The sequence below is a fragment of the Caproiciproducens sp. NJN-50 genome (assembly GCF_004103755.1).
In the GTDB taxonomy this organism is placed as follows: Bacteria; Bacillota; Clostridia; order Oscillospirales; family Acutalibacteraceae; genus Caproicibacter.
In genome coordinates, this window is record NZ_CP035283.1 from 1544171 (window position 1) to 1601841 (window position 57671).

The window sequence follows — 57671 nt, forward strand, 5'->3', positions numbered from 1 at the left end:
AACTTTTACGTTTGAAGCCTCCCGTATCGGAAAGGATACGGTCCTTGCCCAGATCGTCAGAATGGTGGAGGACGCCCAGGGCTCCAAGGCCCCGATCCAGAAGATCGCCGACCGGGTTTCCGGCGTGTTTGTCCCCGCCGTTATCGGAATTGCCGCCGTCGTGTTTCTCGTGTGGTTCTTTGCCACCGGCGACCTGAACCGGTCCATCGTCAGCGCGGTTTCCGTCCTGGTCATCGCCTGCCCGTGCTCGCTGGGGCTGGCCACGCCGACGGCGATCATGGTCGGCACCGGACTCGGCGCGGAAAACGGGATTTTATTCAAGGGCGGGGAGCATCTGGAAACGGCTTACCGGCTGAATACGGTTGTCATGGATAAAACCGGGACCATCACAAAGGGCAAGCCGGAGGTGACCGATCTGGTCAGATTCGGCGGCCTGGAGGAAGAGGAGCTTCTCAGGCTTGCCGCTTCGGCGGAAAAACGCTCGGAGCATCCGCTCGGCGTGTCGATCTACGAATACGGCAAAGAAAAACTGGAAACGGTTCCGGACCCCTCGCAGTTTGAAACCATTCCGGGGCGCGGCGTCCGCGCGGTCTCGGAAGGAAAAAACATTCTTCTGGGCACGCGCAAGCTGCTGGAGGAGAACGAAATCGACGCGGCCGGCGCTTCTTCCGTCCTCGAAAAGCTGGAGACCGAAGGAAAGACGGCCATGCTGATGACCGTCGGCGGGCGTCTGGAAGCTGTTTTCGCGGTCGCGGACACGCTGAAGGAACATTCCGCAGAGGCGGTCCGGGAACTTCAGGGCATGGGCGTCGACGTCTATATGATGACGGGGGACAACCGCAGAACCGCCAGTGCCATCGCGAAACAGGCGGGGATCGAACACGTTCTTGCGGAAGTTCTGCCGGAGCATAAGGCGGAAGAGGTGGAAAAGCTCAAAAAAGAGGGAAAAGTGGTCGCGATGGTCGGAGACGGCATCAACGACGCTCCGGCTCTTGCGACCGCGGACATCGGAATGGCGGTCGGAACGGGGACCGACGTCGCGATGGAAGCGGCGGACATCACCCTGATGCGCGGGGACCTGCGCACGATTTCCGCGGCGATCCGCCTGTCCAGGCGGACGATGCGCAAGATCAAGCAAAACCTGTTTTGGGCTTTCTTCTATAATTCCATCGGCATTCCGTTCGCCGCGTTCGGGTTTCTGAATCCGATGATCGCGGGGGCGGCGATGGCGTTCAGCTCCGTATCGGTTGTGACGAACTCGCTGAGCCTGAAACGCTTTCATCCGATGGAACAGCCCGCAAAATCATACAAATCATAATTTGAAGGAGGATTTTTCATGTCGAAAGCCGAACTGATTCTGAATGTAAACGGCATGTCCTGCAGCCACTGCGAACATGCCGTGAAAACGGCGGTGGGCGCCCTGGACGGCGTTGAAAACGTCGCCGTGGATTTAAAGGGCAAGAAGGTCACGACACAGTACGATCCTGCGAAGGTCAATCCGGATCAGATCCGCGATGCGATTGAGGATCAGGGTTACGACGTCGTCTGATCGAATTCGGGAATAGTTACCCCCCGGCAAAGCCGGGGGTTCTTCATATGCGGGCAAAGCCCTGTATTACTGGCTGCGCCTCAAGGCGCTGGTACGGTCTGCCAATTGCAAAAGTTTGTTACTTGCTACCCGTAAACGGGTCTGCATACTCCTTAAGCGTCATCTGGTCTTCAACCTGATCTTCTTCCAATTGATTTTTGATGTACTCAGCTATTGCTTTGTCATTTTTCCCTGCCGTATCTACAAAATAGCCTCTACACCAAAATGTCCGGTTCCCATATTTGTACTTCAAATTCGCGTGCCGCTCAAATATCAGCAAAGTGCTCTTTCCTTTGATAAATCCTACGAATCCGGAAACGCTCATCTTCGGTGGTATTTTTACCAACATGTGTATATGATCCGGACACACCTCTGCTTCCATGATTTCCACCTGTTTCCAGTTACATAACTCCCGCAGTATTTTTCCTATCTCAGCCCGCATATTTCCGTACGCTACTTTTCTACGATACTTGGGTGCAAACACTATGTGGTATTTGCAATTCCAGCTCGTATGGTTTAAACTATCTATATCATTCGTCTTCATGTCGAATGTGCCTCCTTTTGATATGTTTTGTTGCAGTTGGCAGACCGCAGCTTTTATTATATCAAAAGGAGGTTTTTTACTATTATCACCGCTAAAGCTTTTTTTGAACTCCCGGCACAGCCGGGAGTTTTCGTATTACAATCAGAAACACGGCGGGCCGATCATCGGCCCGCCGTGTTTCCTTATCCAATAAAATTCTTTTTCCTCATGCGTTCAAGCCTGTCCGTCAGCGGACGGTACAGAAACAGGGTGGTGACAAAATTCGCCGCGCCGTGGGCCAGATCGAACGGGATTCCGCTGATGAGATAGGTCAGCGCGTAAACGGGTCCGAACAGGACCAGCTTGATCCCGCCGGAAGGAAGGTCGAACAGGAGCCCGAACAGGCCGAGCAGCACGGCGGCGCACAGTTCTTTGGAATCCTTTTTCAAAAAAACATGAGTCAGGACCGTCAGCAGGGGCCAGTTGATGTAATAGAGGACGATCCAGTCACCGGCCCCGTAATAGGCGCTTTCCAGCACGGTGATGGTCGTGAAAACCAGAGCGGCCGCAAGGCCGCGGCCGAACCCCATGACGACGGTGAAAACGGCAAGGAGCAGTGAAACAAGCTCCACGCCGGCGACGGGGGCGAGCACCAGTTTGACCCCGAAGGTCAGCGCCGCCCACACGCCGACCAGCGTGACGCTGCGGACGTCGGGTTTTCGTTGTTTCATAGCGGCATCAGCGTAAAGGTGTACACCTTTCCATCTTCCAGCGGAAGCCGGGAAACGCCGACCGCGGCATCGGTTCCGTTTACTTTGATGTTGAAGTACTCTTTGGAGGAATCCGCCTTGACTCCCAGCAGGCCGGAGACAAATTTGCCGTACTGACTGTCCTCCATTTCGGTCTGCAGACCGCCTTTTTCATCTTCCAGCAAGTCGGCGACATAAGACCGGTTGGTTCGGTATTCAAAGGTACGGTCAATGTTTTTTGACTCGACGACCACCTCGATTTTCACCGATTTCTGCCCGCTCTGCGCTTTGGGGGCGAGAAACGCCAGATAACCTGCGAAAAGCAGGGCGCACACGGCGAGCACTGCCGCGGAAATTCCAATCTTTTTTTTCACGGTGATTTCCCTTTCCAATGAAATATTGTGACAGACTCCCATTCAATTATAAGCGGACGCGGACCCGAAAAGCAAGGAAGAACTTTTTGCGGGAAGCATTGACTTGAAGCGCGGGCGCGGTTATAATAAAGAAAAGTTCATGTTGCAAACGCGGTGACAAAGAAAGTAAATGGTCCCAATGCGCCAAACAGAGAGCGTTCCACGGCGAAGGCCGGGCTGGGAGGAAGCTGGCGGCGGGATGATTGAAAATCACTTTTGAGCGGCGCACCGAGACGGTTTCCGTTTAGGCTGCGACGGGGTTTCCCGTTAGCGAAACAGGGTATGAAGAGCGAGAGGCTCGTACCTGATGAGGTCCTCTGCCGTGAGGCGCGGGCAAACGGAAGTGGTATCGCGGGATTTGTCGTCCCGTCTTCTTTGAGAAAGGAAGACGGGATTTTTGTTTATCCGGAAAGGGCTAAAAGGAGGGGAAACGGCGACGTGCGAACGGAAGAAAATGAAGTTCTCCGCTATCTCGGCTACCGGGGTTCTTCCGCTTCGGCGGACGTGCGGAACAAAGTGATGCTCTGCCTGGATCAACTGGCCGAAACCTGTCCCGGGCGAAGCGTTTTCCGCCGCTTTCCCGTTGTGCTCGGGGACGGCTGCGTTACGCTCGGGGAGCTGAAAATCGAAAGCAGAGAGTTGAGAGTGCACCTGGACGGATGCAGGGAGGCTTACCTATTTGCCGCGACGCTCGGCGCGCGGGCCGATCTTCTGCTTGAACGGTATTCCAGGACCGATATGAGCCTTGCGGCCGTATTTCAGGCGGCTGCCGCCGCAAGGGTGGAAAGCTACTGTGATTGGATTCAGGAACGGCTGGCGGAGGAAGCTGCCGGAGAGGGGCTGCACCTCCGGCCCCGGTACAGCCCCGGTTACGGTGACTTTTCAATCCTGCACCAGAAGGATATCCTTCGCCTTCTCGACTGTCCGAAACGAATCGGGCTCTCCATGACGGAAAGCTTTCTGCTGGTTCCGACCAAATCGGTGACGGCGGTCATTGGGATCACGGCGGACGGTACGACCTGCCATATCGGGAAATGCATGGAATGCGGCGCGGAGCACTGCCCGTTCCGAAAGGAGGACCCAAATGAATCTGAAACATGACCTTGGACGGAGGATGGTTTTCTTCGACGGCGGCATGGGGACGCTGCTCCAGGCCAACGGCCTGGGGGTGGGGGAACTCCCGGAACTTTGGAATCTTCAAAGGCCTGAATTGATCGAGAGCATCCACCGGCGGTATCTGGAGGCCGGGGCCGACCTGATTAAAACCAACACCTTCGGCGCGAATCGAATCAAGCTTCGGGACAGCGGGCGCGGCGTGGAAGAGATTATTTCCGCGGCAGTGCGGCTGGCAAAGAAGGCGACGGCGGGAACAGAGGCACTGGTCGCTATGGATATCGGCCCGACAGGGAAGCTGATGAAGCCGGTCGGAGACCTGGAGTTTGAAGATGCGGTATCCGTTTTCGCTGAAGCGGCAATGGCGGGAGAACAGGCCGGGGCGGACCTGATTCTGATCGAAACAATGGGCGACACCCTCGAATGCAAGGCGGCCGTGCTCGCCGCGAAGGAAAACACGTCACTGCCGGTATTTGCGACCGTGATCGTCGACGAGGCCGGGAGGCTGCTGACCGGAGGGGATATCCCCGCGTTCGCCGCGCTTCTGGAGGGCCTCGGCGCCGACGCATTGGGGTTAAACTGCGGATTCGGCCCGGACCAGATGAAGCGTCTTCTGCCCGGTCTCCTGGAGTGCTGCTCGATTCCGGTGATCGTAAATCCAAACGCCGGACTGCCGCGGGTCGTTGACGGACAAAATGTCTATGACGTGACCCCGGACGAATTTGCCGCCGACATGAAGGAAATGGCGGAGAGCGGCGCGTGGATCATCGGAGGCTGCTGTGGGACCACGCCCGATTATATCCGTGCGATGACCCGGCTTTGCCGGGATATCGTTCCCAAACCGATTGGAAAGAAGAGTCTCACGGTCATATCCTCTTACTCCCGCGCGGTCGTATTCGGGAGGCGTCCGGTTCTGATCGGTGAGCGGATCAACCCGACGGGCAAAAAACGGCTGAAACAGGCCCTTCGGGAAAACGACATGGATTACCTGATGCGTGAGGCTGTCACCCAGCAAAGCAACGGCGCACAGGTGCTGGACGTCAATGTCGGATTGCCGGAACTGGACGAAACGGAAGTTCTCAGCCGCGCGGTCCGGGAAATCCAGGGGGTGACCGATCTGCCGCTTCAGATCGACACATCCAGCGTAAAAGCGATGGCATCCGCCATGCGCGTTTACAACGGCAAACCGCTGGTCAATTCGGTCAACGGAAAGGAAGAATCGATGCGGTCGGTCTTTCCGCTGATTCGGAAATACGGGGGCGTGGCAATCGCCCTGACTCTGGACGAAAGCGGAATCCCGGAGACGGCGGAGGGCCGGTTCGCGGTCGCGGAAAAAATCCTGCGGACCGCAGAAGAGTACGGGCTCGGAAAAAAGGATCTCGTGTTTGATCCGCTTGCCATGACGATCAGTGCCGGCCAGCAGAATGCGAGAGTTACGCTTGAATCGCTTCGTTTGATCCGCGGCCGGCTCGGTGCGTACACGTCCCTCGGCGTTTCCAATATTTCGTTCGGCCTGCCGGGGCGGGAGCGCATCAACGCGGCGTTCTTCGTCATGGCGATGCAGAACGGCCTCGGCGCCGCCATCCTGAATCCGGGTTCGGCGGCGATGATGGACGCTTATTACGCGTTCTGCGCCCTCAGCGGAGCGGATGACCGCTGTCTGGACTATATCGGCAGATATTCCGGGCAGGAGGAGCGGAAACCTGCGCTGCCGCCGGGCGGCGATTTGCCGCTTCAGGAATCGATCCGGCGCGGTTTGAAGGACAGCGCCCGTTCGGCGGTAACCGCGCTCCTTGAGAGACGGGAGCCTCTCGAAATCATCAACTCTGAAATGATCCCGGCTCTCGACCAGGTTGGGAAAGAATTCGAAAAAGGCACCCTGTTTCTGCCCCAGCTTTTAATGAGCGCGGAAGCCGCGAAATCCGCTTTCGAGATCCTTCGGGAAAAAATGAGCGAGAGCGGGCAAACGGAGAAAAAGGGCAGAGTGATTCTTGCCACGGTCAAGGGTGATATTCACGATATCGGCAAAAACATCGTCAAGGTTCTGTTGGAAAACTACGGATTCGACGTGCTCGACCTCGGCAGGGACGTGGCTCCGGAAAAAGTCGTCGAGGCGGCGGCTGGACAGCGGGTCCGTCTGGTCGGGCTGAGCGCCCTGATGACCACCACGGTCGTGAGCATGGAGGAAACCATCCGGCAGCTTCATCTGGCGGCTCCGGACTGCAAAGTGATGGTGGGCGGCGCCGTTTTGACGCAGGAGTACGCCGACCGAATTCACGCCGATTTTTATTCTCCGGACGCGATGGGGTCCGTACGATACGCCCAAAAAGTTTTTTCATAAGTAGTCTGCCGGGAACGGCACCAATCTGACGCTCCCGTTAAAATTAATCCTGTGAGGTGTTGTCAATGAACAGTGATGCATTGAGAAAAAGCATGCCGAAACGCGCGCTGCTCCACGCGCTGGGCCTGACCAATGAAGAGATCGACCGCCCGCTGGTCGGCGTCGTCAGTTCCTACAATGAAATCGTTCCGGGGCACATGAACCTGGACAAGGTGGTGGAGGCCGTCAAGCTCGGCGTCTCCATGGCGGGCGGAACCCCGCTCGTCTTCCCCGCAATCGCTGTCTGTGACGGTCTTGCCATGGGTCATCAGGGGATGAAGTATTCGCTGGTTTCCCGCGAGCTGATCGCGGATTCCACCGAATCCATGGCGCTGGCGCATGCGTTCGACGCCCTCGTCATGGTCCCGAATTGCGACAAGAACGTTCCCGGCCTTCTGATGGCCGCGGCGCGGCTGAATCTTCCCACGATTTTTGTCAGCGGCGGACCCATGCTGGCGGGAAAAGTGAACGGAAAAAAAGTCAGCTTCTCCAGCGTTTCGGAGGCGGTCGCGGAATGCGATACCGGAAGGATTTCCAAAGAGACGCTGTGCGAGTTTGAAAACAACGGCTGCCCGACCTGCGGCTCCTGCTCCGGCATGTACACGGCAAACAGCATGAACTGCCTGACGGAGGTCCTGGGTATGGGGCTGCCGGGCAACGGAACCATTCCGGCGGTCTATTCGGAACGGATCCAGCTGGCAAAGCGCGCAGGGATGCAGGTGATGGAGCTCCTGCGCAAAGAGATCCGTCCGCGCGATATCATGACGGAAGGCGCGTTCCGCAACGCGGAGACAGTCGACATGGCGCTCGGGTGCAGCACCAACAGCATGCTGCATCTTCCGGCGATCGCTCACGAGTGCGGCATCGAGCTGAACCTTGATTTCGCGAATGAAGTCAGCGACCACACGCCCTGCCTGTGCCACCTGGCGCCCGTCGGGCATACTTACATCGAGGAACTCAACGAGGCGGGCGGCGTTCCGGCCGTCATGCATGAGATCGACAAGCTGGGGCTTTTGGACACGAATCTGATGACCTGCACGGGAAAAACGGTGAGGGAGAACATCGCGGGCGCCGTCAACCGGAATCCGGAGGTTATCCGTCCCGTGGAGCATCCGTTCAGCAAAACGGGCGGGATCGCCGTCCTTCGCGGCAATCTGGCCCCCGATTCGTGCGTGGTCAAACGCTCCGCCGTGTCGCCCGAAATGATGGTACACGAAGGTCCGGCGAAAGTGTTCGACTGCGAGGAGGATGCGATTGAGGCAATCGATTCCGGGAAAATCGCCGAGGGAGACGTTGTGGTCATCCGGTACGAAGGCCCCAAGGGGGGACCCGGCATGCGGGAGATGCTCAATCCCACCAGCGCGATCATGGGGCGCGGCCTCGGCGGCAGCGTCGCCCTGATCACCGACGGGAGGTTCAGCGGAGCCACCAGGGGGGCCGCGATCGGCCATGTGTCGCCGGAAGCGGCGGTCGGCGGGCCGATTGCTCTGGTTCGCGACGGGGACCGGATCCGCGTCGACATTCCCAACAACCGCATCGACGTTCTGCTGAGCGACGCGGAGCTGGAAACCCGCAGAAAGGAATGGAAGCCGAGAAAACCCAGAATTACAAGCGGATATCTTGCGAGATATGCCGCGCTGGTCACTTCCGGCAACCGCGGAGCCGTGCTGGAGCTTCCGAAGTGCTGACGCAATTTTACAAACAGCCCTGACCCGGGACCGGGTCAGGGCTGTTTGCTTGGTGCGGCTTTTTCTACAAAAATCACGGATACGGGGCATTCATCCCGTGCCACCAGAACGGACCGTTCGGCTTCCTTTGGAACCTGTTCGCGTATGATTCTTGCAAAGCCGTCGTCATCCATCCGGAACACTTCGGGGCAGGTGTAAGAGCACAAACCGCATCCGATGCAGTTTTTTCGGTCCAATTGCGCAATCATAGACGGTTTCCTCCGTTTCCGCACCCTGTGCGGCGGGCGCGGTTCAGCCGGTCAGAAAACTGGAAAACTCCTGGTTGAATTTTTCCAGTTCATCATAAAAGACAGCGTGCCCGCTTTTTTCAAACCGGAATAATTTGGAATTCCGAATTCCGCGGTTCAGGGCAAGCGGAAGTTCTTGCGGACATATTTTGTCCAAAACACCGTAAAAAATCCCGGTCGGAACCGTAATATGACTGAGGTCGGCCCGCAGGTCGGCATCTCTCAGCGTTTCCGCCGTTTTCAGAGTGCTGTAGCCGGGGCCGGAAAGCGTGATGGAGCGGAACCATTCCCCAAACGGCGGTGTGATCGGCTGTGCGAAAAAATTCTGACCAAAGTCGTATATTGCCTGCGGGCGGTTCCGGCTGATCTGAGCGATGAGGGAATTGACCTGCTCAAGCGGCAGCCCGCCGGAACACCCTTCCCGGCTGACAAAACAAGGGGCCGCGGCGGAGAGCAGGGCCAGCCGGGAAATTTTATATTCCCTGTGCCGCGCCATGTATCGGATGGCGATTGCGCCGCCCATGGAAAATCCGGCAAGCGCCATTGTCGAAACGCCGATCATCCGGATGATTTCGTGGATATCGTCGGCCAGCCGGTCGTAGTCATAGCCGTCCCAGGGCGCGTCTGAATTTCCAAACCCGCGCAAATCCACAGAGATGCACCGGAACCCAAGCTTTGGAAGAAGATCGAGCTGATATTCGAACATACTGTGATTCAGCGGCCATCCGTGAATCAGAAAGACCGTTTTTCTGCCGGCCGGATTCAAATCGTACACCGCAAGTTTTACTCCGCGTTCCACATTGACATAAAACATGTTTTCACCTCCGGAACACATGTATGCGCTGCGAAGGAAAAATAGAAATTACACGGATAAAAAAACTTCACCGGCCAAAAGAGGCTTTATTCGCTTTTTTCGCATTTCCGCCCGCTGAAGACGATCCCGCGGCCCGCATCCACCGTGACGGCCGTGCCGCTTTTCAAAAGCTGCGTGGCGTTTTGAGCCGCGACGATCACGGGCTTTCCGAGCGTCAATCCCACGATCGCGGCATGCGAATTCGCGCCTCCGCGTTCCGTAATGATGGCGGAGGCCGCTTTTAAAATGGGAAGGATCTCGTTTGAAGTTTCGGGAATAACGAGAATATCCCCGTCTTTAAAGCGTTTGTTTGCTTCCTCTTCATCCCTGCAGACGCAAAGGTTGCCGCATACGCTTCCCTTTGAAACGCCTCTGCCGGATACCAGAACGTCGCCAACCAGCTGGACCTTCAAAAGATTCGTCGTCCCTGAAACGCCGAGGGGAACTCCGGCCGTGATGACCACCAGGTCGCCGTCCCGCACCAGGCCGCGTTTTCTCGCCGTGTTGATCACGTGGTCGAACAGCTCGTCCGTATTGTCCTTTTCATCCACAAGGATCGGGACGACCCCCCACGAGAGGCTCATCTGGCGAAGCACGGTCGGCTCCGTCGTTCCGCTGATGATGGGGTGCGAGGGGCGGTATTTGGAAATCATTCGGGCCGTGCGACCGGTTTTCGTCACCGTGATAATGGCGACGGCGCCCAGGTCGTACGCCGTCGTGCAGGTCGCGTGCGAAATGGCGGAGGTAACGTTGGGCTGCTCGTCAAAATCGCGTTTTTTGAACCGTTCGATGTAGTTGATATCATTTTCCGTCCGTTCCGCAATCTTCGCCATGGTTTTTACGGCCAGCACGGGGTACAGTCCCGCCGCGGTTTCCCCGGAAAGCATAATTGCGCTTGTGCCGTCGTAAATCGCGTTGGCGACGTCGGTCGCCTCCGCGCGGGTCGGGCGAGGGTTCTTGATCATGGAGTCCAGCATCTGCGTCGCGGTGATGACCTGGAGCCCCGCATTGGAGGCTTTCTTAATCAGCTTTTTCTGTATGATCGGAATTTCTTCCATGGGGATTTCGACTCCCATGTCGCCCCTGGCGATCATGATGCCGTCGGAAACCCTGATGATGTCGTCGATATTCTGAACGCCCTCGGCATTTTCAATTTTAGCGATGATACGGATGCTGTGGCAGCCGAGTTTCTGCAACTCCGAGCGAAGTTCTATAATGTCCTGCGCGGTGCGGGTGAAGGACGCGGCGATGAAATCGAAATTTTCCGCTACGCCGAACGCGAGATCCTGGCGGTCCTTTTCGCTGATAAAGGGGAGGGAAAGGCGGACGCCGGGAACGTTGATTCCCTTGTGGGAGGAGATGGTTCCGCCGTTGTCCACGGTACAGAGAATATCCGTTTCCGTGCAGGATTCCACTTTCAGCTCGATCAGACCGTCGTCGATTAAAATGGTCGTACCCGGATGGACCTCCTGCGGCAGACGGTCGAATGTGACGGAGACGCACTGCTCGTCCCCTGTGACATCGCGCGTGGTCAGGATGAAGCGGTTCCCTGTTTTTAGGGTAACGGACGGCTTGCCGAAACTGCCGATCCGTATTTCCGGCCCCTTGGTGTCGAGCAGCAGAGCAATTGGAAGATCCAATTCCTGTCGAAGCTTTTTGACCAGATCAACGTAGGGTTTCTGATCCGTTCCGGCCCCGTGCGAAAAATTCAGACGGGCGACGTTCATTCCGGAAAGCATCAGATTCCGGATACTTTCTTCGTCTTTTGTGGCCGGACCCAGAGTACATACAATTTTTGTTTTCCTCATTTTCTGCAGCCTCATTCCATTACTGCTTATTTGCATCATTTACCTATTTTTACAGTCTAATCATACTAGAATCACGAAGAAAAATCAATCGAATGCCGATAAATTGGCACGGCTTCTGAAAATGATCCTGCTGTTGCATTCATTTCGGATAAGTTATACAATAAGAAAAAGAAGAAATGGCGGGATGGATGGAGCAAATGCGGAAGCGGCGGGAAAAAATAATAAAGACACACGCTCAGTGGCACAGTCAGAACCAGATGAAAAAGATCAGGATCTTTATGACGGTCATCGTGATTACGCTCGTTTTTTCTCTGGCAGCGGGAAGTTTGCTGGCGTGGTCCCGGATGCGCGGGCTGTTTGAGCCGCCGGCGAGCGGCAGTTCAACGGCGCTTTCTGAAATGAATCCCTCCAAATCCGGCGGCCTGCCGGTCTACAGCGATTCGCTGAGCCTGATGCTTGTCAATCAATCGAACCCCCTGCCGTCGGGGTATCAGGTCCGGCTAGCGGATTTTGAGGGGCAGAAGGTCGATGAGAGGATTGTGCCGGCGCTGAAACAGATGATGGAGAAGGCGCGGACGGACGGCTGCCCGCTGACCCTCTCCGGGGGATATGTGGATTCCGACGGGCAGAACCGCCTTTACGAGGATGAGGTTCAGCGGCTCATGAAGAATGGAAATCTGTCCCGTGTCCGTGCGGAAAACCAGGCGCTGAATACGGTCGGCAAGGGCGGCTACAGTGAAAACCAAACCGGCCTGGCCGTCACATTTTCTGCAGACGGAAAACAGGGCGATGATTTTGCGTCTGCCAAGCAATATCATTGGCTCTCTGAAAACAGTGTGTATTACGGTTTTATTCTTCGCTTTCCCAGCGAGAAGGAATCGCTGACGGGCATGGAGTTTCAGCCCGGTCATTTCCGTTACGTCGGCACGGGCAACGCCGTAAAAATGCGGGAGTACTCCATGTGTCTGGAGGAATATGCCGCCTATTTGAGCAAACAGTCGCAAAATTGAGATCCGGAGGAAATAATTCTTGCAATCGATTTTCCGGTGTGATATAATCATCTCAGTATGGAGTATGGCTGATAAAGAGGTGACAGGAATGAAGGAAAAGATCCATCCGCAGTATAAAGATACTACGATTACCTGCGCGTGCGGAAATGTGATTCATACAAGATCCACAAAGGAAAACATCCGTGTTGAAATTTGCTCCAAATGCCACCCGTTTTTTACGGGCAAGCAGAAGCTGGTTGATACAAGCGGTCGCGTAGATACGTTCAAAAGGCGCTACGGTCTCGACAAGTAAAGCCAATTTGGTACGAATAGACGGCGGAAAACGCCGTCTATTCTTTTTGTAATACGAAAACTCCCGGCTGTGCCGGGAGTTCAAAAAAAGCTTTAGCGGTGATAATAGTAAAAAACCTCCTTTTGATATAATAAAAGCTGCGGTCTGCCAACTGCAACAAAACATATCAAAAGGAGGCACATTCGACATGAAGACGAATGATATAGATAGTTTAAACCATACGAGCTGGAATTGCAAATACCACATAGTGTTTGCACCCAAGTATCGTAGAAAAGTAGCGTACGGAAATATGCGGGCTGAGATAGGAAAAATACTGCGGGAGTTATGTAACTGGAAACAGGTGGAAATCATGGAAGCAGAGGTGTGTCCGGATCATATACACATGTTGGTAAAAATACCACCGAAGATGAGCGTTTCCGGATTCGTAGGATTTATCAAAGGAAAGAGCACTTTGCTGATATTTGAGCGGCACGCGAATTTGAAGTACAAATATGGGAACCGGACATTTTGGTGTAGAGGCTATTTTGTAGATACGGCAGGGAAAAATGACAAAGCAATAGCTGAGTACATCAAAAATCAATTGGAAGAAGATCAGGTTGAAGACCAGATGACGCTTAAGGAGTATGCAGACCCGTTTACGGGTAGCAAGTAACAAACTTTTGCAATTGGCAGACCGTACCAGCGCCTTGAGGCGCAGCCAGTAATACAGGGCTTTGCCCGCATATGAAGAACCCCCGGCTTTGCCGGGGGGTAACTATTTAGGGGGAAGCGGAATGGAGGAAGAATATCTGACGCTGAAAGTTGCCGCCTCCGCGGAGTTCACGGAACGCCGTTCCAGATTCATTAGCGACTGCGCGCCCGTATCCAATGAGGAAGAAGCGGCCGCCTTTCTTCAGGAAGTGAAATCCCACCGCAGGGACGCAAATCATCACGTATACGCTTATAGCCTCAGGCAGGGACATATCACGCGGCATTCAGACGATGGGGAACCGCAGGGGACTGCCGGTTTGCCGGTGCTGGATGTGCTGCGGAAATCCGGGGTTACGGACGCGGCGGTTGTCGTCACCCGCTATTTCGGGGGCATCCTGCTTGGAACCGGCGGCCTGGTGCGGGCATATTCCCATGCGGCTTCGCTTGCGCTGGAGCAATCCGGGATCGCCGTGATGAAGCTCTGCTCCGTGCTGGAGGTTTGCTGCAGCTACGCACAGTATTCTTTCGTCTGCGCGCTGATTCCTCAGCACGGCGGAAATATTGAGCAGTCCGATTACACCGAGTCCGTGCGGATCCGCTTTTACATGGAAAACGGAAATATAAAAAATTTCAAAGATGCTTTGTCCGACGCAACCTGCGGAGCATGTTCGGCAGCGGTAATTACTCAAAAATATTTTGATTTCAGCTGATTTTTTTATTTCAGGTAAAGGAAAAGAATGAGAATTCGCGTATAATGCTGTGAGCGCACGGAAAGGGGAGTCTTTGATGACGGTTTGCGAACGGGTACAAAAGCTGGAAGAGCAGACCCTTTCACCTTATGCGATGCTTTCGAAAAATTCGGCGGGGCGCAAAGTACCTGAAGAGGAATGTGATCTGCGGACTCCGTATCAAAGAGACCGGGACCGGATCATCCACTGCAAGGCTTTCCGCCGGTTAAAGCATAAAACGCAGGTATTCCTTTCCCCCGAGGGGGACCACTACAGAACGCGCCTGACCCATACGCTGGAAGTCGCTCAGATCGCGCGGACGATTGCGCGCGCATTGTGCCTGAATGAAGACCTCACGGAGGCCATTTCGCTGGGGCACGATCTGGGACATACCCCCTTCGGGCACGCGGGGGAACGGGCTCTGAACGAGATTGTTCCGGGTGGGTTCCGGCATTATGAACAGAGCGTGCGGGTCGTGGAGCGGCTTGAAAAGGGCGGAAGGGGCCTGAACCTGACCAAAGAGGTGCGAAACGGGATTCTGTGTCATACTTCGGGCACGGAGGCGGTGACGATGGAAGGGCGGATCGTCCGCACGGCCGACCGGATCGCTTACCTCAACCATGATATCGACGACGCCGAACGCGCCGGGGTGCTGACGGAGGGAGAGATTCCGCCGGAAATCACCGAGGTGCTTGGCCACAAAAAGTCAAAACGGATCGACACGCTGGTGCGCTCCGTGGTGGCGAACAGCGGAGAAGGAACCGTCCGGATGGCTCCGGAGATTCAAGAAGCGTTTGATCTTTTAAATGAGTATATGTACCGCAGCGTTTATCAAAACCCTTATGCGAAAGGGGAGGAACGAAAAGTTCCAAATTTGATCGGTATTTTATTCGGGTTCCTGCAGAAACCGGAAAACCTGCCGGAAGATATGCGCAGGATTGCGGAACAGGAGGGCTGCGCGCGGGCGGCCTGCGATTTTATCGCGGGAATGACGGACCATTATGCCGTTGAGCTGTTTAAATCGATTTACATTCCGGCCTCCTGGAGGTTTTAGATGGCCGGGTGACCGAAAAGGGAGGTGGGAATATGCCGTTGCCGGAATTATTTCTTCAGGAATTGAAGGCTCGGAGCGATCTTGCGGAGATTGCGTCGAGTTATGTCAGCCTGAAGCGCAGCGGCAGAAATCTGGTCGGGCTCTGCCCGTTTCACAGCGAGAAATCGCCGTCTTTCAACATTTATCCCGAAAACGGTTCGTTTTACTGCTTTGGGTGCGGCGCGGGCGGCGATGTGATTACCTTTGTCCGCCGGATCGAGAATCTCGACTATATGGAGGCAATCCGGTTCCTGGCGCAGCGGGCCGGTATGCAGGTCCCGGAAGCGGAGGCCGACAACGGAATGGCAAGGCTGCGTACGCGCATCCTTGAGATCAACAGGGAGACCGCTCGGTTTTACTATTCCGTGCTGAACTCGGACGCGGGCCGCGAGGGCAGGGAATATTTCAGCCGCAGAGCCCTGAAGCCGGAAACGGTCCGGCATTTCGGTCTCGGGTACTCGCCGGTTTCCCGATTTGCCCTGGTCGACCTGCTTGAAAGAAAAGGATACGTGCAAAATGAGATGATTCTGGCCAATGTCGCGTTTCAAAGCAGAAATGGAAAGGCGGTCGACCGCTTTTTCGGCAGAGTCATGTTTCCGATTATCGACCTGCGAGGCAATGTGGTGGCGTTCGGAGGAAGGACCCTGGGAGATGACAAGCCCAAATATCTGAATACTTCCGAGACGCCCGCATTCAGTAAAGGGAGCATGCTTTTCGCCCTTAATTTTGCCAAGAACTGCAATACGGGCAGGCTGATTTTATGCGAGGGATATATGGATGTGATCGCGCTGCATCAGGCGGGATTCCGGGAGGCGGTCGCCACGCTCGGCACCTCGCTGACTCCGGCGCAGGCGCGGCTCATGGCCCGGTACGCAAAAGAGGTTGTCGTCTGCTATGACTCCGACGAGCCGGGACAAAAGGCTGCTTCGCGGGCGATCCCGATTCTGCGGGACGCCGGGCTGATCGTCCGTGTGCTGACGGTAGAAGGGGGCAAAGACCCGGACGAATACATAAAGGCAAACGGGCCGGTCAAATTCAAGCAGCTTCTCGATTCCTGCGGCAATGACGTGGAATATCGTTTGCAGAAGGCGAAGCAGGGCCGGAATTTGCAGAATCCGGAGCAGCGGGTTGAATACCTCAATGCCGCCGCCTCCATTCTGGCCACTTTGGAGAACCGCATCGAACAGGAAGTCTACGCGGGGCGCCTCGCACAAGAGGCAGGAATTGCCACCTCTGCGGTGATGAACCAGATTCAGGCCTTCGGCAAGAAGAACCGTAAAAAGCAGATAAAGAAGCAGTTCCAGGCGGCTCAGCGGCAGGCCGCCGGCCTGCAGGACCGCGTGAATCCGGAAAAAGCGGAAAATCTCCGCGCGGCGGTCGCGGAGGAAGCGCTGATTGCTCATTTGCTGAAATTTCCGGAATCCGCTGAGAAAATAACCTCTCAATTGCCGCCTGAAAAATTTATTACAGCGTTTAACCGCCGTGTATATGCGATAATTGTGGGCAGAATTACAGATGGAAAGTCAGTCGGCCTTGCGGAATTATCGGAAGAATTTACCATGGATGAAATTTCATCCATCGCGCGGATTTTAGCGGCGCAGGACGGCATTACGCTGACAGGGCAGGATGTGCAGGAATACATCAGTATTATTTCCCAGGAAAATGATAAAAAAATGATTACCCGGGACGAATCGATACGGGCTGAGGAAATAGAGGATTACCTTAAAAGATTAAGGCAGCAGAAGAAATAGGGGGACAAATATGGCGATGCCTGACAAGAAAACGGTGATCAGGGAACTGATCGAGCAGGGAAAGTCCAAGGGACAGCTTTCCACAAAGGAAATTCTTGATGCTCTCGGCGAACTGGATTTTGATCCGGAGCAAATAGAAAAATTTTATGATACATTGGAGTCCCAGGGAGTGGAAATCGTCGAGGATTTCGGCGACGAGCCGCTGGACGATCTTGAAATCGACCCTAAAATAGTCGAAAGTGAAGATTTGGAATCCGCTCTCAGCACGGAAGGAATTGCAATCGACGACCCGGTCAAGGTCTATTTGAAGGAAATCGGAAGAGTGCCCCTGTTGACGCCGGAAGAAGAAATCGACCTTGCGATCCGCATTTCAAGCGGGGACGAGGCGGCGAAGAAAAGGCTGTCGGAAGCAAACCTGCGTTTGGTTGTCAGCATCGCGAAGCGCTACCTCGGCAGGGGGATGCAGTTTTTGGATCTGATTCAGGAAGGAAATCTGGGACTGATCAAAGCGGTGGAAAAATTCGACTATACCAAGGGTTTTAAATTTTCCACGTATGCGACCTGGTGGATCCGTCAGGCAATCACCCGCGCGATCGCGGATCAGGCCAGAACCATCCGGATCCCGGTTCACATGGTGGAAACCATCAACAAGGTGAAGAAAGTTTCCAGCCAGCTGCTGCACACCAACGGCCATGAGCCGACGGCGGATGAAATATCTTTTGAACTGGATATGCCCGTGGAAAAGGTCCGTGAAATCATGCGCGTTGCGCAGGAGCCTGTTTCGCTGGAAACGCCGATCGGAGAGGAAGAGGACAGCCATTTGGGGGATTTTATCCCGGACGACGATGCCCCGGCCCCGGCGGACGCCGCCTCTCACACATTGCTGAAAGAACAGCTTGCGGATGTGCTGGACACGCTGACTCCGCGCGAAGAAAAGGTGCTTCGTCTGCGTTTCGGTCTGGAGGACGGGCGTTCCCGCACGCTGGAGGAAGTGGGGAAGGAATTCAACGTGACGAGGGAACGCATCCGTCAGATCGAGGCAAAGGCGCTCCGGAAGCTCCGCCATCCGAGCCGCAGCAAAAAGCTGAAAGACTTTCTGGATTAAGGACGGTTTTTCATTATGGTTTTGACACTTGAAGCCGACTACGCGGTCCGCATTGTGGACGAGCTGGCGCAGTCGAAACAGAAAATCGACGCACGGACCCTTTCGGAACACACGCGCGTCCCTCTGCGATTCGCCCTGAAAATACTGCGGAAACTGGTTGCTTCGGGGCTGATTGTGTCCTATAAAGGCGCGCATGGAGGTTACATGCTGGCCGGTCCGGCGGAAAAAATCACGCTCCGCCAGGTCATTGAGTCAGTGGAGGGGCCCTATATGCTCAGCCGCTGCCAGCAGGACGACTACAGCTGCACTCATGACACCTGCTGCCGCTTTCATGAAATTTATGACGAAATTTCATTGATTGTGAGAAATAAGCTGGAATCGTATACATTTGGGTCCGTGGACTGCAAAAAAAAGAATTCATAAAGGATTGCACATAAAAAAGCCGGAGTCTACCCCCGGCTTTTTACTATCATAACTAAAATCTTAAATAACTCAAAAAATTACTTGACAACCACCATATATTGTAATAAAATAATATACTGCATCATCATGGAAACTTATACGCAACACGATTTGTATCTATCATATCACAAGTCCCGCAAAAAGGCAATAGTTTATCCGGAGTATAATAAAATCGTAAGATACATGAAAACTTTTTGTGCTTAATTTATGCCGCGGAATGTCAAATCTATGAATGGAGTGATTGAGCCAATGGTGAATGTCAAACCGGTTAGGGTTGGCAAAAATACCCGAATGAGTTTTGCGCGTATTGACGAAGTCCTTGATATGCCTAATCTTATCGAAGTACAGAAAAAGTCCTATCAGTGGTTTCTCGACGAAGGACTCAAAGAAGTCTTCAAGGAAGTTTCCGGCATTACGGATTACACGGGCAATCTCGTGCTCGATTTTGTCGACTACAAGCTGGATGCCGACAAGCCGAATTACAGCGTGGAAGAATGCAAGGAACGCGATGCCACTTACTCCGCGGCACTGCGGGTCACGGCGCGGCTGCTCAATAAGGAAAGCGGCGAAATTAAGGAATCCGAAGTTTTTATGGGGGATTTTCCCCTGATGACCGACAGCGGCACCTTTGTCATCAACGGGGCCGAGCGCGTCATTGTTTCTCAGTTGGTCCGTTCGCCGGGCGTTTACTATAAAATGGAGTACGACAAGACCGGTAAGGAGCTTTACAGTTCCACCGTCATCCCGAACCGCGGCGCATGGCTGGAGTATGAAAGCGACGCGAACGACGTCTTCTATGTGCGCATTGATAAAAACCGCAAAATACCGGTGACCGTTTTCATCCGCTCCCTTGGGCTCGGTTCGGACGAGGATATCCGCGAATATTTCGGCAGCGACGAACGGATGGAAGCGACGATCGCCAAGGATCCCTGTAAAAACATGGAAGAGGCCCTGTTTGAGATTTACAGGAAGCTCCGCCCGAGCGAGCCGCCGACCATAGAAAGCGCACAGGCTCACATCAACAGCCTGTTTTTTGATGCCCGCCGGTACGATCTGTCCCGCGTGGGACGCTATAAATACAATAAAAAGCTGAATCTTGCAGGGCGTATCGCCGGGCAGGTCCTCTCCCGCCCGATCGCGGATCCCCGCACGGGGGAGCTGCTTGCGGAGGCCGAAACCGCCGTTTCCCGCGAGCTTGCCGAGCAGATTGACAACGCCGGCGTTTCGGTTGCCTTCGTACAGGTCGGGGACCGCGAGGTAAAAGTGATTTCCAACGGAATGGTCGACATTCAAAATTTCGTTTCCTTCGATGCGAAAGCGGAATGTGAGATCAATGAAAGAGTCCGTTTCACTATCTTGAATGAGATTTTGGAATCCAGCTCCAATGACGATGAGATCAAGGAGAAAATCATCGCGCGAGCCGACGAACTGATTCCGAAGCATATCATTATCGACGATATTTTCGCTTCGATCAATTATATGAACTGTCTTGCGGTCGGTCTTGGAACAGTGGACGACATCGACCACCTTGGCAACCGCCGCATCCGCTCCGTCGGCGAGCTGCTGCAAAACCAGTTCCGCATCGGGTTTTCCCGTCTGGAACGCGTGATCCGCGAGCGCATGACTCTCCAGGCGCAGGACCTTGAGGTCCTCACGCCCCATTCCCTGATCAATATCCGCCCCGTGGTCGCAGCGATCCGTGAGTTTTTCGGTTCTTCCCCGCTGTCCCAGTTTATGGATCAGACCAACCCGCTGGCGGAGTTGACCCACAAGCGCCGTCTCTCCGCGCTGGGCCCCGGCGGCCTTTCGAGAGACCGCGCCGGATTCGAGGTCCGCGACGTTCACTACACGCATTACGGGCGCATGTGCCCGATCGAGACGCCGGAAGGCCCCAATATCGGACTGATTTCCTATCTGGCTACCTTTGCGCGGATCAATGAGTACGGCTTTATCGAAGCTCCGTTCCGCCGCGTAGACAAAAAGACCGGCGTGGTGACCAAGGAAGTCGTTTATATGACGGCGGACGTCGAGGACAACTATATTGTCGCGCAGGCGAACGAACCTCTCGACGAAGTAGGGCATTTTGCCAACGCGAAGGTCAACGGCCGTTACCGTGACGAGTTTGTCGAAGTGGAACGGGAGCAAGCCGATTATATGGATGTTTCGCCCCGGATGGTCGTTTCCGTCGCGACGGCAATGATTCCGTTTCTGGAAAACGACGACGCGAACCGCGCGCTGATGGGTTCCAACATGCAGCGGCAGGCGGTCCCTCTGCTGAAGACCGAATCTCCGATCGTCGGGACGGGCATGGAATTCAAAGCGGGCGTCGACTCCGGAGTCTGCGTGCTTGCGAAACGCAGCGGCGTGGTCCGGAGCGTATCCGCGGATGAAATAAAAATTCTTGCGGACAACGGGGAGACCGACACCTATCATGTCATTAAATTTATGCGGTCCAATCAGGGAACATGCATCAATCAGGTGCCGATTGTCGATCTGAACGATCGCGTCGCGGCCGGCGACGTGATCGCGGACGGACCCGCGACGAAGGACGGGGAGATCAGCCTCGGCAAAAACGCCCTGATCGGCTTTATGACCTGGGAAGGCTACAATTACGAGGACGCCGTTCTGATCAGTGAAAAGGTTGTTCGGGACGATGTGTTCACCTCCATCCACATTGAGGAATACGAAACCGAGGCCCGCGATACCAAGCTCGGCCCGGAGGAAATCACGCGCGACATCCCGAACGTCAACGAAGATCTGCTCCGCGACCTGGACGACGGCGGGATCATCCGCATCGGCGCGGAAGTCCGCGCGGGAGATATTCTGGTCGGCAAGGTCACGCCGAAGGGCGAGACGGAGCTGACGGCGGAGGAGCGGCTGCTCCGCGCCATTTTCGGCGAAAAGGCACGCGAAGTGCGCGACACTTCTCTCCGTGTTCCGCACGGTGAAAGCGGAATTGTCGTGGACGTCAAGGTTTTCACCCGCGAGAACAGCCACGACGAGCTGAGCCCCGGAGTCAACAAGGTCGTCCGCTGCTATCTGGCGCAGAAGAGAAAGATCTCGGTCGGCGACAAGATGGCGGGCCGCCATGGGAACAAGGGTGTCGTTTCGCGCATCCTCCCTGTGGAGGATATGCCGTTCCTCCCCGACGGAACTCCGCTTGACATTGTCCTGAACCCTCTGGGCGTTCCATCCCGAATGAATATCGGCCAGGTGCTGGAAGTGCACCTCGGCCTTGCGGCGAAAGCGCTTGGCTGGAAAATTATGACTCCTGTCTTTGACGGCGCGCACGAAGACGACATCGTCGAATGCCTGAAACAGGCCGGCAGAAGCCCGGACGGCAAAATTCAGCTTCGCGACGGGCGCACGGGAGAGGATTTTGACAATCCGGTCACAGTTGGATATATGTATTACCTGAAGCTCCATCACCTGGTCGACGATAAAATTCACGCGCGTTCCACCGGACCCTATTCCCTCGTTACGCAGCAGCCTTTGGGCGGCAAAGCCCAGTTCGGCGGGCAGCGCTTCGGTGAAATGGAGGTCTGGGCGCTGGAAGCGTACGGCGCTGCTTACACTCTGCAGGAAATCCTCACCGTCAAATCCGACGATGTGGTCGGCCGCGTAAAGACTTACGAGGCGATTGTCAAAGGTCAGAATATTCCGACGCCGGGGATCCCCGAATCCTTTAAAGTTCTGATTAAGGAGCTTCAGTCCCTCGCCCTGGATGTAAAGGTACTGGATGTAAACAATGATGAAATCGATCTGAAGCAGAACTTTGATGAAGACGACGACATCGGGTTCAATCCTCAGGAGGAAAACTTCGACGAGCCGACGGTAGCGGATGGTGACTTTGAGGGCTTCTCTATGGAAGAGACAGAGGACGATGGTGAGCTTTTTGACGAATCCGACGGCTTTTCCGATGATGGAGGAGACGCTTCGGGCGATTCCGAAGATTTTGAGAAAGACGATCTGTTCGATTTGAATTCCGATGAAGATAAAACTTGACAGGAAGGGGTCGAAATATGGAATTTAACACCTTTGAATCCATAAAGATTGGACTTGCTTCACCTGAAAAAATTCGGGAGTGGTCACACGGCGAAGTCAAGAAGCCGGAAACGATCAACTACCGTACTTTAAAGCCGGAACGTGACGGATTGTTCTGCGAACGCATTTTCGGGCCCACTAAGGACTGGGAATGCCATTGCGGCAAATACAAGAGGATCCGTTACAAAGGGAAAATCTGCGAGCGCTGCGGCGTTGAGGTCACCCGTGCGAAGGTCCGCCGCGAACGCATGGGCCATATCGAACTCGCGGCCCCCGTTTCCCACATCTGGTATTTCAAGGGGATCCCTTCCCGCATGGGGCTGATGCTCGATATTTCTCCGCGGATGCTGGAAAAGGTGCTGTACTTTGCCCTTTATATTGTGACGGACCCGGGAGATGTGCGCGAACTGCAAAAAAAGCAGCTGCTGAATGAAAAAGAATACCGCGACATGCGCGAAAAATATGAGGACGATTTTCAGGCGGGCATGGGAGCGGAGGCAATCAAATCACTGCTGTCCGAGATCGATCTGGACGAAGTTTCCACGGAACTAAAGACGGAGCTTGTGAGCGCCACGGGACAGAAGAGGGTCCGCATCCTGAAACGCCTTGAGGTTGTGGAGGCGTTCCGCCTTTCCGGCAACCGTCCCGAATGGATGATCATGGACTGCATTCCGGTGATTCCGCCGGACCTGCGCCCGATGGTTCAGCTGGACGGCGGGCGGTTTGCCACTTCGGACCTGAACGATCTGTACCGCCGCGTCATCAACCGGAACAACCGGCTGAAGAGGCTTTTGGAGCTCGGCGCGCCGGATATCATCGTCCGCAATGAAAAGAGAATGCTTCAGGAAGCTGTTGACGCGCTGATCGACAACGGCCGCCGCGGGCGTCCGGTCACCGGGCCGAACAACCGTCCGCTGAAATCCCTTTCCGATATGCTGAAAGGCAAGCAGGGCCGCTTCCGTCAGAACCTTCTCGGCAAGCGCGTCGACTATTCGGGCCGGTCGGTCATCGTGGTCGGACCGGACCTGAAAATGTACCAGTGCGGCCTGCCGAAGGAAATGGCGCTGGAGCTCTTTAAGCCCTTTGTGATGAAACGCCTTGTGGAAACACAGGCGTCCGGCAATATCAAGGCGGCAAGAAAAGCGGTGGAACGCGCCAAGCCTGAAGTTTGGGATGCCCTTGAGATCGTCATCAAGAATCATCCGGTCCTTCTGAACCGCGCCCCGACCCTGCACCGCCTGGGCATTCAGGCTTTTGAGCCCGTTCTGGTCGAGGGCCGCGCCCTGAAGCTCCATCCGCTGGCTTGCACCGCTTATAACGCCGACTTCGACGGCGACCAGATGGCCGTGCACGTTCCGCTTTCCTCGGAGGCCCAGGCGGAAGCCCGCTTCCTGATGTTGGCGGCCGGGAACCTGTTAAAGCCTTCCGACGGCAGGCCTGTTACCGTGCCGACCCAGGATATGGTCCTGGGGTCCTATTACCTTACCCTGGATAAGGACGGTGAAAAGGGAGAGGGCAAATACTTTCGCAACTTCGATGAAGCGATCATGGCCTACAACGAGCAGGTCATTGACCTGCATGCAAAGATAAAAGTCCGCAGGACGCTTGTGTTTGACGGCGAACCGGAAAGCCAGATCGTGGAAACGACGGTTGGAAGGATGATTTTCAACCGCCCGATTCCGCAGGATCTCGGCTATGTGGACCGCTCCAAGCCGGAAAACCGGTTTAAATTCGAGATCGAATTCCTGGTTGGGAAAAAGCAGCTGGGACAAATCATCGACAGATGCATCAAGGTCCACGGCGTGCCGAAGACCTCCGAAGTTCTGGACGCGATCAAAGCGCAGGGATACAAGTATTCCACCCGCAGCGGAATTACGGTTTCCGTCAGCGACGCGACAATTCCGCCCCAGAAAAAGGAGATCATCGCGGACGCCGAGCAGAAAATCGACACAATTTCCGAGCAGTACAAGATGGGTCTGCTTTCCAATGGCGAGCGGTATAATGCCGTTCTGAAAACCTGGACAAAAGCGACGGAGGACGTTTCCTCCGCCCTTCAGAAAAACCTGGACCGCTACAACCCGATTTTCATGATGGCCGATTCCGGGGCCCGCGGTTCCATGAGCCAGATCCGCCAGCTGGCGGGTATGCGCGGTCTGATCGCGAATACGTCCGGTAAGACAATAGAAATTCCAATCCGGGCCAATTACCGTGAAGGCCTGAACATCCTTGAATACTTTATTTCTTCCAGAGGTGCCAGAAAGGGCCTTGCCGATACCGCTCTGCGCACGGCGGATTCCGGCTATCTGACCCGCCGCCTGGTCGATGTTTCCCAGGATGTGATTATCCGGGAAGACGACTGCGGCGCAACCGAGGGCCTTGAAATCTTTGATATCAAGGAAGGCAAGGAAATTATCGAGACCATGCACGAACGGCTGATCGGGCGTTATCTTTTGGAGGATTTTGTGGATGAAGCGACCGGCGAGGTTCTGGTCTCCAAGGATAAACTGATGGACGACCGGGACGCCGAACTGATTACCTCCAGAGGGATCAAGAAAATTAAGATCCGTTCCATTCTGGACTGCCGCGCGAAGCACGGGGTGTGCAAAAAATGCTACGGAGCGAATCTGGCGACGCGGATGCCTGTGACGGTCGGAGAGGCGGTCGGCATTATCGCCGCCCAGTCCATCGGGGAGCCGGGCACGCAGCTGACCATGCGCACGTTCCACACCGGCGGCGTTGCCAGCGCGGAGGATATTACACAGGGCCTGCCGCGCGTCGAGGAGCTGTTTGAAGGCCGGAAACCGAAACATCTTGCAATCATCAGTGAGATCGCGGGCAAGGTTTCCTTTGACGAAATCAAGAAGAGCCGCCACGTTGTCGTAACAAATTCCGAAACAGGGGAAAACAAGTCCTATTTGATTCCTTTCGGCTCCAGAATCATTGTCAGCGAGGGCGATGAAATCAAAGCTGGAACCCGCGTGACGGAAGGTTCCGTGAATCCGCACGACGTTCTGGCAATCAGCGGGACCCAGGCGGTTCAGGATTATCTGATTGAAGAAGTTCAGAAGGTTTACCGCATGCAGGGCGTTGACATCAACGACAAGCACATTGAGGTCATTGTCCGCCAGATGCTGAAAAAGGTTCGCGTGGAAGAGGCGGGTGACACGACTCTGCTTCCGAGCGCGCTGATTGAAAAAAGCGAGCTGGAAGCGGAAAACCAGATTGTCCGCGACCGGATCGCGGCCGGGGAAACCGATCTGCAGGAAGCGACCGCGACGCCGGTTCTGCTCGGGATTACAAAAGCATCCCTCGCGACGGATTCGTTCCTTTCCGCCGCCTCTTTCCAGGAAACGACGCGCGTGCTGACCGATGCGGCCATTAAAGGCAAGGTTGACCCCTTGCTTGGCCTCAAGGAGAATGTCATTATCGGCAAGCTGATTCCGGCGGGAACCGGCATGAAATGCTACAGGGATGTCGAAATCGAGCCAACCGGCGAAAACTTGACAAACAGCGCGGTTTAGGCTTATAATGTAAAATTGTGATGGCTCCATATCGGCCTTTCTGAAAAGTGCCGTTTTGGAGCGGAAGTCTGTTGTTGCAGCCGCCCGAAACCGGGCGGCTTAACATAAATAATTTTGTTAGGAGGTGTCATATGCCAACCTTTAACCAACTGGTCAATACTGGAAGAGAAGTATCTGTGAAAAAGGCGAAGGCTCCTGCGCTTTTAAGGGGCTGGAACTCAAAAAAACGGATTCCGATCGACCAGGATTCTCCTCAAAAGCGCGGTGTCTGCACGGTCGTGAAAACAGCGACTCCGAAAAAGCCGAACTCTGCCCTAAGAAAAATCGCGAGAGTCAGGCTCTCCAACGGGATTGAAGTCAGCGCCTACATTCCCGGCGTCGGCCACAATCTTCAGGAGCACAGCGTCGTAATGATCCGCGGCGGACGTGTCAAGGATCTGCCTGGTGTCCGCTATCACATTATCCGCGGAACTCTGGATACGCAGGGTGTTGCTCAGCGCATGCAGGCCCGTTCCAAGTATGGTGCAAAGCGGCCGAAGGCCGGTGCTGCAAAAAAATAACCGGCCCGGCCGGAACATGATGACAGAAACCTGACGGCTGCATGTTGAAAAACAGAATTGCAGCGGCGTTTGATCATATAGAGCGCCTCTGTACTGGCCACGGGAGTTATGTCGCTTTCGAGTACCGATGAATTCATATCTGTGAAGGAGGGAAGTAAAGTGCCAAGAAGAGGTTCAACCGCAAAGCGCGATGTTTTGCCGGATCCACTTTATAATTCCAAAATCGTAACACGGCTGATCAATAATATCATGTACGACGGAAAAAAGGGCGTTGCCCAGAAGATCGTGTACGGCGCATTTGATATTATCAGGGACAAAACGGGGAAAGAACCGTTGGATATCTTTGAACAGGCCATGGAAAATGTAATGCCTTCTCTGGAAGTCAAGGCCCGCCGCGTCGGCGGCGCCACCTATCAGGTCCCGATGGAAGTCCGTCCGGAAAGGCGGCAGACCCTGGGACTTCGCTGGGTGACTGGCTATGCAAGACAGCGCAGTGAGAAGACGATGAAAGAGAGACTTGCCGGCGAAATCCTGGATGCTGTGAACGGTGCTGGCGGCGCTGCCAAAAAGCGCGATGAAACGCATAAGATGGCAGAAGCAAACAGGGCATTTGCACATTACCGCTGGTAATGGCCGGACCGCACATTTTCAGTATATTTAGGAGGAAATTATGCCAAGGCAGGTACCACTTGAATTAACCCGTAATATCGGCATCATGGCTCATATCGATGCCGGTAAGACAACCACTACCGAACGCATCCTGTATTACACCGGCATCAATCATAAAATGGGCGAAGTACACGACGGAGCCGCCACAATGGACTGGATGGTGCAGGAGCAGGAGCGGGGCATTACCATCACTTCCGCCGCCACGACCTGCTTTTGGAAAGGCCATCGGATCAATATTATCGACACTCCGGGTCACGTGGATTTCACGGTCGAAGTGGAGCGCGCCCTGCGCGTTCTTGACGGCGCGGTAGCGGTATATGATGCAAAGGGCGGCGTGGAGCCACAGTCGGAGACGGTCTGGCGTCAGGCGGAACAGTTCAGTGTTCCGCGCATGGCTTACGTCAATAAAATGGATATCATGGGCGCGGACTTTTTCCGCACCATCCAGATGATGAGGGACCGCCTGAAATGCAATGCTGTCCCGATTCAGCTCCCGATTGGCAGCGAGGATACTTTTAAAGGGATTATCGACCTGATCGACATGAGAGCCGACGTCTATTACGACGAAATGGGCAAGGATATGGAGGTCGAGGATATTCCCGAGGACATGAAGGAACTCGCTGAAAAATATCATTCAGAGCTTCTCGAGGCGGTTGCCGAACAGGATGATGTCCTGATGGAAAAATACCTGAACGGCGAGGAGCTGACGAAGGAAGAAATCAACAAAGTGATCCGCAAGGCGACCATCGCCAACAAATTCGTGCCTGTCACCTGCGGAACTTCATACCGGAACAAGGGCGTGCAGAAACTTCTTGACGCAATTATCGCCTATCTGCCGGCGCCAACCGACGTCCCCGCAATCCGCGGCACGAATCCGGATACCGGAGAGGAAGAGGATTGCCATGCGACCGACGACGAACCGTTTGCGGCTCTTGCCTTCAAGATTGCAACGGACCCCTTTGTCGGCAAGCTGGCATTTTTCCGCGTTTATTCCGGCAAACTGGACGCCGGTTCCACCGTTTACAATTCCGCGAAGGACAACAACGAGAGAATGGGCCGCATTTTGCAGATGCACGCGAATCACCGGCAGGACCTTGAAACGGTTTACGCAGGCGATATTGCGGCGGCCGTCGGTTTGAAAAACACCACGACCGGCGACACTCTCTGCGATCCCAAGCGCAAGATCGTCCTGGAATCCATGGAGTTCCCGGATCCTGTGATCCGCGTCGCCATTGAGCCGAAGACCAAGGCCGGTCAGGAAAAGATGGGTATTGCCCTTTCCAAACTGGCGGAGGAAGATCCGACGTTCAAAGCCTATACGGATGAGGAAACCGGCCAGACCATCATCGCAGGAATGGGCGAGCTGCATCTGGAGATCATAGTCGATCGTTTGCTCCGCGAGTTCCACGTTGAGGCCAATGTCGGCAAACCGCAGGTCGCTTATAAGGAAACGATCCGGCGCCTTGCCGATGTTGAAACAAAGTACGCAAGACAGTCCGGCGGTCACGGTCAGTATGGTCATGTCAAGATCAAACTGGAACCGAATCCCGGCAAAGGGTATGAGTTTGTCAATGCCGTCACCGGCGGCGCGATTCCGAAGGAATTCATCCCAGCGGTCGACCAGGGAATCCAGGGAGCCATGCTGTCCGGCGTTATGGCCGGGTATCCGGTTGTGGACGCCAAGGTGACGCTGTACGACGGCTCTTTCCATGAAGTCGACTCCTCTGAGCTCGCTTTCAAAATTGCCGGTTCGATGGCCTTTAAGGAAGCGATGACGAAAGCCGACCCGGTCATCCTGGAACCGATCATGAAAGTCAACGTCACGGTTCCGGAGGACTATATGGGCGACGTGATGGGCGACCTTAACTCCCGCCGCGGCATGATTGAAGGCATGGATGCGATTCCGGGTGCGCAGCAGATTCGTGCGATGGTTCCGCTTTCCGAAATGTTCGGTTATGCGACGGATCTTCGCTCCAGGACGCAGGGGCGCGGACAGTATGTCATGGAACCGGGAAACTACGCCGAAGTCCCGAAAAACATTTCTGAGAAGATCGTTACTTCGCGCAGCAAAAAATCGGAATAACCAGTAAAATGTGCTTGCTTTTTAGCATCTTTATTGCTAGAATGTTAAGCATAATGAAAATTTTTATTGAGTTCAGATAAATAAAAAGGAGGATCTCCAATGGCAAAAGCAAAATTTGACAGGTCGAAACCTCATGTTAACATTGGCACCATCGGTCATGTCGACCACGGCAAGACCACACTGACTGCGGCTATCACGAAGGTTCTTAACTTCAAGGGTGAAGCCGATTTTGTCGACTATGCAAATATCGATAAGGCTCCGGAAGAAAGAGCCCGCGGCATTACCATTAATACGGCGCATGTCGAGTATCAGACGGAAGCTCGTCACTATGCCCATGTCGACTGCCCCGGCCATGCCGACTACGTGAAGAACATGATTACCGGTGCCGCTCAGATGGACGGCGCGATTCTGGTTGTTTCCGCCGCAGACGGCCCGATGCCCCAGACCCGTGAGCATATTCTGCTTGCCCGTCAGGTTGGCGTGCCTTATATTGTTGTCTATATGAACAAAGTCGATCAGGTCGACGACGAGGAACTGTTGGACCTGGTTGAGATGGAAATTCGCGACCTGTTGAATGAATATGAATTTCCGGGCGACGACACTCCGATTATTCGCGGCTCGGCTCTGAAGGCTTTGGAGAGCACATCCACCGATCCGGATGCTCCGGAATATAAATCCATTTGGGAACTGATGGATGCGGTTGACAAGTTCATCCCGACACCGGAACGCAAAGCGGACCTGCCTTTCCTGATGCCGATCGAAGACGTTATGACCATCAGCGGCCGCGGCACCGTTGCGACGGGCAGAGTGGAGCGCGGCAGGGCTAAAATCGGCGAAGAAGTCGAAATCATCGGCCTCTCTCCGGAAAAGAAAAAGTCTGTTATTACGGGCCTTGAAATGTTCCGCAAATCCCTTGATTTTGCCGAGGCCGGCGACAACATCGGCATGCTTCTCCGCGGTATCCAGAGAGAAGAGATCGAGCGCGGCCAGGTCATTGCAAAGCCGGGCAGTGTGCATCCTCATACCAAATTTGTCGGCCAGGTTTACGTTCTGACCAAGGATGAAGGCGGCCGTCATACACCGTTCTTCAATAATTACCGTCCTCAGTTCTATTTCCGCACCACGGATGTTACCGGCACCATCGACCTTCCGGAAGGAACGGAAATGTGCATGCCGGGCGATAACGTCCAGATAACAGTAGAGCTGATTACGCCGATCGCAATGGAAGAAGGACTCCGCTTCGCTATCCGCGAGGGCGGCCATACGGTTGGTTCCGGCGTTGTTTCCAAGATCATTGAGTAATTTGCGGCTGCGGCCGTATCTGGCTGGGCCGGTGAAGATTTCTTCACCGGCCCAGCTTTTTGCGTCAAAGCGGAAATAGCTCTTTTCGGGCGCGGTCTCCATGCGGACCGGGCCTGCGCGCGTTTTTTTCGCTTCCCTCGTGCGCCCTGATGTGAGCGGCGGATTCGGATCCGCGACGCCCACGTCGTAGCCGCCGCAGGCGCTTCCGGACCGGACGGTCCGCGGAAAGGGGCTATGCCCCTCAATATCCGAAACTGATTCCGATGTTCTGCGCGGTCTTAATCAGATCGCAGTCCTGCGGAACAGATTTTAATTTTCCGGCGACGTTCTCCAGCGGGACGGAAACGATGGAATCATTTTTCAAGGACACCATGCAGCCGTATTTTTCTTTTATAATCAGATCCGCCGCCGCTGCGCCAAACCGGGTGGCAAGAATCCGGTCATACGGGCAAGGGCTTCCGCCCCGCTGAAAATGTCCGGGAACGGTGACCCGCGTTTCATGTCCTGTCATTTTCTCGATTTCGTCAGCCAACCGATAGGAGATAGAGGGATGAGACATTTTAGCGCGCTCTGCTTTAAACTGCTTTTTGCTGAGCCTGGACTCATCTGTTGAGACAGCTCCTTCTGCAACGGCCAAAATGGAAAAGCGTTTTCCCTGCCGGCTTCTTCCGCGCAGCGATTCCGCCACGCAGTCAATGTTATAAGGAATTTCCGGAAGCAGAATGACGTCGGCTCCGCCTGCGATTCCTGCATGAAGCGTCAGCCATCCGGCCTTGTGCCCCATGACCTCGACAATAAAAACGCGGCTGTGGGAGGTCGCCGTGGTGTGGATGCAGTCGATGACGTAGGCCGCGTTTTCAACCGCGCTTTGGAACCCAAAGCTCATGTCCGTCCCCCAAAGATCGTTGTCGATCGTCTTTGGCAATGTGACGATGTTCAATCCTTCCTCCCGCAGCAGGTTGGCGGTTTTATGGGTTCCGTTTCCTCCAAGGATCACAAGGCAGTCGAGTCCCCAGTTGTTATAGTTGCTTTTCATATTTTTGACCTGGTCCTCGCTTCCGGAGCGAATCTGCTTAAACGGCTGCCTGGATGTCCCAAGCACAGTGCCTCCCAACGTAAGGATACCGGAGAAATCATCCGCGGCCATCCGCCGGCAATTCCCTTCAATCAGACCGCGGTATCCGTCCTGAATGCCGATTATTTCGACGCTGGCACCCATGCGGGCATAGAGCGATTTTGCGATTCCTCGCAACGCCGCGTTTAATCCCTGACAATCTCCGCCGCTTGTCAAAAGCCCTATTTTTTTCATATCCGGATCCTTTCTCGTTCAGGTATTGCGAAACAGTTCCTCGGGACCTTGAGAAAAAATTGAAGCCTCCCCCTGCATGCAATCTTTTGCATATTGCTGAGCGATCTTTGTAAATTCCTCCTGGCAGTTAAGCGGTGTTTTTCCTCTGCGGTCCACCCTGAAATAAGTCCCGTCGCTGTTCATTTCTCTCGCGTTTTCATTATCCTTCAGCATCAGATCAACCGCCTGCATGATCCTGCGGCGCAGCTGCCCGTCCTCCACCGGAAAAACAAGCTCCACCCGCCGGTCCAGGTTGCGCTGCATCCAGTCAGCGCTTCCCAGAAAGACCTTTGTGTTTCCTGCGTTTTCAAACGTAAAAATTCGGCTGTGCTCCAACAATCTTCCGACAATGCTTCTGACAGTTATGTTTTCGCTGTACCCTTCTTTTCCCGGAATCAGGCAGCAGATTCCCCGGACGATCAGCCGGACCGGGACGCCGGCTCCGGAGGCCTGATAGAGAAGGGCGATGATTTCCGGGTCCACCAGCGAGTTCACTTTGGCGGTGATTCCGCACGGCAGATTCTTTTTTGCGTTTTCCATCTCATTCCGGATCATTCTGAAGAAAAAGGAGCGCAGGCCGCTCGGCGCCACAATAAAACGGTTATATTCCGGAGGATGGGAGTAACCGGTCAGGACGTTGAACAGGGAGGAAGCGTCAATTCCATACGGTTCCCGGCATGTGAAAAGCCCGATATCCGTATACACCTTTGCCGTTGAGTCATTGTAGTTGCCGGTCGCCAGATGGACATATCTCCGGATCCCATCCTCGTCGCGCCGCACCACCAGCAGAATTTTGCAGTGCGTTTTCAGACCGCTCAAACCGTAGATGACATGACATCCGGCCTCTTCCAGCTTTTTTGCCCACATGATATTGTTTTCTTCATCGAACCGGGCTTTCAGTTCCACCAGGACAGTGACCTGCTTCCCGTTTTCCGCCGCGCGGATCAGTGCGGCGACGATGGGGGAATGCCCGCTCACGCGGTACAGCGTCTGCTTGATTGCGAGAACATTTTCGTCTTCCGCAGCCGTGCGGACAAAGTCAATGACGGTTTCAAAGCTCTCGTACGGATGGTGGACCATGCGGTCGCGTTCCCGGATTGCCTTGAAAATATCATCACATTCCACAAAGTCTCCAGGGGGGTAAATGGGCCGCATGGGGTGGTAACACAACTGTTCATAGCGCGGCAAAGTGGCAAACGCGGAGCAAAAAGTAAGATCCAGAGGACCCGGAATTTCGTAAATCTGATGATCCTCGATTTCAAGCATTTCTCTCAAGAACAGCTCGGTCTCCTGATCATGGCCGCGCGAAAGCTCCAGGCGCACGGGCTTTCCGCGTTTGCGCTTTTTAATGAATTTTTGTATTTCGATCAGAAGATCCTCGGTGTCTTCGTCAATGTCGAGATCGGAACTTCTGGTGATGCGGAATGTACTGGCGGAACGGATTTCATTCAGTTCAAACAGCTCGCCGAGCTTATGGATGATGATATTTTCCAGAAGAATATAATCGCTTCCGTTTCCCGACGGGATGCTGATGAAGCGGGACAGGATTCCGGGAACCTGAACAACTGCAAAATAGGATTCCTCCTTTCCCTTCAGGCGAACGGCAATGTTCAGACTGCGGTTTGCAAGCAAGGGGAACGGGCGGCTTCGGTCCACTGCCAGCGGAGTCAGAACAGGGAACAGAATGCGGTCGAAATATTCGGAGACATATTTTTCCTGTTCTTCGCTCAGTTCCTCCGGCTTCAAAAACCGGATCCCTCTTTTTTTCAAAGCAGGCACAACGGAGCGGGTATAACAGGAATATTGCCGTTCGGCAAAACCGTGGATTTTCTGTGATAAGATGGGAAGCAGCTCGATGGGTGACAGACCGGAATGGTCGCGGCCGAAATAGTGAGAATCCACCTGTTCTTCCACTCCGGCGACCCGCACCATGAAAAACTCGTCCAGATTGGAAGCCGTAATTCCCAAAAACCTCATCCGCTCCATGATCGGATTTTCCTTCCGAAATGCCTCTTCCAGGACGCGGTAATTAAAATCTATCCAGCTCAGTTCCCGGTTGATGTAGGGAATCGCCGGTTTTTCGTCTTTCTCGTTCAATTGTATCACAACCTTTTTTACAGCAGGTTAGACTTTATCGTCAGTTCCGGGTTATAGCCGAACACTTCTTTAAAATAAGGAGCACACTGGTCAAATGCCCACTGTTCCAAATACAGATTAGCGTCGCTCTGGGAAGAAATGGTCAGCAGATCTTTTTCCAGCCGGACTTTAAGGTCGGTCAGCTTTTGTTTTTGCGATTTGTCGAGCGAGTTTGCCAGGCGGAAAATTGCGACGAGCTTGGAAACGATCAATCTGTTTTTTTCATTCAGCGAAGCAAACGCGGCGTTGCTGTGATTCGGAATATCGTACTCGTTATAACGCGCCACAAAAGCCGTCAGAAGCATTTCTTCATCCGTAAGGCCGTAGATGTCTGTGTCCTTGATCAAGTCGTACGAGCTTTGCAAATGCCGCTTGGCGGTGACGTAATGCCCGCAGTCGTGAAGAATGGCGGCCAGCTCCAGCAGCAGACGTTCCCTTCGCCCCAGGCCGTGGGCCCCTTTCATTTTATCAAAGATCTTGCAGGAAAATTCCCGGACGCATTCCGTGTGCGTGCGGCTGCAGTGGTAGGAATCCGCGATTTTCCCGGCACAGGAAATCGCGCTGACGCGCACATGGTCCAGATACTGAGCGGAGCTTTTGGGAATCAGCATCTGACGGATCAATGCGTCCCAGAGCTCCACTTCAGGGGACAGGATCGTTGTGGACGCAGTAAAGCGAAGGAGCCGGATGGCAATTGCCAGAGAAGAATACAGCAGCTCGGCTGTTTCTTCGGAAAGGTTGTATTTGCGGCCGATGCGGTCCTGCGGCATTTTCCTGATTTGTTCAAAGAGTTCCTTAATTCGAAAGGAATCCAGCTCGTACCTCCCGTCCTTCAGTTCAATACCGCAAATTTTCGCAATCAGGCGGACCCCGCTGCCGGTCAAAACAAGATTGCCCGCCTTTCCGCTTTCCAGAGGAACATGGATATGCCACAGGATGGAATCCAGATATTCCTCAACAACGGTGGAAAAATCATCCGTCGCATTTTGGATATTTCCGAGCATATCGTGGAGTTTCAGCGATCCCATCGGAATATTCTGCGAAAAAATCATTTGTTTTCCATCATAGACGGAGAAACCGATCGTTCCGGCCCCGATATGGCAGATCAGCGCGCTCTCGCCTTTCGTTTTTTCCATCCTGCTATTCATGTAATTTAAGATTTCCCAGTAAATCAGAGTTTTTTCCTGATCATCCTCCAGAACCTCGACCTGAATCCCGTTTTGTATCTTCAGCTGGTCGATGATGAATGAGCGGTTTTCCGCCTCCCGCAAAGCCGTGGTGGCGACGGTTCTGCAGTCTGTTACGCCATATCCGGTCAGAACGTCCTCGTAGCCGTGCAGAAGGGAAGAAAGTTCGCGAAGGCTTTCAAAACTGATTTTTCCGTCGGTAAAAACCTCGTGTCCCAGGCGAAGCGGGTATTCGAGGAGATCGATATTTTCGATCTTGCCCTTTTTCAGCTGTGAGATTCTCATTTTCAAGGCATTGGAATCAATGTCAATGACAGCCGCGAGCCTGGGATTCTTTTTCCTGTTCAAAGAATTCTCTCCCTTCCACTCCGTAAGATTTATATATTATTAGGATAACAAGTTTTTATTCTGATTTCCACCTTTTTACATAGATTTTACATAAACTAAATCAGGCCGTCTTTCCTTCCATCCGGTTTCAGGATGAGATGATTTTCCGTTTCGTGTGTGATATACTGGATTCATGCAAAAGGAATGCCGAAAAGAAAGGTTTACGAATTATGAAAAAAAGACACCATTCCGCCTTCCGGCGGACGGCAGTGATCTCTGCCGCGATCATTTTCTGCGGTGTGATCGCAGCCGCAGCGGCGTTTTACCACGGACAGATCCCCGGCTTGAATCAAAGCCAAACGTCCTCGTCCGCTTTGCCGTCTTCTTCACAGACAAAGACGCCTTCTTCCTCAAAATCTGTCCCGAAACCTGTTTCCATCACTATTCTTGGCGCGGGGGATGATTTGATACACAGCACTATTTACAATCGCGCAAAAAAGCTGGCGGGCGGGAAGGGCTACGATTTCGACCCGATGTATGAACGTGTGGCCGGAAGAATTCAAACCGCCGATATTGCGGTCGTCAACCAGGAAAGTATCCTGGCCTCAAAGGTGGCGCCGATCTCGGGATATCCCCTTTTCAATTCTCCGACCGAAGTGGGGGACGAGCTGGTTCACCTCGGCTTTGACGTAATCAATCAGGCAAACAACCACGTTTTGGATATGGGACAAAAAGGAATCAAGGCGGCGCTCGACTACTGGGACACTCAGCCGGTCACAGCCATCGGGGCGTATCGGAACGACGCCGACCTTCAAAATATTCGGATTGTGGAGTCAAAGGGAATTAAGACCGCGCAGATCGGGATCACGGAAATGACAAACGGTCTGTATTTGCCGAAAGATTCGGATTACCGCATCGTCTACGCAAGTGATACCGAACTGATTAAAAGCCTGATCCAAAAGGCAAAAAGCATGGCTGACGTCGTCGTGATTTCTGTTCACTGGGGAACCGAGGATACCTACACACTGACGGATCAGCAGAAGAAACTTGCGCAGGAAATGGTCGACTGGGGCGCGGATATCATTTTCGGAAATCATCCGCACGTGGTGCAGCAGCTCACTTTGTTGACAAGGGCGTCCGACGGCGCGAAATGTCCTGTGATTTTTGCTTTCGGGAATTTCATTTCCGGCCAGCTTTACGGAAGAAATATGGTAAGCGGTCTGTTGACCGTTACGATGACTAAAAATTTTGAAACTGGGAAAACCGTTTATTCCGGCATGAAATTTGAACCGATCGTAACCCATTATGAAACCAGCTTTGCAAACCTTTCCATTTACCCGTTGAGCGAATATTCGGAAACGCTTGCAAGCAAGCATGGTGTTCGGAAGAGGACGCCCGAATTCAGCATGCGGTTTATCCAGGACATCATTGACCAAAACATTCCCAAAGAGTATCAGGCAGAGTCTTGACAGAACTTCCGAACTGTGTTATACTTCTGACAATTGAATAAGTTCTTCGGGGCGGGGTGCAATTCCCCACCGGCGGTAAAGCGGTGAGAGCCGATAAGCCCGCGAGCGGAAACGCAGATTTTGGTTTGATTCCAAAGCCGACGGTAAAGTCCGGATGAAAGAAGAAAAACAGACGATTTTTTGTGCTGTTATGCCGTCCCGCATTTTTGCGGGACTTTTTTTGTTCAATCCGTTGATTCCTGCCTCAAAGGATTATTGAAGCCTTTTTTGGCATAGATCAAAATAAACAGTTTCAGGAGAGGGTGCAATTCCCCACCGGCGGTAAAACGGCGAACAGCCGGCGAGCCCGCGAGCGGCATATCAGCCGCGGATTTTGGTTTGATTCCGAAGCCGACGGTAGAGTCCGGATGAAAGAAGAGGAGCAAAAATGACAAATAATTATGAAAAAGCCGGCAAACGCCAGAGACTAAAATTTGACGCCAGAAACATCGCACAGATTGGGGTTCTGTCCGGAATCGCATTTCTGCTGATGATGTTTGAATTTCCGCTGTGGTTTGCCCCCGCGTTTTACAGGCTGGATTTCAGCGAGCTGCCGGTTTTGATCGGAGGCTTCGCTCTGGGGCCGGTGGCCGGAATCATGATTGAACTGGTGAAGGTGATTTTGTATCTTGTAATCCACGGAAGCTCCACCGCGGGCGTGGGCGACCTTGCCAATTTCCTGATCGGATGCTCGCTGGTTGTCCCCAGCGCAATTCTTTACAAATATCATAAAAGCAGACGCAATGCGGTCATCGGTCTGGTCCTGGGCACTTTGGTGATGATTCTGGTCGGCAGCCTGGTGAATGCTTATGTGCTTCTTCCTGTCTATGCCGTGGCTTACCATATGCCGATGAGCGCACTGATCAGCATGGGCTCCGTCGTCAACCCGTCCATAAAGAACCTGCAGACCTTTATTCTCTTGGCTGTCGCACCGTTTAACCTGTTCAAAGGGGTAACGGTTTCCTGCCTGACGATGCTTCTTTATAAAAGAGTCAGCCCGATCCTGCACCATACCATGGGGAAATGAACGCTGCGGCGGATGGCCGGATCTTTAAGAATATCCCTTTACAAATTCTTTAGCCTGTGCTATACTGTAAAGCATAAAAATTGAATATTTCCTTATCAAGAGTGACGGAGGGAACAGGCCCTGTGATGTCCGGCAACCTGCTTGGAAAAAGCAAGGTGCCAAATCCTGCGGGAAAGCCGAAAGATGAGGTGGATCAGGACCGTCCGGTTTTCTTCCGGTCGGTCCTTTATTTTTTCGCCCGTTCAGGGCGTACTGAAAGAAGTCAGGAGGATATTTATGGCCAGACATTTTTTTACTTCAGAATCCGTAACGGAAGGGCATCCCGATAAAATGTGCGACCAGATCGCGGACGCCGTTTTGGACGCCATTATTGCACAGGACCCGGCCGCGCATGTAGCCTGTGAAGTGACGGCGACGACGGGTATTATTCATGTGATGGGGGAAATTTCAACGACTTGTTATGTCGACATCGCTTCCATCGCCCGCGATGTCGTAAAGGATATCGGATATAATGATCCGGACTGCGGTTTTGACGGAAATACCTGCGGTGTCCTGACTTCCATCGATGTCCAGTCGCCGGACATCGCGATGGGCGTCAACCGTTCCTTTGAAGCTCAGAATGGAGCGACGGATGAAGATGATCTGATCGGAGCCGGGGACCAGGGAATCATGTTCGGGTATGCCTGCGACGAGACGCCGGAATTGATGCCCCTGCCGATCTCGCTGGCGCATAAACTGGCCAGGCGGCTGAGCGAAGTCAGAAAAACCGATCTGGTTCCTTACCTGAGGCCCGATGGAAAAACGCAAGTGACCGTGGAATACGAGGGGGACCGCCCTGTCCGGGTCGACACCGTGGTGGTATCGGCCCAGCACAGCCCTGAAGCAAAGCTGGAACAGATTCGGAGCGATATTCTGAAATACGTCATCCAGTCCGCCATTCCGCAGCATTGGCTGGATGAAAAAACAAAATATTATGTGAATCCGACCGGCCGGTTTGTAGTAGGCGGCCCGGTCGGCGACAGCGGACTGACCGGCAGAAAAATCATCGTAGACACTTACGGCGGATATGCGCGGCACGGCGGCGGCGCTTTTTCCGGAAAGGACCCCACAAAGGTCGACCGGTCCGCCTCCTATGCGGCGCGTTACGTTGCGAAAAATATCGTGGCGGCCGGGATCGCGGGAAAGTGTGAAGTGCAGCTTGCCTATGCGATCGGCGTTGCGCGGCCGGTTTCCATTCGGGTGGACACGTTCGGGACCTCAAGATTTACCGGAGAAGAACTTTCCGGCGCGGTCGAGAAGACTTTCGATTTAAGGCCCGGCGCCATCATCCGCGAATTGGACCTCCGCCGCCCGATTTACCGCGCCGTTTCCAACTATGGACATATGGGCCGTGAAGACCTTGGCGTCTCCTGGGAAAAATGCGACCGCGTGGAAGCACTGAAAAAAGCGCTGAAAAAATAGTCAGTCAAAATTCCACTCCTGCACATAGAATGTGTTGGGGTGGTTTTTATGTTTGAAATTCTTTTCAAAACGCTTTTCGTCCTGTTTGCTATCTTGGGAATCGTGGAGGCATTCCGGATGTTTTTGTTTTGGCTGCTGAAAACGGAAAACCCCGGAAAACTTTATCTTGTTATTTCCATAAGCGGACATGACGAGAACGCCGAGCTGGTCCTCAGAAGCGCCTGCGAACGGATTCGGTGGATTCCGGACGGCAATACGGAACTGATTGTGATTGATCGCGGCATGGATGAAGAGACCAGGCAAATCTGTGAAATGGCATGTCTCGACTTTCCCGAAGTTCACATCTGCCGCGCAAATGAAGTGAGTAAAATCATTCAAGTGTAATTTGCAAATACATAGAGGATCGTTTATACTAATACTATATCATCATAGGGGACAAGAGGGAAGCTGCATGGAGGAAGCAAAGCTTCTGGAAATGACCGGCACCGTGGAGCAGGTCATTTTCCGGAATGAAAAAAACGGATATGCCGTGATCGAGGTCAATGATGGCGAGGAGCTGATAACGGCTGTGGGAAATCTGCCGTTTATCGACGCCGGCGAAGAGCTGCATCTCGTAGGAAACTGGGTTACGAACCAAAACTACGGGGAACAGTTCCGCGTCGAAGCCTTTGAACGCTCGAAACCGGCCAGCGAAGCGGCCATGCTGAAGTATCTCTCATCCGGAGCCGTGAAGGGGGTCGGCCCATCGACGGCGGAAAAGATTGTAAAACTCTTTGGAGGCAACGCGCTGAACGTGATGGAAAATGAACCGGAGCGCCTGTGTGCGGTGCGGGGCATCACAAAGCCCAAGGCGGAGAAAATCAGCGAAGAATTGAAGAGGCTCGGCGGGATAAGAGAGATGATGGTACAGCTTGGGGGTTACGGCATTTCCCCGGCGGAGGCCGTGCGCGTCTGGAAATTTTACGGTGCGCAGTCCATCGACTGTGTCAGGGAAAATCCCTACTGCCTCTGCGAGGACGGAGTGAGCATCCCTTTCGACCGGGCCGACCAAATTGCCGCTTCGCTGGAGAGGCCGCAAGACGATCTCTGCCGGGTCCGGGCGGGGATCCTGCACGTCATCCGGCATAATCTGGGAAACGGACATACCTGTCTGCCGGCGGACAAGCTGACTGCCGCCGCCGCACACCTTCTGGGGGTGGACAAAAGCCTGACCGGCGAGGTCCTGGAGGATCTGAAAGCGGATGCGTCCGTGATTTCCTATGTTTTTCGAGAGAGGGAATTTGTTTTTCTGCCGGACCTGTACCGGTCCGAGTTCTATTCGGCGGAACGGATCAAGATGCTGCTCCGGTTTCCTGCTCCGACGATTACGGGAGTCGACGGCAGAATAGAAGAAGTCGAGCGTGAATTTGGAATCCAGTATGCCGAAGGACAAAAACAGGCCGTGCGGGAAGCCCTGTCCAGAGGAATTCTGATCCTTACGGGCGGGCCGGGGACAGGGAAAACGACGACCCTGAACGCGATCATTCGTCTGCTGGAGCTCAGCGGCGAAAAGGTCCTGCTTGCGGCGCCGACCGGAAGGGCGGCGAAACGCATGTCGGAACTGACGGGAAGGGAGGCAAAAACCATTCATCGCCTGCTGCAGGTGGAATGGGATGAAAACGACCAGCCTGTCTTTGCCAGGAACGAAAAAAATCTTCTCGAGTGCGACGCCCTTGTCATCGACGAACTGTCCATGGTGGACACCGCCCTTTTCGAAGCTCTTTTGCGGGCGCTCCCGCTGGGGCGCAGGCTGATCCTGGTCGGCGACAGTGATCAGCTCCCGTCCGTCGGTCCGGGGAATGTGATCGGCGACCTGATTGGCTCCGGCCTTTTGCCGGTCGTCCAGCTTCGCCAGGTCTTTCGCCAGTCCATGCAAAGCCTGATTGTACGCAATGCCCATCGGATCGTGGCGGGCGAGATGCCGGACCTTGAAATAAGGAACGAGGACTTTTTCTTTTTGCGCTGCGGTGATCCGGCCCGGATCAGCGCGACCGTCGTCGATCTCTGCAAGCGGCGCCTGCCGGAAAGCTACGGCTTTTCCGCGCTGACGGATATTCAGGTCCTTACGCCCTCACGGAAAGGGGAACTTGGGACCCAGGAGCTGAACAAAAAGCTTCAGCAGGTCCTCAATCCTCCGGACAGCCGGAAATCGGAACTCCGCGTGAACGGTTCGATTTTCCGCGTGGGGGACAAGGTCATGCAGATCCGGAACGATTACAATCTGCCATGGACCCGCTCTGACGGCTCTGTCGGCGAGGGAGTCTTTAACGGCGACCTTGGCATCGTTCAGGAAATAGACCGCCGCGTGCCCGTTCTCACGGTCCGCATGGATGACCGCATTGTAGCCTATGAGTCGGAAGCGGCGGCGGAATTGGAGCTTGCCTATGCCATGACGGTACACAAAAGCCAGGGAAATGAATTTCCGGCGGTTGTGATTCCAATGTTCCGGGGCGCCCCGCAGCTGGCCTACCGAAACCTGCTTTACACCGCCGTGACCCGGGCGAAATCCCTGCTGATTCTGGTCGGAACGCCCGAAACCGTCCGCAACATGGTGGAAAACAACCGCAAGACCAGGCGATACACAGGTCTGCTTTATCTTTTAACCGGGGGCGGGGAGGATGAGTCTTAAAAGAATTCTTTTTTTCTGTCTGGAGCTGTTTTTCCCACCGCGCTGTGTCTTTTGCGACAAAATTATTTCGCCGGGTACAAAAATCTGCAAAACATGCGCCGCTGCGATCGCACCGGTCAATGCGCTTCGGTGCATGAATCTTCCCGGTTGCGGACAGAATATTCCTTGCATCGTCCTTTATCCCTACGAATCTCAGGTTCGCGATTCGATCATCCGGTTTAAGTTTTACGGAGAGAAAAAGAATGCGGATTTCTATGCGGAACAGCTCTCCGAACTAGTCAGGAAGCGGATGAAGCCGTCCTCGTTCGATCTGGTGACGGCCGTCCCGATTTCACGGGAACGGAAGCAGGGACGGGGGTATAACCAGTCCGAACTGGTTGCGAGGAAAGTCGCGGATCAGCTTGGGCTATCCTATGAGGAGTGCCTTGAAAAAGTCCGGGACAACCCAGAGCAGCATCTGTTGCCGCGTTTGGAGAGATTGAAGAATGTGGCTGGAGTTTACCGCGCCGACGGGAACAGGATCGCCGGCAAAAGGATTCTGCTGATCGACGATATTGTGACGACGGGTTCCACTCTCTGCGAGTGTGCCGAAGTCCTTCTGAAAACAGGCGCCCGGACCGTTTCATGTGCCGCGGTAGCCCAGGTCGGCAGGATGTCCGGTTGAAATTGAGCGTGATTTATTTTATAATAAGCAAGTGATTGGAGCGCGCATCTGCTTTTCGGATGTGTTTTTGATAAGAAATGGATGTGATTTTGTGCTGGGAACCGACCTTGCGATAGATCTCGGAACTTCGACAACAAAAATATATCTCGACGGAAAAGGAATCGTCCTGAACGAACCTTCCGTTGCGGCGGTGAATGTCGAAACCGGGGAGGTTGTCGCAACCGGAAAAGAAGCCTATACGATGATTGGGAAGACTTCCGATAAAATTAAAGTGTGTCTGCCGCTGGAGGGCGGGGTCATTTCAGATTTTGATATGGCCCAGTATCTGATCGGGACCTATTTGAAAAAAGTAAGCCAAAGCCATGTTGTTATGCCGCGCGTTGTGGTCAGCGTTCCCTGTAAAATCACAGAGGTGGAAAAGCGCGCTGTCGTGGACGCGATCAGTTCCGCCGGAGTAAGAAAAATCTGTCTGATTGAAGAGCCTGTGGCTGCCGCATTAGGGGCGGGAGTCGATATTTCGCAGCCTCATGGAACTCTTGTCGTTGATATCGGCGGGGGAACCACGGACATGGCGGTGTTGTCGCTCAGCGGAATCGCGATTTCCCGTTCGGTCAAAGTAGCCGGAAATACATTCAATGAAGCAATTGTCAAATACATCAGAAGAAAATACAATTTGATTATCGGCCGCCGCATGGCGGAAAACGCCAAGCTGGCGATCGGGTGCGTCTATCCGCGGAAGGATGTGTCTTCCTTCCGAGTAAAGGGACGCAATGCGATGACCGGTCTGCCTCAATGGGCCGATATCACCAGCGACGAGATTCTGGAGGCGCTGATTGAAAATGTGATGCAGATGATCCGCGTGATTCAGGAAATGCTGGAAAAGACTCCGCCGGAACTGATCGGCGACGTTTATTCCGACGGCATGATCCTGACGGGAGGCTCGGCCCAACTGTTCGGCTTTGACAGCCTGATTTCCAAAAAAGCAAAAATGCCGGTACATGTGGCAGACGACCCACAGAACTGTGTCGCCGTAGGTGCGGGGAAAGCCATCCGTTTTATCGACGATATGGAAAACAAGGCTTATGGTGTCCTGAACCCGCTGAGCGCCGCATATTGACAGACAAAGATGCCGCTGTAAAAATTTACAGCGGCATCCAAACGGATACGACTATTTGCTCATCATATAATTAATAAACATCAGTTCATCCTCCGGATCGTCAACGTTCAATTCCGCGGAAATTGTCGAATTTTTTGTTTTTTCCAGCAGAGAACGAATGCCGTACAACTGGCACAGCTTGCTTTTCAGATTCAGCTTGTTGCCGTCGTCTGTCACCAGATAAACATTCCCCTTTGATTTATCCAAAAGTTCAATTAATTTGATTACGTCGATATCGTATAATTTCAAATCTTTACCTCCTGTCCAAAATAATCTGTCATTTCATTATACGATACCGTTCCTGAAAAAACAATGTTTTTTCTGATTTATAATGAAGGCACGGTGAGAATAGCGGAATTGCGATCCGGTTAGAAAATTTACACAATGTTAATTAAATATTTGCTTGATTTAGAGTAAAATAAAATTGATTTAATGCGATTTCGGCAGGATTAAGGATGATTTTTTTGTTTGGTTATGTGAGACCGCGGAAATCGGAACTTCTTGTGCGGGAACTTGAGGAATATAACGGAATTTACTGTACGCTGTGCAGGAACCTCGGCAAAAAGTACGGTCTTACGGCAAGGCTTGCTTTGAATTACGACTGCACTTTTTACGCCCTTGTCCTGATTTCTGCTAAATCCAAGCCGTTTCCCAGGTTTCAAAAGGGCAGATGCGTGACAAATCCTTTCAAGCAATGCGCGTTCTGTTCCGAGGAAGATCAGGAATTTCATCAGGCGTCCGCTTTGACCGTGATTTTGGTGTATCATAAATTGATGGACGATATCCGGGATTCCAAAGCGATGAAAAAATATTTGCGCGTCCTTGCCCTGCCGGTCGTCAGACATGCCTACCGCCGGGCGGCCGCCGACTATCCGCACCTGGGGGAAATTGTCGCCGAAGCGATGAAAGAGCAAAGCGAAATCGAAAAGAATCAATCGCCTGGCCTTGACAGCTGCGCCGAGCCTACAGCTCATATGATGGAGCGGATTATGGAATTGTCGTCGGGGGAAGCCCCCATGTCCCCAAGGTCGAGGATCCTGAATCGTTTCGGATATTTTCTCGGGCGCTGGATCTATTTCATCGATGCGGCGGACGATCTGGAAGATGACATCAGGACCGGTTCGTTTAACCCGCTGGCCTCCCGCTTTCACCTGAACGGGGAAAGCGGGAAGGAAGAGCTCCGGGATGCGAAAATCTATGCCAATGATGTTTTGAACCAGACATTGTCACAGCTGGGGGGAGCTCTTAATCTGATGGAAATGAATTCAATGGGGCCGATTGTACGGAACGTCGTGATTCTTGGACTTCCCCAGATACAGAAGGAACTATTGTTTAAAAAGGAGAAAACAAATGTCTGATCCTTACAGAGTCCTTGGCGTATCGCCGAATGCGACGGATGATGAAATCAAAGCCGCTTACCGGGAGCTTGCGAAGAAATATCATCCGGACAATTATGCGGACAGCCCGCTTGCCGACCTTGCTGGGGAAAAGATGAAAGAGATCAACGAGGCGTACGACCAGGTAATTAAGGAGCGGAAACAGAGAAAGAGCGCAAATCAGGGCGGATATTCCGGCTATGCGGGGTACTCTGGATATTCCGGGTACTCCAGCCGGGGAACGGAGTTTTACGACGTGCGCAATCTGATCAATTCGGGCAGAATCGCAGATGCCGAGCAGATATTGGACGGGGTGCCTCAGGAAGGGCGCAATGCGGAATGGTATTTTTTAAAAGGCACCGTGCTTTACAGGCGCGGGTGGCTGGACGAAGCTTACAACGACTTTGCCAACGCGTGCCAAATGGACCCGTCCAATGCGGAGTATCGGGCCGCGTTCAATCAGGTGACAAATCAGCGCAACGGAATGTTTGGGGGATATAATCCCAATGTTCCTCAGTATGGCGGCGTCGGCGGCTGTGATTTGTGCACGTCCCTTTGTCTGGCAAATCTGTGCTGCAACTGTTTCGGGGGAAATGTCTATCCGTGCTGTTAATCGAGTTTTTCGCTGGGGGTAGATTGAGTTGAACCACAGCCTTCGTCTGGCTTTTTGTTCCATGGCGGCCGCCCTTGGCACGGTCGTCATGATCCTGACCGGCTTTATCCCGGTGGGGACTTATGCTTTGCCGGCGTTTTCCGGGATCCTTCTGATTGCGGTTGTGGCTGAGGTCGGTATCAAATGGGCCGTTGGCGTGTACGTTGTGCAGTCTGTTCTTTCTTTTATGCTTGCGGCGGATCAGGAAGCTGTTTTATTTTTTGTTCTCCTTTTCGGCTATTACCCGATTCTGAAGGCGGTATTGGAAAGCCGGGTGCATCAAAGATGGCTTTGTATCGTTTCGAAACTGGTTGTTTTCAACGCCGCGGCAATCCTGGAGTTTTGGCTGTCGGTTAAATTGCTCGGCGTACCTGTTGCGAGTTTCAGCGTTTTTGGTTATAATGTTCCGGGGTTGTTTCTTCTGGCTGGAAACGCCGTTTTCCTGATTTATGATTACGCGGTTTCTCTTTTGGTGATTGCGTACTTTAACAGGCTGCATCCGGTTATGAAAAAATGGTTTCACCCGAAATAGGGCGAGACGGTTTCCTTGCAGTGACACGGAACTTTTTCTTGATTTTTACCGATTGAAGAATTAAAATAAGGTGAGTCCGGAATTGTAATCCGGCCACTATTTTGACGAGAGTCTGTCTAGTGGCGGCCGTTGGCCAGCCGCTCAGGAAAGGGCTCTCTCGGAGACGGAGTTGGGTATGGACAATTTACTTGCTGTGAGAATACAGAATAAAATCGACAGCTTTTCCAAGGGTCAAAAGCGGATCGCGGCCTATATTGAAGAGCATTATGATAAAGTTGCGTTTATGACGGCGTCTAAGCTCGGTGCGACCGTCGGGGTCAGCGAATCGACCGTTGTCCGTTTTGCCACACAGATCGGATATGCGGGATACCCGCAGCTTCAGCAGGCGATTCAGGAGATGATCCGAAACAAGCTGACCTCTTTTCAGCGGATGGAAGTGACTACGGAACGAATCGGCAGCTCGGACGTGCTTGACTTTATATTTAACCAGGATATCGACGTGATTCGCCGCACGATGGAGGAAACCAGTCACGAAAGCTTTTATGCTGCGGTCGACTCCATTGTCTCAGCCAGAAAGATTTACATTCTGGCTGCAAGAAGCGCCCACGCTTTGGGTACCTTTCTGTCCTATTATCTGAATCTGCTTTTTGAAAACGTTCTGTTGGTCCAGTCCACAAGCGAAGGCGAGATCTTCGAGCAGATGATCCGCGTGGATGAAAGGGACGCCGTGATTGGCATCAGTTTTCCGCGCTATTCCAGAAAGATTGCAAAAGCCATGAATTTTGCTCACGACAGGGGAGCAAAAGTCATTGCGATCACGGACAGCTCTCTTTCACCTGTCGCGCAGGCTTCAAACTGCGTTTTGTTGGCCAGAAGCGAGATCGCTTCCATTGTAGATTCACTCTGCGCGCCGCTCAGCCTGATCAACGCGCTGATTGTCGCGACTTCTTTAAAAAAGTCTGAGGAATCGAAAAAGATCTTTCAGAATCTGGAGGATATCTGGGACACTTACGGCGTTTACGAAAAGGTGGATGACAGCTCGAATTGAAAGCGGATGTTTTGGTGATCGGGGCGGGGGCCGCCGGGATGATGGCCGCCGGGACCGCCGCCCGAAGGGGCCTGCGGGTCTGTTTGCTGGAGAAAAATCAAAGGCCTGGAAGAAAACTCGGGATTACCGGCAAGGGAAGATGCAACCTGACAAATAACTGCAGCGTGCAGAACTTTATCGCCTCCGTGCCTACGAACGGTCGATTTTTGTTCGGGGCGGCTTCCCGGTTTTCCCCCGGCGATGTGATGACTTTTTTTGAAAAATTGGGTCTGCCTCTGAAAACGGAGCGGGGCAGCCGCGTTTTTCCGCAGTCGGATAAGGCTGCCGACGTGGTCGATGCGCTGACGGGATTTGTTGTTTCCTCCGGTGCCCAAATGATCCATGGGGAAGCCAAACGCCTTTTATTTGCCGGCGGCTGCGTCCGCGGTGCGGAACTGAAGAACGGGGAAATCGTTCCGGCTGGCAACGTAATTGTCTGCTGCGGAGGAAAATCCTATCCCGCGACCGGTTCGACCGGCGACGGGTACCTTTTTGCGCACCAGGCGGGTCACACCGTGACGCCTCTGCGCCCATCCCTGGTTCCCCTTGTCGCGCGGGATCCGGACTGCGCGGAACTGATGGGACTTTCCTTAAAAAATATTTCCATATGCGTCGTGGACACGAACGACGGTAAAATTATTTATGAGGATTTCGGAGAACTCCTCTTTACGCATTTCGGGCTGTCCGGCCCTGTGATCCTCAGTGCCAGCGCCCATATGCGCGGCATGTCGCCGGGCCGCTATCAGGTTGTCATCGATCTGAAGCCCGCGCTCAGCCTGGAGAAGCTCGATGCCCGGCTGGTCCGCGATTTTCAGGAAAATCAGAACCGCGATTTTGAGAATTCCCTTTCCTCTCTTCTGCCGCATTTGATGATCCCGGCGGCAGTGCGAAGATCCGGGATTCCGCCGCATTTGAAATGCAATCTGATCACCCGGGAAATGCGCCATGATTTTGCCGCTCTTCTGAAATCCTTTCCCATCACGGTCGGCGCATTCCGTCCGATCGAAGAAGCGGTGGTCACATCGGGGGGAGTTTCCGTCAAAGAGGTCGATCCCAGGACGATGCAGTCCAAACTTGTAAAGGGACTGTACTTTGCAGGAGAAGTCCTTGACGTCGACGCCTACACAGGCGGGTATAATCTTCAAATTGCGTTTTCCACCGGCCGGCTGGCCGGAAATTCCGTTGAAAAGCAGGAGGAAGCCACATGATTGCAATTGCGGTTGACGGTCCGGCCGGCGCCGGGAAAAGCACGATTGCCCGGCAGGCGGCCAAAGCTCTGGGGTTTATTTATGTTGACACCGGCGCCCTTTACCGCGCAATTGGTCTTCATATGATAAAAAACGGCGTTAATTCATTCGATCGGGAGGCGGTGTGTGCGGAACTTTCCGGGGTTACGGTTGCGCTTGCCTTTCAGGAGGGCGGGCAGAAAGTTCTGCTCTGCGGCAAAGACGTAACCTCGGAAATCCGGGCCGAGGAGGTGTCGAAAGCCGCCTCCGCTGTTTCAGCCATTCCGGAGGTGCGGAATTTTCTGTTTTCCATGCAGAGAGAACTGGCAGAAAAAGAAAATGTTGTGATGGACGGCCGGGACATCGGGACGGTCGTCCTTCCGCACGCCCAGGTTAAGATTTTTCTGACCGCCTCACAGGAAGAGCGGGCACGGAGAAGATTTACGGAACTGCTGCAAAAGGGTCGGAAAGCGGAATACGGGGACGTTCTAAAGGATATTGAACAAAGGGACTACCGCGATTCGCACCGCGAGGTCGCCCCGCTGATTCAGGCGGAGGATTCCGTTCTCGTCGACACGACCAAAATGACTTTGGAGCAGTCGGTGGAACGGGTCGTGTGTATCATTCGGGCAGGCCTAAAAAATCTGAATGAAAATTGGTGAGACAATGAAACGCACTCCGCTTTATACATTTACAAGAACCTGCCTGGCATGGTTTTTCCGCACTTTGATGCCGATCAGGGTCAGAAACGCCGAGAATTTCCCGAAGAACGACAGAGCAATTCTTTGCTGCAACCATATGAGCATGACGGACCCTCTCAGGCTTGCTTACAGTCAGAAACGGCAAATTTATTTCATGGCGAAGGAAGAATTGTTCAAAAACAAACTGGTTTCCGCTGTAATCACGGGGCTTGGAGCTTTCCCGGTGTCGCGGGGAAAAGGGGATAAGACCGCGATTTATACGGCAAAGAACATTTTGGACAGCGGAAGCATTTTGGGAATTTTTCCTGAGGGAACCCGGACAAGAGACGGAAATTTTCTCCGCCCGAAATCCGGGGCGGTCATGCTTGCGCACATCTGCCATGCGCCGATCGTGCCCTGCTGCATTACTCCGGTAAAAGGCAGGCTGCCGAGGTTGTTTCATCCGTGCTATGTTTCCTTTGGGGCTCCGATCCCGGAAGAGGAACTCGGAATTCGGAACGGAACTCCTTCGGAATATCGGAATGCAAGCCTGCTGTTGATGAACCGGATCGCGCAGCTTCGGGAGCATGATCTTGGCCAATCGGTTCTTGAGGCGAAATCGTGAAGATCGTGATGGCAAAATCCGCCGGATTCTGCTTTGGAGTCAACCGCGCGGTGCGGATGGTCAACAAGCTGCTGGACGAGGGAAAACGGGTCTGCACCCTCGGCCCGATTATCCATAATCCCCAGACGCTGCGCCGCTTTGAGCAGCGCGGTGTGCGGATCGTCGGCTCACCCGGTGAAGTGCCCGCCGGAGCGACCCTTGTGATCCGGTCCCATGGGGTCGCCGGGAGCGTCCTCCGTGAGATTGAGGAGCGCGGAATTGAATGCTGCGATGCCACCTGCCCGTTTGTCCGGAAGATCCATAAAATCGTGGCGGAAGAATCGAAAGCGGGAAAGACGGTACTGATTGCCGGGGATGCTTCTCATCCTGAAGTTCAGGGGATTATCGGTCACTGCCGCGGCCGTTGTCTCGTGTTCAAAAATGCCGATGAACTGCGGAAAATTCTGGATGAAGCTCCGTTTGGCCGGGAAGAACCACTATGCGTTGTGTCACAGACCACATTCCGTGTGAATGAGTGGGAAAATTGTTTGGAAATCATCAAAAGGGTATATACAAACGCCTCAGTTTTTGATACAATATGTAATGCAACTGCGATACGTCAGTCGGAGGCGGCTGAACTGTCGCGGCAGTGCGACGCGATGATTGTGATTGGCGGAAGGCAGAGTTCCAACACCGCCAAGCTTTTTGAATTGTGCAAAAAGAACTGCGCCGCCTGTCTTGTCGAATCTGCGGACGAGCTTCCGCTCTCGGCCCTGCGTCGGGCCGGATGCATTGGCATTACTGCGGGCGCGTCGACGCCGGCAAGCATTATAAAGGAGGTATTTGATACCATGTCAGAATTCAACCAGGGTGCCGGTCCTAAAGAAAATAATACGGAGGGAAGCTTTGAGGAAATGCTCGAAGAGTCTCTCAAAACTTTAAATACAGATGAAAAGGTGCACGGTGTCGTTGTCGGGGTAACTCCAAGCGAAGTTCTGGTGGATGTCGGCAGAAAACAGGCGGGGTATATTCCAGCCTCCGAACTTTCGGCCGATCCCAACGTGAAACCCGAGGATCTGGTTAAAATCGGGGACGAGATGGACCTTCTCATCATGCGTACGAATGATCAGGAAGGCACGATCATGCTTTCCAAAAGGCGCCTGGATGCCACAAAGGGCTGGGAAAAGGTTGTTTCGGCGGAAGAGGACCAATCCGTTCTTGACGGGGTCGTGACCGAGATCATCAAAGGCGGCCTGATTGCCGTAACGAACGGCGTGCGCGTCTTCATTCCCGCCTCGCAGGCAACGGCGTCCCGCAGCGATCCGCTCGAGGATCTTCTGAAGAAGGAAGTTAAATTCCGCATTATTGAAGTAAACCGCAGCCGCAAGCGCGCGGTTGGTTCCATTCGTTCGGTACTCAAAGATGAACGCAAAGCGCAGGCCGACAAATTCTGGGAGACCGCAGAAGTCGGCAAGGAATACACGGGTACAGTCAAGTCACTGACTTCGTACGGCGCATTTGTGGACCTGGGCGGGATTGACGGCATGATTCATATCTCCGAGCTCTCCTGGACCAGAATCAAACATCCTTCGGAAGTAGTCAACGTCGGGGATCAGGTGACAGTCTATATCAAAGGCTTGGATCAGGAAAAGGGCAAGATTTCTCTCGGCTATAAAAAGCCGGAAGATAATCCGTGGGAAATCTTGAAACGCGACTATCCGGTCGGCAGTATCGCCGAAGTCAAAATTGTCGGGATCACGACTTTCGGCGCGTTTGCACAGGTGATTCCGGGAATCGACGGCCTGATCCACATTTCTCAGATTGCTGATCACCGGATTGAAAAGCCTCAGGATGTTTTAAAGATGAACGACGTTGTCAAGGTGAAAATCATTGATATTGATTTTGATAAACACCGCGTCAGTCTTTCCATCCGCGCTTTGCTGGAAGAAGAAAAGGAAGAGCCCGCCGAGTCTGCCGGGGATGAAACAGCCGAATAATCTGTGATCTTGTTGATAGAAACGGGCACAAAGATTCGAAAGTATCTTTGTGCCCGTTTTATTCACACAATAATTCCTCCTTGTATATGATACAGTAATATACTTTGGGAGGTGCGTCTTATGAGGCGCAGAAGGCGAAACCCGATGCCCGTCAGGGGAAAGCTGACTCTTCTTACGATAGTGCTGTTTGCGTTCATCCTGGTGTTCAACAGCCAGATCAGGCCGGTGATCGCATCCATTACCGCAAATGAGGCAAAAATAAAATCGATCAATACGATCAATGACGCGGTTATAGAAGAACTAAATAAGGACGATATTTCCTATGAAGATCTGATTACCGTGGAACGAGGCAGTGAAGGCAATGTTCTGGCCATCACAACCAATATGGTTAAAATGAATGAACTGAAAGCCAAAATTATCTCAAACATTCAGGATAAACTAAACAATGATACATATTCTACCGTCTGGGTCCCGATAGGTACTTTTATCGGCGGTGACTTCTTTCACGGAAAGGGACCAAAAATCGCGCTGAAAGCCTCTCTTTCCGGCAACGTGACCGCCGAGTTTAACAGCACGCTGGCATCGGCCGGAATCAACCAGACGAAGCACCAGATTTATCTGGATGTAAATACCAGTATTTATTCTTTTTTACCTGGATTTGATACGACGACGGAAGTCAAAACCAATGTCCTGGTCGCCGAAACAGTCATTGTCGGGTCCGTACCGCAGGTTGTTGCCAACTGGGACTGAGGCGCCGGAATTTTAGCAGGAGGCGGAAAGTGATGGAACTGGAAGAAGCGAGAAAAATTTCTAGGCAGCTTTCTGAGCAGATCCGTTACCACAATCAAAAATATTATGTCGAAGACGCGCCGGAGATCGATGATTTTGAATACGACGAGTTGTACCGTCAGCTGGAAACTCTTGAAATGGCGTTCCCGGAACTGGTAACGCCGGATTCCCCCACCCAGAAGGTCGGCGGGGAAGCGCTCGCGAAATTTTCCCCCGTAGCCCATACGGTCCCGATGGAAAGCCTTCACGACTCTTTTTCAGACGAAGAACTGCGGGATTTTGACCGCAGAGTCCGTGAAAACGTGGAACATCCGGTTTACGTTGTGGAGCCGAAATTCGACGGACTTTCGGTTTCCGCGGAATACCGGGACGGCGTCTTTGTCCGGGGTTCCACACGGGGCGACGGCCTTGTGGGGGAGGATATCACCGAAAACCTTCGGACGATCCGAAGCCTTCCCAAAAGGCTGACGAGGCCGCTCCCGTTTCTTGAAGTGCGCGGAGAAGTCTACATGTCGCACCGCATCTTTTTTAAGCTTTCGGCCCGTCAGGAGTTGGAGGGAGAAAAGCCGTTTAAGAATCCCCGCAATGCGGCGGCGGGTTCTTTGAGACAGAAAAATGCGAAAATCACCGCGTCCCGCGAACTAGACATTTTTGTTTTCAATGTTCAGCAGGTGACGGGCGCCGAACTTCGCGGGCACCAGGAGTCTTTGGATTTTTTAAGGGAACTCGGATTTGCCGTTCCCCCTTTTTACCGGACCTGCAGTTCTGTCGATGAAGTCCTGGAAGAAGTGAAACGCATCGGAGAGCTTCGGGGCACTCTGGATTATTCTATCGACGGCGCGGTTGTAAAGGTGGATTCCTTTTCACAGAGGCAGGCCCTTGGAAGCACCGCGAAATTCCCCCGGTGGGCGGAAGCCTTTAAGTACCCTCCGGAGGAAAGGCAGACAAAACTTCTTAACATTGAAGTGAACGTGGGCCGCACGGGCGCGCTGACGCCGATCGGGATTTTTGAGCCGGTGGATCTCGCGGGAACGACCGTCAGCCGGGCCACGCTGCACAACCAGGATTTCATTGAGGAAAAGGGAATTCGCGTCGGTGACACCGTCATCCTGAGAAAGGCGGGAGAAATCATCCCGGAGGTTGTCCGGGTGATTGCCCACGCCGAAGAATCCCTTCCGTTTATCATGCCGTCCGTCTGCCCGTCCTGCGGTTCTTCCGTGGTCCGGGAGGAGGGTGAGGCCGCGACCCGCTGCACCAATCCCGAGTGTCCGGCCCAGCTCCTGCGCCATCTGGTCCATTTCTGCAGCCGTGACGCGATGGATATCGACGGCATGGGGCCGGCTGTAATTGAACAGCTCGTAGGTAAAAATCTGGTTTCTTCTCCCGCCGATCTGTATTTCCTGAAACGGGAACAAATTCTTGACCTGGAGCGCAAGGGGGAAAAATCTGCGGATAATTTAATGGCGGCGATCGAGCATTCCAAGCAAAACGACCTGTACCGTCTGCTTTTTGCCCTCGGGATTCCCCACGTGGGGCAAAAGGCCGCAAAACTTCTTGCTTCGCGGTTCGGAACCATAGAAGGAATTTTCCATGCGGAGGAGGAAGAACTTGCTTCAGTGGAAGGCATCGGGGGAATTATCGCACAGAGCGTGCGCCAGTTCTTTTCTTTGCCCAATTCTGCCCATTTGATTGGCCGCTTGAAGGATGCCGGAGTCAACCTGTCTTGTCTGACGACGATGGACGACAGCCGCTTTCAGGGCAAAACTTTCGTCCTGACCGGCACGCTGGCGAATCTGACCCGGGCGCAGGCGACGGGGCTGATTGAGAAGCACGGCGGAAAAGTCAGCGGCAGCGTTTCCCAAAAAACGGATTATGTTGTTGCCGGGGAAGATGCCGGAAGCAAGCTGACGAAGGCCAATCAGCTTGGCATCGCGGTTCTCTCGGAACGAGAGCTGGAAGAGCTGCTGGGCAACGGCTGAGGTACTGCGCGATAGCCGGTCTTTCAATGAACGACAGCGGAGGTGCTTCCTTTGAAATACGGGATTTCTGACGGCGTCTTGTCAGCGGAATTCAATTCTTTCGGCGGCGAACTGACTTCCATCCGCCGTTCGGGTGTGGAATATCTCTGGCAGGGAGACAAAACTTACTGGGGAGGACAGGCCCCGGTGCTTTTTCCGATCGTGGGAAGCCTCCGCGGCAAGCGGGCCGTGACTGCTTCCGGTAAAATCTGCCGGATGGAACGGCACGGGATCGCGCGGAAAAGGGAGTTCACCTTGAAAGAGGAAAGCAGCCGTTTTATTTCTTTTGTCCTCCATTCCGACTCGAAGACAAAAGAGCGGTATCCTTTCGAGTTTGAGCTGGAAATCCAGTATATCTTGGATGGCGAAAGCCTGACGACGCGTTATATCATAACCAATGCGGATGGGGATGTGCTGCCGTTCCAGATCGGCGGCCACCCGGCTTTCCGCTGTCCGCTGAAGAAAGGGGAGAGGTTTGAGGATTATGTCGTGGAATTTGAATTTCCGGAGACAGCCGACTGCCCATCTCCCGATCCTTCCACCGGGCTGGTGGATCTGAGCCGGCGCCGGTCCATCCTGAAAAACAAATCGGTGCTCAGGCTGGACCATCGGCTGTTTGAACAGGACGCGTTGATCTTTGATACGCTCCGGTCCAGGGAAGTGTGCCTCCGTCATCCGGAAACCGGATGCGGAGTCCGGATGGAATTCGGCGATTTTGACTATTTCCTTCTTTGGTCAAGCGCAAACGGGGGTCCGTTTTTGGCTCTGGAGCCGTGGAGCGGGCTTGCCGCCTGCAGCGGCGAGGGAGATGTTTTTGAACAGAAACGCGGCGTGATCCTCCTTCCGCCGGGACAAAAGAAATCGTTTCAATATACAATTGAACTTTTCGGCTGAATACTAATCGACAAAATTCAATTCTCCGGTTCCGTACAGGTTCCGGAGAATTTTTTTGTTCTAAGCGCTCCGTGTCCTCCATATCTATTGGATGAAGGGAGAGGACAAGGAATGACCAAAGAAAGGGACGAGCGGTTTGATTCCGCTTCTAAATGCATCTGTGACCGAATAGAGGCGGCGCTTGACCATCTGCCTGTGGACGTGAAAAAGCATGTACAGGAAATCCGCCTTCGCGTAAACAGGCCGGTCTGCATCTGCTGCGCGGGAGGCACTTATTTTTTGGGTTTCGGAGGCGGGCTTACCTGCCGGCCGGTTTCGGGGTCGCTGGTGGCGGGGCCGCGGGATATGGAAGAAAGCTTTCGGAACCTATGCAGCTATTCCATTTACACCCACGAAAATGAAATCAGGAACGGTTACATCACCTTAAGCGGAGGCCATCGCGCGGGAGTCTGTGGAACCGCCGTGCTTCAGGCGGCGTCTATCAGCTCGGTCAGAAATATTTCTTCCATCAATCTGAGAATTTCACGTGAAATTCCAGGGGCCGCCGACGAGCTCCTGGACCGGTTGGAAAACAGTCTGAGCGGCGGGCTTCTGCTTGCCGGGGCGCCTTCCAGCGGAAAGACGACGATTCTGCGGGATCTTGCCCGTCAGCTTTCCAGCGGCACGCGCGGCAACCTGAAAAAGGTCGCCGTCATTGATGAGAGGGGAGAGATCGCAGGGACCTATATGGGAGTTCCGCAGAACGACCTTGGATGCTGCTGCGACGTACTGGACGGATATCCGAAGGCCGATGGAATTCTGCTTGCCGTGCGCACGCTGTCGCCGGAAATCATCGTCTGCGACGAAATCGGATCCGAAGCCGAAGTCGGCGCGGTGGAGCAGGGATTGAACACCGGCGTCGTTTTGATTGCAAGCATCCATGCCGGGTCCGTCAAAGAGCTGATGCGGCGGAAACAGGCACGGAAACTTCTCATGACCGGCGCTTTTGAAACGGTCGCGCTGCTGGACGCGGCGCGGGGACCTGGAAAAATCGCGGGAATTTATAAAGCGGGTGATTTGCTTGCTGAAGCTGACGGGGTCCCTGCTGCTGATTTTTGCGGGAACGCTCCTGGGGTTTACGGAATCGCGTAAACTTACGGTCCGGGTGGAAAGTCTGGAATCGTTTCTCAGGTTCCTTTCCGCCGCAAAAACAGAGGTGCGCTATTCCGCCGTGCCGGTGGTTCAGATTGTGGCACGGCACGGAAGAGAGCTCAGCTTTCTGCGGGAATGCGTCAAACGCTGCGGCCAGGGAGAAGGCTTTGCCGATGCATGGAAGCGTGCCGCGCTGAACAGCGGAAAGGGTGACGGCTTCGCCGCTCATGATATAGAATTGCTGCTTTCCTTTGGAGAAGGGTTTGGCGCGAGCGATACGGATGGCCAGCTGTCCCATATGGAACTGTTCTCCGGATTATTCGGCACAAATCTGAAATCGGCCCGGGAAGACCGGAACCGGAAATCCAAATTATATTTGATGCTCGGCGTATTCGCCGGCTTATTTTCGGCGCTGATGCTGTGCTAAAATCGGAGGAAGAAAAAATGAATGTGGATTTAATTTTCAAAATAGCGGCAATCGGAATCATCGT

General features: G+C 53.6%; 50 protein-coding genes and 3 riboswitches (2 of these 53 running past the window's edge). Of the genes, 40 read left to right on the forward strand and 10 right to left on the reverse strand.

The window, feature by feature from the left end; translation table 11 throughout:
- Positions 1–1318 carry the 3' portion of a heavy metal translocating P-type ATPase gene (locus tag EQM14_RS07440; protein ID WP_128742351.1) on the forward strand. It extends 1124 nt beyond the left edge of the window, so 1318 of the gene's 2442 nt are visible here — the last part of the coding sequence; its start codon lies off the left edge, out of view; it ends in the stop codon at positions 1316–1318.
- Positions 1319–1336: 18 nt separating this feature from the next.
- Positions 1337–1549 carry a copper chaperone CopZ gene (gene copZ / locus EQM14_RS07445; protein ID WP_128742352.1) on the forward strand — a complete coding sequence of 71 codons (213 nt, stop codon included), beginning with the start codon at positions 1337–1339 and terminating at the stop codon, positions 1547–1549.
- Positions 1550–1667: 118 nt separating this feature from the next.
- Here copZ and tnpA (EQM14_RS07450) read toward each other — a convergent pair whose 3' ends face one another.
- The 3 genes from tnpA (EQM14_RS07450) to EQM14_RS07460 all read right to left on the reverse strand — a co-directional run bounded on the left by tnpA (EQM14_RS07450) (position 1668) and on the right by EQM14_RS07460 (position 3234).
- Positions 1668–2132, reverse strand: coding sequence for an IS200/IS605 family transposase (gene tnpA, locus EQM14_RS07450; protein ID WP_128742353.1), 465 nt, complete (start codon positions 2130–2132; stop codon positions 1668–1670).
- A gap of 182 nt (positions 2133–2314) precedes the next feature.
- The gene (locus EQM14_RS07455; RefSeq protein WP_128742354.1) at positions 2315–2842 is read right to left on the reverse strand and encodes a hypothetical protein; all 528 of its coding nucleotides are present in this window, start codon (positions 2840–2842) and stop codon (positions 2315–2317) included.
- On the reverse strand, positions 2839–3234 hold the full coding sequence (locus tag EQM14_RS07460; protein WP_164919004.1) for a DUF4430 domain-containing protein: 396 nt from the start codon (positions 3232–3234) through the stop codon (positions 2839–2841). Before EQM14_RS07460 ends, EQM14_RS07455 begins: the two co-directional genes overlap by 4 nt.
- 321 nt (positions 3235–3555) lie before the next feature.
- Between EQM14_RS07460 and EQM14_RS07465 the strand changes: the two genes are divergently transcribed.
- From EQM14_RS07465 to ilvD, 3 genes are all read left to right on the forward strand, one after another.
- Positions 3556–4374 (forward strand): vitamin B12 dependent-methionine synthase activation domain-containing protein, encoded by an 819-nt coding sequence (locus EQM14_RS07465; protein WP_128742356.1) that lies wholly within the window; start codon positions 3556–3558, stop codon positions 4372–4374.
- Positions 4358–6727: a homocysteine S-methyltransferase family protein gene (locus EQM14_RS07470; RefSeq protein WP_128742357.1), complete on the forward strand. Its 2370-nt coding sequence runs from the start codon at positions 4358–4360 to the stop codon at positions 6725–6727. Before EQM14_RS07465 ends, EQM14_RS07470 begins: the two co-directional genes overlap by 17 nt.
- A 65-nt stretch (positions 6728–6792) precedes the next feature.
- Positions 6793–8454 (forward strand): dihydroxy-acid dehydratase, encoded by a 1662-nt coding sequence (gene ilvD / locus EQM14_RS07475; protein ID WP_128742358.1) that lies wholly within the window; start codon positions 6793–6795, stop codon positions 8452–8454.
- Between the two features lie 35 nt (positions 8455–8489).
- Here ilvD and EQM14_RS07480 read toward each other — a convergent pair whose 3' ends face one another.
- The 3 genes from EQM14_RS07480 to pyk form a co-directional block, all read right to left on the reverse strand.
- Complete coding sequence (locus tag EQM14_RS07480; RefSeq protein WP_128742359.1) at positions 8490–8702, reverse strand: ferredoxin; 213 nt, start codon at positions 8700–8702, stop codon at positions 8490–8492.
- A 43-nt stretch (positions 8703–8745) separates the two neighbouring features.
- The gene (locus tag EQM14_RS07485; protein ID WP_128742360.1) at positions 8746–9555 is read right to left on the reverse strand and encodes an alpha/beta fold hydrolase; all 810 of its coding nucleotides are present in this window, start codon (positions 9553–9555) and stop codon (positions 8746–8748) included.
- Between the two features lie 86 nt (positions 9556–9641).
- Positions 9642–11402, reverse strand: coding sequence for a pyruvate kinase (pyk, locus tag EQM14_RS07490; RefSeq protein WP_128742361.1), 1761 nt, complete (start codon positions 11400–11402; stop codon positions 9642–9644).
- 197 nt (positions 11403–11599) lie between these two features.
- Between pyk and EQM14_RS07495 the strand changes: the two genes are divergently transcribed.
- The 14 genes from EQM14_RS07495 (at position 11600) to tuf (ending at position 30712) form a co-directional block, all read left to right on the forward strand.
- Entirely contained in the window at positions 11600–12412 is an 813-nt protein-coding gene (locus EQM14_RS07495; RefSeq protein ID WP_164919005.1) for a M15 family metallopeptidase, read from the forward strand.
- Between the two features lie 88 nt (positions 12413–12500).
- Entirely contained in the window at positions 12501–12704 is a 204-nt protein-coding gene (gene rpmE, locus EQM14_RS07500) for a 50S ribosomal protein L31 (protein ID WP_128742363.1), read from the forward strand.
- Positions 12705–12891: 187 nt separating this feature from the next.
- Positions 12892–13356, forward strand: coding sequence for an IS200/IS605 family transposase (tnpA, locus tag EQM14_RS07505; protein ID WP_128742353.1), 465 nt, complete (start codon positions 12892–12894; stop codon positions 13354–13356).
- 121 nt (positions 13357–13477) lie between these two features.
- Positions 13478–14104, forward strand: coding sequence for a YigZ family protein (locus tag EQM14_RS07510; protein ID WP_128742364.1), 627 nt, complete (start codon positions 13478–13480; stop codon positions 14102–14104).
- Between the two features lie 76 nt (positions 14105–14180).
- Entirely contained in the window at positions 14181–15176 is a 996-nt protein-coding gene (locus EQM14_RS07515; protein WP_128742365.1) for a deoxyguanosinetriphosphate triphosphohydrolase, read from the forward strand.
- A gap of 32 nt (positions 15177–15208) precedes the next feature.
- Complete coding sequence (gene dnaG, locus EQM14_RS07520) at positions 15209–16966, forward strand: DNA primase (RefSeq protein WP_128742366.1); 1758 nt, start codon at positions 15209–15211, stop codon at positions 16964–16966.
- Between the two features lie 16 nt (positions 16967–16982).
- Entirely contained in the window at positions 16983–18071 is a 1089-nt protein-coding gene (gene rpoD, locus EQM14_RS07525) for an RNA polymerase sigma factor RpoD (RefSeq protein WP_205703248.1), read from the forward strand.
- A 15-nt stretch (positions 18072–18086) separates the two neighbouring features.
- A complete protein-coding gene (locus EQM14_RS07530) occupies positions 18087–18494 on the forward strand; it encodes an RrF2 family transcriptional regulator (protein WP_128742368.1) in 408 nt (135 codons plus the stop codon).
- A gap of 288 nt (positions 18495–18782) precedes the next feature.
- Positions 18783–22538, forward strand: coding sequence for a DNA-directed RNA polymerase subunit beta (gene rpoB, locus EQM14_RS07535; protein ID WP_128742369.1), 3756 nt, complete (start codon positions 18783–18785; stop codon positions 22536–22538).
- A 17-nt stretch (positions 22539–22555) separates the two neighbouring features.
- The gene (rpoC, locus tag EQM14_RS07540; RefSeq protein WP_128742370.1) at positions 22556–26098 is read left to right on the forward strand and encodes a DNA-directed RNA polymerase subunit beta'; all 3543 of its coding nucleotides are present in this window, start codon (positions 22556–22558) and stop codon (positions 26096–26098) included.
- 131 nt (positions 26099–26229) lie between these two features.
- On the forward strand, positions 26230–26658 hold the full coding sequence (gene rpsL, locus EQM14_RS07545; protein WP_128742371.1) for a 30S ribosomal protein S12: 429 nt from the start codon (positions 26230–26232) through the stop codon (positions 26656–26658).
- Positions 26659–26817: 159 nt separating this feature from the next.
- On the forward strand, positions 26818–27288 hold the full coding sequence (gene rpsG, locus EQM14_RS07550; RefSeq protein WP_205703216.1) for a 30S ribosomal protein S7: 471 nt from the start codon (positions 26818–26820) through the stop codon (positions 27286–27288).
- A 40-nt stretch (positions 27289–27328) separates the two neighbouring features.
- Positions 27329–29410 (forward strand): elongation factor G, encoded by a 2082-nt coding sequence (fusA, locus tag EQM14_RS07555; protein WP_128742372.1) that lies wholly within the window; start codon positions 27329–27331, stop codon positions 29408–29410.
- 99 nt (positions 29411–29509) lie between these two features.
- The gene (gene tuf, locus EQM14_RS07560) at positions 29510–30712 is read left to right on the forward strand and encodes an elongation factor Tu (RefSeq protein ID WP_128742373.1); all 1203 of its coding nucleotides are present in this window, start codon (positions 29510–29512) and stop codon (positions 30710–30712) included.
- Positions 30713–30953: 241 nt separating this feature from the next.
- Here tuf and EQM14_RS07565 read toward each other — a convergent pair whose 3' ends face one another.
- The 3 genes from EQM14_RS07565 to EQM14_RS07575 are packed head-to-tail and all read right to left on the reverse strand — an operon-like array spanning position 30954 to position 35731.
- Positions 30954–32021, reverse strand: a complete 1068-nt coding sequence (locus EQM14_RS07565; RefSeq protein WP_128742374.1) for a 6-phosphofructokinase — start codon at positions 32019–32021, stop codon at positions 30954–30956.
- Positions 32022–32039: 18 nt separating this feature from the next.
- On the reverse strand, positions 32040–34157 hold the full coding sequence (locus EQM14_RS07570) for an RNA degradosome polyphosphate kinase (RefSeq protein WP_128742375.1): 2118 nt from the start codon (positions 34155–34157) through the stop codon (positions 32040–32042).
- 17 nt (positions 34158–34174) lie between these two features.
- On the reverse strand, positions 34175–35731 hold the full coding sequence (locus EQM14_RS07575) for a Ppx/GppA phosphatase family protein (RefSeq protein ID WP_128742376.1): 1557 nt from the start codon (positions 35729–35731) through the stop codon (positions 34175–34177).
- A gap of 209 nt (positions 35732–35940) precedes the next feature.
- On the opposite strand from EQM14_RS07575, the gene EQM14_RS07580 reads away from it, so the two are divergent.
- The 7 genes from EQM14_RS07580 (at position 35941) to EQM14_RS07610 (ending at position 44155) form a co-directional block, all read left to right on the forward strand.
- Positions 35941–37179, forward strand: coding sequence for a CapA family protein (locus EQM14_RS07580; RefSeq protein ID WP_164919006.1), 1239 nt, complete (start codon positions 35941–35943; stop codon positions 37177–37179).
- Between the two features lie 38 nt (positions 37180–37217).
- Positions 37218–37349: riboswitch (FMN riboswitch) on the forward strand.
- A 114-nt stretch (positions 37350–37463) separates the two neighbouring features.
- A riboswitch (FMN riboswitch) is annotated at positions 37464–37602 on the forward strand.
- A 4-nt stretch (positions 37603–37606) separates the two neighbouring features.
- Entirely contained in the window at positions 37607–38245 is a 639-nt protein-coding gene (locus EQM14_RS07585) for an ECF transporter S component (RefSeq protein WP_128742378.1), read from the forward strand.
- 89 nt (positions 38246–38334) lie between these two features.
- Positions 38335–38435, forward strand: a riboswitch (SAM riboswitch).
- Positions 38436–38521: 86 nt separating this feature from the next.
- Positions 38522–39706 (forward strand): methionine adenosyltransferase, encoded by a 1185-nt coding sequence (metK, locus tag EQM14_RS07590; RefSeq protein ID WP_128742379.1) that lies wholly within the window; start codon positions 38522–38524, stop codon positions 39704–39706.
- A 48-nt stretch (positions 39707–39754) separates the two neighbouring features.
- Positions 39755–40090 carry a hypothetical protein gene (locus tag EQM14_RS07595; RefSeq protein ID WP_128742380.1) on the forward strand — a complete coding sequence of 112 codons (336 nt, stop codon included), beginning with the start codon at positions 39755–39757 and terminating at the stop codon, positions 40088–40090.
- Between the two features lie 67 nt (positions 40091–40157).
- Positions 40158–42374, forward strand: coding sequence for an SF1B family DNA helicase RecD2 (gene recD2 / locus EQM14_RS07600; protein WP_128742381.1), 2217 nt, complete (start codon positions 40158–40160; stop codon positions 42372–42374).
- Complete coding sequence (locus EQM14_RS07605; protein WP_128742382.1) at positions 42364–43038, forward strand: ComF family protein; 675 nt, start codon at positions 42364–42366, stop codon at positions 43036–43038. Before recD2 ends, EQM14_RS07605 begins: the two co-directional genes overlap by 11 nt.
- 67 nt (positions 43039–43105) lie before the next feature.
- Positions 43106–44155, forward strand: a complete 1050-nt coding sequence (locus EQM14_RS07610; RefSeq protein ID WP_243112705.1) for a rod shape-determining protein — start codon at positions 43106–43108, stop codon at positions 44153–44155.
- A 51-nt stretch (positions 44156–44206) separates the two neighbouring features.
- Here the strand turns inward: EQM14_RS07610 and EQM14_RS07615 are convergent, their stop codons facing one another.
- Positions 44207–44443, reverse strand: coding sequence for a hypothetical protein (locus EQM14_RS07615; RefSeq protein ID WP_128742383.1), 237 nt, complete (start codon positions 44441–44443; stop codon positions 44207–44209).
- A gap of 206 nt (positions 44444–44649) precedes the next feature.
- Between EQM14_RS07615 and EQM14_RS07620 the strand changes: the two genes are divergently transcribed.
- The 14 genes from EQM14_RS07620 to spoIIIAC all read left to right on the forward strand — a co-directional run.
- On the forward strand, positions 44650–45552 hold the full coding sequence (locus EQM14_RS07620; protein ID WP_128742384.1) for a DUF5685 family protein: 903 nt from the start codon (positions 44650–44652) through the stop codon (positions 45550–45552).
- Entirely contained in the window at positions 45545–46183 is a 639-nt protein-coding gene (locus tag EQM14_RS07625; protein ID WP_128742385.1) for a J domain-containing protein, read from the forward strand. The genes EQM14_RS07620 and EQM14_RS07625 overlap by 8 nt, the downstream gene beginning before the upstream one ends.
- 28 nt (positions 46184–46211) lie before the next feature.
- The gene (locus tag EQM14_RS07630) at positions 46212–46754 is read left to right on the forward strand and encodes a hypothetical protein (protein WP_128742386.1); all 543 of its coding nucleotides are present in this window, start codon (positions 46212–46214) and stop codon (positions 46752–46754) included.
- A gap of 175 nt (positions 46755–46929) precedes the next feature.
- The gene (locus EQM14_RS07635; RefSeq protein ID WP_128742387.1) at positions 46930–47802 is read left to right on the forward strand and encodes a MurR/RpiR family transcriptional regulator; all 873 of its coding nucleotides are present in this window, start codon (positions 46930–46932) and stop codon (positions 47800–47802) included.
- On the forward strand, positions 47799–49049 hold the full coding sequence (locus EQM14_RS07640) for an NAD(P)/FAD-dependent oxidoreductase (RefSeq protein WP_128742388.1): 1251 nt from the start codon (positions 47799–47801) through the stop codon (positions 49047–49049). Before EQM14_RS07635 ends, EQM14_RS07640 begins: the two co-directional genes overlap by 4 nt.
- The gene (gene cmk / locus EQM14_RS07645) at positions 49046–49729 is read left to right on the forward strand and encodes a (d)CMP kinase (protein ID WP_128742389.1); all 684 of its coding nucleotides are present in this window, start codon (positions 49046–49048) and stop codon (positions 49727–49729) included. The genes EQM14_RS07640 and cmk overlap by 4 nt, the downstream gene beginning before the upstream one ends.
- Positions 49716–50372, forward strand: a complete 657-nt coding sequence (locus EQM14_RS07650; protein WP_243112707.1) for a lysophospholipid acyltransferase family protein — start codon at positions 49716–49718, stop codon at positions 50370–50372. Before cmk ends, EQM14_RS07650 begins: the two co-directional genes overlap by 14 nt.
- Entirely contained in the window at positions 50369–52348 is a 1980-nt protein-coding gene (locus EQM14_RS07655; protein ID WP_128742390.1) for a bifunctional 4-hydroxy-3-methylbut-2-enyl diphosphate reductase/30S ribosomal protein S1, read from the forward strand. Before EQM14_RS07650 ends, EQM14_RS07655 begins: the two co-directional genes overlap by 4 nt.
- Positions 52349–52468: 120 nt before the next feature.
- Positions 52469–53098 carry a sporulation protein YunB gene (gene yunB / locus EQM14_RS07660; protein ID WP_128742391.1) on the forward strand — a complete coding sequence of 210 codons (630 nt, stop codon included), beginning with the start codon at positions 52469–52471 and terminating at the stop codon, positions 53096–53098.
- A gap of 32 nt (positions 53099–53130) precedes the next feature.
- Positions 53131–55116 (forward strand): NAD-dependent DNA ligase LigA, encoded by a 1986-nt coding sequence (ligA, locus tag EQM14_RS07665; RefSeq protein WP_128742392.1) that lies wholly within the window; start codon positions 53131–53133, stop codon positions 55114–55116.
- 51 nt (positions 55117–55167) lie between these two features.
- A complete protein-coding gene (locus EQM14_RS07670; RefSeq protein ID WP_442861482.1) occupies positions 55168–56049 on the forward strand; it encodes an aldose 1-epimerase family protein in 882 nt (293 codons plus the stop codon).
- 111 nt (positions 56050–56160) lie between these two features.
- Positions 56161–57180, forward strand: coding sequence for a stage III sporulation protein AA (spoIIIAA, locus tag EQM14_RS07675; protein ID WP_128742394.1), 1020 nt, complete (start codon positions 56161–56163; stop codon positions 57178–57180).
- Positions 57110–57607 carry a stage III sporulation protein AB gene (locus tag EQM14_RS07680; protein WP_164919007.1) on the forward strand — a complete coding sequence of 166 codons (498 nt, stop codon included), beginning with the start codon at positions 57110–57112 and terminating at the stop codon, positions 57605–57607. Before spoIIIAA ends, EQM14_RS07680 begins: the two co-directional genes overlap by 71 nt.
- A 17-nt stretch (positions 57608–57624) precedes the next feature.
- Positions 57625–57671: the 5' end (the start) of a stage III sporulation protein AC gene (gene spoIIIAC / locus EQM14_RS07685; RefSeq protein ID WP_128742396.1), read on the forward strand. It continues 148 nt past the right edge of the window; only the first 47 of its 195 coding nucleotides appear in the window; the start codon lies at positions 57625–57627; the stop codon falls past the right edge of the window.

Excerpts from the sequence above, each read along its gene's own strand:
- copZ (WP_128742352.1), top strand. The coding sequence starts at position 1,337 with ATGTCGAAAGCCGAACTGATTCTGAATGTAAACGGCATGTCCTGCAGC.
- tnpA (WP_128742353.1), bottom strand. The coding sequence starts at position 2,132 with ATGAAGACGAATGATATAGATAGTTTAAACCATACGAGCTGGAATTGC.
- EQM14_RS07455 (WP_128742354.1), bottom strand. The coding sequence starts at position 2,842 with ATGAAACAACGAAAACCCGACGTCCGCAGCGTCACGCTGGTCGGCGTG.
- EQM14_RS07465 (WP_128742356.1), top strand. The coding sequence starts at position 3,556 with ATGAAGAGCGAGAGGCTCGTACCTGATGAGGTCCTCTGCCGTGAGGCG.
- EQM14_RS07470 (WP_128742357.1), top strand. The coding sequence starts at position 4,358 with ATGAATCTGAAACATGACCTTGGACGGAGGATGGTTTTCTTCGACGGC.
- ilvD (WP_128742358.1), top strand. The coding sequence starts at position 6,793 with ATGAACAGTGATGCATTGAGAAAAAGCATGCCGAAACGCGCGCTGCTC.
- EQM14_RS07480 (WP_128742359.1), bottom strand. The coding sequence starts at position 8,702 with ATGATTGCGCAATTGGACCGAAAAAACTGCATCGGATGCGGTTTGTGC.
- EQM14_RS07485 (WP_128742360.1), bottom strand. The coding sequence starts at position 9,555 with ATGTTTTATGTCAATGTGGAACGCGGAGTAAAACTTGCGGTGTACGAT.
- pyk (WP_128742361.1), bottom strand. The coding sequence starts at position 11,402 with ATGAGGAAAACAAAAATTGTATGTACTCTGGGTCCGGCCACAAAAGAC.
- EQM14_RS07495 (WP_164919005.1), top strand. The coding sequence starts at position 11,600 with ATGCGGAAGCGGCGGGAAAAAATAATAAAGACACACGCTCAGTGGCAC.
- rpmE (WP_128742363.1), top strand. The coding sequence starts at position 12,501 with ATGAAGGAAAAGATCCATCCGCAGTATAAAGATACTACGATTACCTGC.
- tnpA (WP_128742353.1), top strand. The coding sequence starts at position 12,892 with ATGAAGACGAATGATATAGATAGTTTAAACCATACGAGCTGGAATTGC.
- EQM14_RS07510 (WP_128742364.1), top strand. The coding sequence starts at position 13,478 with ATGGAGGAAGAATATCTGACGCTGAAAGTTGCCGCCTCCGCGGAGTTC.
- EQM14_RS07515 (WP_128742365.1), top strand. The coding sequence starts at position 14,181 with ATGACGGTTTGCGAACGGGTACAAAAGCTGGAAGAGCAGACCCTTTCA.
- dnaG (WP_128742366.1), top strand. The coding sequence starts at position 15,209 with ATGCCGTTGCCGGAATTATTTCTTCAGGAATTGAAGGCTCGGAGCGAT.
- rpoD (WP_205703248.1), top strand. The coding sequence starts at position 16,983 with ATGCCTGACAAGAAAACGGTGATCAGGGAACTGATCGAGCAGGGAAAG.
- EQM14_RS07530 (WP_128742368.1), top strand. The coding sequence starts at position 18,087 with ATGGTTTTGACACTTGAAGCCGACTACGCGGTCCGCATTGTGGACGAG.
- rpoB (WP_128742369.1), top strand. The coding sequence starts at position 18,783 with ATGGTGAATGTCAAACCGGTTAGGGTTGGCAAAAATACCCGAATGAGT.
- rpoC (WP_128742370.1), top strand. The coding sequence starts at position 22,556 with ATGGAATTTAACACCTTTGAATCCATAAAGATTGGACTTGCTTCACCT.
- rpsL (WP_128742371.1), top strand. The coding sequence starts at position 26,230 with ATGCCAACCTTTAACCAACTGGTCAATACTGGAAGAGAAGTATCTGTG.
- fusA (WP_128742372.1), top strand. The coding sequence starts at position 27,329 with ATGCCAAGGCAGGTACCACTTGAATTAACCCGTAATATCGGCATCATG.
- tuf (WP_128742373.1), top strand. The coding sequence starts at position 29,510 with ATGGCAAAAGCAAAATTTGACAGGTCGAAACCTCATGTTAACATTGGC.
- EQM14_RS07565 (WP_128742374.1), bottom strand. The coding sequence starts at position 32,021 with ATGAAAAAAATAGGGCTTTTGACAAGCGGCGGAGATTGTCAGGGATTA.
- EQM14_RS07580 (WP_164919006.1), top strand. The coding sequence starts at position 35,941 with ATGAAAAAAAGACACCATTCCGCCTTCCGGCGGACGGCAGTGATCTCT.
- EQM14_RS07585 (WP_128742378.1), top strand. The coding sequence starts at position 37,607 with ATGACAAATAATTATGAAAAAGCCGGCAAACGCCAGAGACTAAAATTT.
- metK (WP_128742379.1), top strand. The coding sequence starts at position 38,522 with ATGGCCAGACATTTTTTTACTTCAGAATCCGTAACGGAAGGGCATCCC.
- EQM14_RS07595 (WP_128742380.1), top strand. The coding sequence starts at position 39,755 with ATGTTTGAAATTCTTTTCAAAACGCTTTTCGTCCTGTTTGCTATCTTG.
- recD2 (WP_128742381.1), top strand. The coding sequence starts at position 40,158 with ATGGAGGAAGCAAAGCTTCTGGAAATGACCGGCACCGTGGAGCAGGTC.
- EQM14_RS07605 (WP_128742382.1), top strand. The coding sequence starts at position 42,364 with ATGAGTCTTAAAAGAATTCTTTTTTTCTGTCTGGAGCTGTTTTTCCCA.
- EQM14_RS07620 (WP_128742384.1), top strand. The coding sequence starts at position 44,650 with ATGATTTTTTTGTTTGGTTATGTGAGACCGCGGAAATCGGAACTTCTT.
- EQM14_RS07625 (WP_128742385.1), top strand. The coding sequence starts at position 45,545 with ATGTCTGATCCTTACAGAGTCCTTGGCGTATCGCCGAATGCGACGGAT.
- EQM14_RS07635 (WP_128742387.1), top strand. The coding sequence starts at position 46,930 with ATGGACAATTTACTTGCTGTGAGAATACAGAATAAAATCGACAGCTTT.
- cmk (WP_128742389.1), top strand. The coding sequence starts at position 49,046 with ATGATTGCAATTGCGGTTGACGGTCCGGCCGGCGCCGGGAAAAGCACG.
- EQM14_RS07650 (WP_243112707.1), top strand. The coding sequence starts at position 49,716 with ATGAAAATTGGTGAGACAATGAAACGCACTCCGCTTTATACATTTACA.
- yunB (WP_128742391.1), top strand. The coding sequence starts at position 52,469 with ATGAGGCGCAGAAGGCGAAACCCGATGCCCGTCAGGGGAAAGCTGACT.
- ligA (WP_128742392.1), top strand. The coding sequence starts at position 53,131 with ATGGAACTGGAAGAAGCGAGAAAAATTTCTAGGCAGCTTTCTGAGCAG.
- spoIIIAA (WP_128742394.1), top strand. The coding sequence starts at position 56,161 with ATGACCAAAGAAAGGGACGAGCGGTTTGATTCCGCTTCTAAATGCATC.